Origin of the sequence: Demequina sp. NBRC 110056 (assembly GCF_002090155.1) — a bacterium.
Classification (GTDB): Bacteria; Actinomycetota; Actinomycetes; order Actinomycetales; family Demequinaceae; genus Demequina.
Map to the genome: position 1 here is coordinate 849369 of NZ_BBRM01000002.1, position 56380 is coordinate 905748.

55 protein-coding genes (2 of these 55 only partly in view) are annotated in these 56380 nt (G+C 71.8%); 6 read left to right on the top strand and 49 right to left on the bottom strand.

The features are described 5' to 3' along the window. The 12 genes in view from B7K25_RS03975 to rpsB are tightly spaced (at most 57 nt apart) and all read right to left on the bottom strand, a layout consistent with a single transcriptional unit that may run on beyond the window. Positions 1-586, bottom strand: the 5' portion of a protein-coding gene (locus B7K25_RS03975; RefSeq protein ID WP_084104371.1) for a sensor histidine kinase. 557 nt of this gene lie to the left of the window's left edge; the window shows 586 of its 1143 coding nt (coding positions 1-586); the start codon lies at positions 584-586; its stop codon lies off the left edge, out of view. Between the two features lie 50 nt (positions 587-636). Next, the gene (locus tag B7K25_RS03980) at positions 637-1560 is read right to left on the bottom strand and encodes a GNAT family N-acetyltransferase (protein ID WP_084104372.1); all 924 of its coding nucleotides are present in this window, start codon (positions 1558-1560) and stop codon (positions 637-639) included. Next, a complete protein-coding gene (ispG, locus tag B7K25_RS03985) occupies positions 1557-2711 on the bottom strand; it encodes a flavodoxin-dependent (E)-4-hydroxy-3-methylbut-2-enyl-diphosphate synthase (RefSeq protein WP_200807830.1) in 1155 nt (384 codons plus the stop codon). The genes B7K25_RS03980 and ispG overlap by 4 nt, the downstream gene beginning before the upstream one ends. Positions 2712-2745: 34 nt before the next feature. Beyond that, positions 2746-4056 (bottom strand): RIP metalloprotease, encoded by a 1311-nt coding sequence (locus B7K25_RS03990; RefSeq protein WP_084104374.1) that lies wholly within the window; start codon positions 4054-4056, stop codon positions 2746-2748. Positions 4057-4080: 24 nt separating this feature from the next. Beyond that, positions 4081-5232: a 1-deoxy-D-xylulose-5-phosphate reductoisomerase gene (gene dxr, locus B7K25_RS03995; protein ID WP_084104375.1), complete on the bottom strand. Its 1152-nt coding sequence runs from the start codon at positions 5230-5232 to the stop codon at positions 4081-4083. Then, a complete protein-coding gene (locus B7K25_RS04000; RefSeq protein WP_084104376.1) occupies positions 5229-5783 on the bottom strand; it encodes a hypothetical protein in 555 nt (184 codons plus the stop codon). The genes dxr and B7K25_RS04000 overlap by 4 nt, the downstream gene beginning before the upstream one ends. Beyond that, entirely contained in the window at positions 5783-6892 is a 1110-nt protein-coding gene (rlmN, locus tag B7K25_RS04005; RefSeq protein WP_084104377.1) for a 23S rRNA (adenine(2503)-C(2))-methyltransferase RlmN, read from the bottom strand. The genes B7K25_RS04000 and rlmN overlap by 1 nt, the downstream gene beginning before the upstream one ends. After that, positions 6889-8184, bottom strand: a complete 1296-nt coding sequence (locus B7K25_RS04010; RefSeq protein WP_084104378.1) for a phosphatidate cytidylyltransferase — start codon at positions 8182-8184, stop codon at positions 6889-6891. Before B7K25_RS04010 ends, rlmN begins: the two co-directional genes overlap by 4 nt. 24 nt (positions 8185-8208) lie before the next feature. Next, positions 8209-8766, bottom strand: a complete 558-nt coding sequence (frr, locus tag B7K25_RS04015) for a ribosome recycling factor (RefSeq protein WP_084104379.1) — start codon at positions 8764-8766, stop codon at positions 8209-8211. Positions 8767-8800: 34 nt separating this feature from the next. After that, positions 8801-9550, bottom strand: a complete 750-nt coding sequence (pyrH, locus tag B7K25_RS04020) for a UMP kinase (protein WP_084104380.1) — start codon at positions 9548-9550, stop codon at positions 8801-8803. 57 nt (positions 9551-9607) lie between these two features. Further along, positions 9608-10447: a translation elongation factor Ts gene (tsf, locus tag B7K25_RS04025; protein WP_084104381.1), complete on the bottom strand. Its 840-nt coding sequence runs from the start codon at positions 10445-10447 to the stop codon at positions 9608-9610. Between the two features lie 11 nt (positions 10448-10458). Further along, the gene (gene rpsB, locus B7K25_RS04030) at positions 10459-11454 is read right to left on the bottom strand and encodes a 30S ribosomal protein S2 (protein ID WP_084104382.1); all 996 of its coding nucleotides are present in this window, start codon (positions 11452-11454) and stop codon (positions 10459-10461) included. Positions 11455-12288: 834 nt separating this feature from the next. On the opposite strand from rpsB, the gene B7K25_RS04035 reads away from it, so the two are divergent. Beyond that, a complete protein-coding gene (locus B7K25_RS04035) occupies positions 12289-12729 on the top strand; it encodes a M23 family metallopeptidase (RefSeq protein WP_084104383.1) in 441 nt (146 codons plus the stop codon). Here the strand turns inward: B7K25_RS04035 and B7K25_RS04040 are convergent. The 14 genes from B7K25_RS04040 to rimM all read right to left on the bottom strand — a co-directional run bounded on the left by B7K25_RS04040 (position 12683) and on the right by rimM (position 26115). Beyond that, on the bottom strand, positions 12683-13513 hold the full coding sequence (locus tag B7K25_RS04040; protein ID WP_084104384.1) for a sigma-70 family RNA polymerase sigma factor: 831 nt from the start codon (positions 13511-13513) through the stop codon (positions 12683-12685). The two genes, B7K25_RS04035 and B7K25_RS04040, sit on opposite strands and share 47 nt — an antisense overlap. A gap of 9 nt (positions 13514-13522) precedes the next feature. Continuing rightward, the gene (locus B7K25_RS04045; RefSeq protein ID WP_084104385.1) at positions 13523-14464 is read right to left on the bottom strand and encodes a tyrosine recombinase XerC; all 942 of its coding nucleotides are present in this window, start codon (positions 14462-14464) and stop codon (positions 13523-13525) included. A gap of 180 nt (positions 14465-14644) precedes the next feature. Further along, a complete protein-coding gene (gene dprA, locus B7K25_RS04050; protein ID WP_234988064.1) occupies positions 14645-15856 on the bottom strand; it encodes a DNA-processing protein DprA in 1212 nt (403 codons plus the stop codon). Continuing rightward, positions 15853-17370 (bottom strand): YifB family Mg chelatase-like AAA ATPase, encoded by a 1518-nt coding sequence (locus B7K25_RS04055; protein ID WP_084104387.1) that lies wholly within the window; start codon positions 17368-17370, stop codon positions 15853-15855. The genes dprA and B7K25_RS04055 overlap by 4 nt, the downstream gene beginning before the upstream one ends. Further along, positions 17367-17723: a YraN family protein gene (locus tag B7K25_RS04060; protein ID WP_084104388.1), complete on the bottom strand. Its 357-nt coding sequence runs from the start codon at positions 17721-17723 to the stop codon at positions 17367-17369. Before B7K25_RS04060 ends, B7K25_RS04055 begins: the two co-directional genes overlap by 4 nt. 415 nt (positions 17724-18138) lie before the next feature. After that, on the bottom strand, positions 18139-19842 hold the full coding sequence (locus B7K25_RS04065) for an MDR family MFS transporter (protein WP_084104389.1): 1704 nt from the start codon (positions 19840-19842) through the stop codon (positions 18139-18141). Positions 19843-19877: 35 nt separating this feature from the next. Continuing rightward, on the bottom strand, positions 19878-20531 hold the full coding sequence (locus tag B7K25_RS04070) for a TetR family transcriptional regulator (protein ID WP_159450102.1): 654 nt from the start codon (positions 20529-20531) through the stop codon (positions 19878-19880). A gap of 47 nt (positions 20532-20578) precedes the next feature. Then, positions 20579-22216: an MDR family MFS transporter gene (locus B7K25_RS04075; protein WP_084104391.1), complete on the bottom strand. Its 1638-nt coding sequence runs from the start codon at positions 22214-22216 to the stop codon at positions 20579-20581. Positions 22217-22271: 55 nt separating this feature from the next. Further along, on the bottom strand, positions 22272-22598 hold the full coding sequence (locus tag B7K25_RS04080) for a DUF2469 domain-containing protein (protein ID WP_084040405.1): 327 nt from the start codon (positions 22596-22598) through the stop codon (positions 22272-22274). 109 nt (positions 22599-22707) lie between these two features. Beyond that, entirely contained in the window at positions 22708-23403 is a 696-nt protein-coding gene (locus B7K25_RS04085; protein WP_084104392.1) for a ribonuclease HII, read from the bottom strand. A gap of 3 nt (positions 23404-23406) precedes the next feature. After that, complete coding sequence (gene lepB, locus B7K25_RS13665; RefSeq protein WP_159450103.1) at positions 23407-24033, bottom strand: signal peptidase I; 627 nt, start codon at positions 24031-24033, stop codon at positions 23407-23409. A 91-nt stretch (positions 24034-24124) separates the two neighbouring features. Further along, positions 24125-24472 carry a 50S ribosomal protein L19 gene (gene rplS, locus B7K25_RS13670; RefSeq protein ID WP_159450104.1) on the bottom strand — a complete coding sequence of 116 codons (348 nt, stop codon included), beginning with the start codon at positions 24470-24472 and terminating at the stop codon, positions 24125-24127. Between the two features lie 408 nt (positions 24473-24880). After that, entirely contained in the window at positions 24881-25570 is a 690-nt protein-coding gene (trmD, locus tag B7K25_RS04095) for a tRNA (guanosine(37)-N1)-methyltransferase TrmD (RefSeq protein WP_084104394.1), read from the bottom strand. Continuing rightward, a complete protein-coding gene (gene rimM / locus B7K25_RS04100) occupies positions 25567-26115 on the bottom strand; it encodes a ribosome maturation factor RimM (RefSeq protein WP_234988065.1) in 549 nt (182 codons plus the stop codon). The genes trmD and rimM overlap by 4 nt, the downstream gene beginning before the upstream one ends. Before the next feature lie 84 nt (positions 26116-26199). On the opposite strand from rimM, the gene B7K25_RS04105 reads away from it, so the two are divergent. Further along, positions 26200-26622: a hypothetical protein gene (locus tag B7K25_RS04105; RefSeq protein ID WP_084104396.1), complete on the top strand. Its 423-nt coding sequence runs from the start codon at positions 26200-26202 to the stop codon at positions 26620-26622. Between the two features lie 136 nt (positions 26623-26758). On the opposite strand, the gene B7K25_RS04110 is transcribed toward B7K25_RS04105, so the two are convergent. From B7K25_RS04110 to B7K25_RS04175, 14 genes are all read right to left on the bottom strand, one after another. Further along, positions 26759-26989: a KH domain-containing protein gene (locus B7K25_RS04110; RefSeq protein ID WP_084104397.1), complete on the bottom strand. Its 231-nt coding sequence runs from the start codon at positions 26987-26989 to the stop codon at positions 26759-26761. Between the two features lie 3 nt (positions 26990-26992). After that, a complete protein-coding gene (rpsP, locus tag B7K25_RS04115) occupies positions 26993-27493 on the bottom strand; it encodes a 30S ribosomal protein S16 (protein WP_084104398.1) in 501 nt (166 codons plus the stop codon). Positions 27494-27648: 155 nt separating this feature from the next. Further along, on the bottom strand, positions 27649-28260 hold the full coding sequence (locus B7K25_RS04120; protein ID WP_159450105.1) for a hypothetical protein: 612 nt from the start codon (positions 28258-28260) through the stop codon (positions 27649-27651). A gap of 142 nt (positions 28261-28402) precedes the next feature. Beyond that, positions 28403-29200, bottom strand: coding sequence for an FAD:protein FMN transferase (locus B7K25_RS04125; RefSeq protein ID WP_084104400.1), 798 nt, complete (start codon positions 29198-29200; stop codon positions 28403-28405). A gap of 8 nt (positions 29201-29208) precedes the next feature. Further along, complete coding sequence (locus tag B7K25_RS04130; protein WP_144018825.1) at positions 29209-29787, bottom strand: FMN-binding protein; 579 nt, start codon at positions 29785-29787, stop codon at positions 29209-29211. Between the two features lie 4 nt (positions 29788-29791). Beyond that, complete coding sequence (locus tag B7K25_RS04135; protein WP_084104402.1) at positions 29792-31150, bottom strand: ferric reductase-like transmembrane domain-containing protein; 1359 nt, start codon at positions 31148-31150, stop codon at positions 29792-29794. Positions 31151-31330: 180 nt separating this feature from the next. Continuing rightward, positions 31331-32440, bottom strand: a complete 1110-nt coding sequence (locus tag B7K25_RS04140; protein ID WP_084104403.1) for an amidohydrolase family protein — start codon at positions 32438-32440, stop codon at positions 31331-31333. A 160-nt stretch (positions 32441-32600) separates the two neighbouring features. Continuing rightward, entirely contained in the window at positions 32601-34202 is a 1602-nt protein-coding gene (gene ffh / locus B7K25_RS04145; RefSeq protein WP_084104404.1) for a signal recognition particle protein, read from the bottom strand. A gap of 189 nt (positions 34203-34391) precedes the next feature. Beyond that, positions 34392-36110, bottom strand: a complete 1719-nt coding sequence (locus tag B7K25_RS04150) for an HD domain-containing protein (RefSeq protein WP_234988066.1) — start codon at positions 36108-36110, stop codon at positions 34392-34394. A 79-nt stretch (positions 36111-36189) separates the two neighbouring features. Beyond that, positions 36190-36528: a P-II family nitrogen regulator gene (locus B7K25_RS04155; RefSeq protein WP_084040418.1), complete on the bottom strand. Its 339-nt coding sequence runs from the start codon at positions 36526-36528 to the stop codon at positions 36190-36192. Between the two features lie 2 nt (positions 36529-36530). After that, a complete protein-coding gene (locus B7K25_RS04160) occupies positions 36531-37778 on the bottom strand; it encodes an ammonium transporter (RefSeq protein ID WP_084104406.1) in 1248 nt (415 codons plus the stop codon). 206 nt (positions 37779-37984) lie between these two features. Further along, positions 37985-38347, bottom strand: a complete 363-nt coding sequence (locus B7K25_RS04165; RefSeq protein WP_084104407.1) for a hypothetical protein — start codon at positions 38345-38347, stop codon at positions 37985-37987. Beyond that, entirely contained in the window at positions 38344-39492 is a 1149-nt protein-coding gene (gene ftsY / locus B7K25_RS04170) for a signal recognition particle-docking protein FtsY (RefSeq protein ID WP_084104408.1), read from the bottom strand. The genes B7K25_RS04165 and ftsY overlap by 4 nt, the downstream gene beginning before the upstream one ends. A gap of 191 nt (positions 39493-39683) precedes the next feature. After that, on the bottom strand, positions 39684-40046 hold the full coding sequence (locus tag B7K25_RS04175) for a hypothetical protein (protein ID WP_084104409.1): 363 nt from the start codon (positions 40044-40046) through the stop codon (positions 39684-39686). 149 nt (positions 40047-40195) lie between these two features. Here B7K25_RS04175 and B7K25_RS04180 point away from each other — a divergent pair, with 149 nt between their 5' ends. After that, the gene (locus B7K25_RS04180; protein WP_144018826.1) at positions 40196-41425 is read left to right on the top strand and encodes a hypothetical protein; all 1230 of its coding nucleotides are present in this window, start codon (positions 40196-40198) and stop codon (positions 41423-41425) included. Positions 41426-41447: 22 nt separating this feature from the next. On the opposite strand, the gene smc is transcribed toward B7K25_RS04180, so the two are convergent. The 4 genes from smc to B7K25_RS04200 form a co-directional block, all read right to left on the bottom strand. Continuing rightward, a complete protein-coding gene (gene smc / locus B7K25_RS04185; RefSeq protein WP_200807831.1) occupies positions 41448-45008 on the bottom strand; it encodes a chromosome segregation protein SMC in 3561 nt (1186 codons plus the stop codon). A gap of 65 nt (positions 45009-45073) precedes the next feature. Continuing rightward, positions 45074-45688 (bottom strand): TIGR00645 family protein, encoded by a 615-nt coding sequence (locus B7K25_RS04190; protein WP_084104411.1) that lies wholly within the window; start codon positions 45686-45688, stop codon positions 45074-45076. Next, positions 45685-46107: a nucleoside-diphosphate kinase gene (ndk, locus tag B7K25_RS04195; RefSeq protein ID WP_084104412.1), complete on the bottom strand. Its 423-nt coding sequence runs from the start codon at positions 46105-46107 to the stop codon at positions 45685-45687. Before ndk ends, B7K25_RS04190 begins: the two co-directional genes overlap by 4 nt. Positions 46108-46183: 76 nt before the next feature. Beyond that, complete coding sequence (locus B7K25_RS04200) at positions 46184-46591, bottom strand: hypothetical protein (protein ID WP_084104413.1); 408 nt, start codon at positions 46589-46591, stop codon at positions 46184-46186. Positions 46592-46788: 197 nt separating this feature from the next. On the opposite strand from B7K25_RS04200, the gene B7K25_RS04205 reads away from it, so the two are divergent. Further along, on the top strand, positions 46789-47301 hold the full coding sequence (locus B7K25_RS04205) for an adenine phosphoribosyltransferase (RefSeq protein ID WP_084104414.1): 513 nt from the start codon (positions 46789-46791) through the stop codon (positions 47299-47301). 13 nt (positions 47302-47314) lie between these two features. On the opposite strand, the gene B7K25_RS04210 is transcribed toward B7K25_RS04205, so the two are convergent. The 3 genes from B7K25_RS04210 to B7K25_RS04220 are packed head-to-tail and all read right to left on the bottom strand — an operon-like array spanning position 47315 to position 49703. After that, the gene (locus B7K25_RS04210; RefSeq protein WP_084104415.1) at positions 47315-47797 is read right to left on the bottom strand and encodes a hypothetical protein; all 483 of its coding nucleotides are present in this window, start codon (positions 47795-47797) and stop codon (positions 47315-47317) included. After that, on the bottom strand, positions 47794-48300 hold the full coding sequence (locus B7K25_RS04215; RefSeq protein ID WP_084104416.1) for a DUF4233 domain-containing protein: 507 nt from the start codon (positions 48298-48300) through the stop codon (positions 47794-47796). Before B7K25_RS04215 ends, B7K25_RS04210 begins: the two co-directional genes overlap by 4 nt. Continuing rightward, the gene (locus tag B7K25_RS04220; RefSeq protein WP_084104417.1) at positions 48297-49703 is read right to left on the bottom strand and encodes a folylpolyglutamate synthase/dihydrofolate synthase family protein; all 1407 of its coding nucleotides are present in this window, start codon (positions 49701-49703) and stop codon (positions 48297-48299) included. Before B7K25_RS04220 ends, B7K25_RS04215 begins: the two co-directional genes overlap by 4 nt. Before the next feature lie 105 nt (positions 49704-49808). On the opposite strand from B7K25_RS04220, the gene B7K25_RS04225 reads away from it, so the two are divergent. Beyond that, the gene (locus B7K25_RS04225) at positions 49809-50489 is read left to right on the top strand and encodes a cyclase family protein (RefSeq protein WP_084104418.1); all 681 of its coding nucleotides are present in this window, start codon (positions 49809-49811) and stop codon (positions 50487-50489) included. Positions 50490-50629: 140 nt separating this feature from the next. Here B7K25_RS04225 and B7K25_RS04230 read toward each other — a convergent pair whose 3' ends face one another. Together B7K25_RS04230 and ileS are read right to left on the bottom strand one after the other, a co-directional pair. Then, positions 50630-52069 carry a folylpolyglutamate synthase/dihydrofolate synthase family protein gene (locus tag B7K25_RS04230; RefSeq protein WP_144018827.1) on the bottom strand — a complete coding sequence of 480 codons (1440 nt, stop codon included), beginning with the start codon at positions 52067-52069 and terminating at the stop codon, positions 50630-50632. Between the two features lie 190 nt (positions 52070-52259). Next, complete coding sequence (gene ileS / locus B7K25_RS04235) at positions 52260-55499, bottom strand: isoleucine--tRNA ligase (protein WP_084104420.1); 3240 nt, start codon at positions 55497-55499, stop codon at positions 52260-52262. 250 nt (positions 55500-55749) lie between these two features. Between ileS and B7K25_RS04240 the strand changes: the two genes are divergently transcribed. Next, positions 55750-56380, top strand: partial view of a DUF885 family protein gene (locus B7K25_RS04240; protein WP_084104421.1) — the 5' end (the start) only. Its footprint extends 1010 nt past the window's final position; 631 of the gene's 1641 nt are visible here — the first part of the coding sequence; the start codon lies at positions 55750-55752; its stop codon lies beyond the right edge, outside the window.

Genomic DNA, 56380 nt, shown 5'->3' on the forward strand with positions numbered 1-56380 from the left:
TGAGCGAGTGCGCGACGACGTCATGGAGCTCGCGGGCGATCCGAGCGCGCTCGTCCGCCACGGCCTCGGCCTCACGCGCGTCCTGCTCTCTCGCAAGCCTGTCTGCCAGCGCGATCGCCTCGGCGGATCGCTCAGCCCGCACCGCGGTCGCCACACCAACCATCCACGGGCCCGCGAGGAACACGACCGAGGCGGCGAGGTCCGAGAACTCGAACGCCTCGCGCGACACGGCCGCGCCCACGAACGGAACCACCAGCAGCGCAAGCCCGGCATACCGGCGCGGCGACGGAGACTCGAACCCCACGGTGTACGAGGCGACCACGAGTGCCAGCACGGTGGAGAAGCGGCCTTCGGGGTTCGACAACAGGTCCGAGCCGACGAGGATCGCCGCCACCAGGATGGGCGCGCGCCGGCGCCAGGCCAAGGCCGCGACACCGACGAGCGCGATGCCGAGGCGCCACGGGCCACGATCGTCCCCCGCGGACAGCGCCTCAGCGACGGTGAGCGCGGCGAAGAGGACGGCGATCGCGATGTCGATCGTCGGGGGCCGCCAAGACCCGCCCGCAGGCTGCGCGCGTGCGCTCACGAGGGAAACCTAGTCCACCCGGCCGCTCGCGCGATAGTGCGAGATCGCTCCTAGAACATCACGGTGGCGAAGGTGCCGACCGTGCGGAATCCGACGGCCTCGTAGGCGCGCAAGGCGGGAGCGTTGAAGTCGTTGACGTAAAGCGAGACCCTGGGCGCGTGATCGCGGCGCACCGCCTCGACGACGGCCGCGAGCCCAGCACGCGCGAGCCCACGGCCGCGCAACGCTGGGTGCACCCAGACCCCCTGCAGCTGGGCGACGCCGCCACCGAGAGCGCCGACTTCGGCCTTGAACACGATCTGCCGCCTGCCTTCGGCGACGCCGTACTGGATGTACGCCCGCCCGGCACGCACCAGGTACCGCAGGCGCTCCTCGTACGCGGTGCGTCCGTGACGCATCGGGTCGTATCCCACCTCGCCGATGAACATGTGCACGCACGCGGGAAGCAGCGCGTCGTAGTCGTCCTCACGGGCGGCGCGGACCGCCTCGAGGTGCAGCTCGGGCGCGCTCAGCGGCGCCACCCGGCGCACCGCTCCGTCGATGACCATCGACGCCTGCCTCGCGCGCACCTCGCGCACGGGACCCCACCACGGCTCCACCCGACCCCACAGGTCGAGGGTCAGGTCCGCCTCCCCGACGATCGCGGCCGGGCGCGAGAGCCTCCCGACCATCGCCGCGGCGATGTCCGCGCGGGTGTCCTCGTCGGCGTCGGCGTCTCCGGTCGACGGGACCACGGCACACAGGTTCGCGCTCGCCCAGATGAGGCCAGCGGTCTCACGCCCCCAGCCCGAGCGGCGCCGCACGACCCACATGCCCGCGGGCACCACGCCGGAGGCGAGGGCCGCGTCCAGGTGCATCGCGGGAACGACCGTGGCGACGGGGTCCTGGGCGCACAGGTCGCGCAGGCCCTCGAGGTCACGACGCTGCGCCGGCGCCAGCGAATGCTGAGCGCGCCGGAGCAGCGAGTCGGTCATGACGTGGCGACCACCTCTGGCGCCGCGCCCTCGACGGGCTCCATGGTCTCGGCGATGCGCATGGCCTCCTCGATGAGGGTCTCCACGATCTGCGACTCGGGGACGGTCTTGATGACCTCGCCCTTGACGAAGATCTGGCCCTTGCCGTTGCCGGAGGCGACGCCGAGATCGGCCTCGCGGGCCTCCCCGGGTCCGTTGACGACGCAGCCCATGACGGCGACGCGCAGCGGCACCTCCATGCCCTCGAGACCGGCGGTCACCTTCTCCGCGAGCTCGTAGACGTCGACCTGGGCGCGGCCGCACGACGGGCACGACACGATCTCGAGCTTGCGCTCCTTCAGGTTGAGCGATTGCAGGATCTGGATGCCGACCTTGACCTCCTCGACGGGAGGGGCGGACAGGGACACGCGGATGGTGTCGCCGATGCCCTGGCTGAGCAGTGCGCCGAAGGCCGTCGCGGACTTGATGGTGCCCTGGAAGGCGGGGCCGGCCTCGGTGACGCCGAGGTGGAGCGGCCAGTCGCCGCGCTCGGACAGCTGCTTGTAGGCCTCCACCATGACGACGGGGTCATTGTGCTTGACGGAGATCTTGAAGTCGTGGAAGTCGTGCTCCTCGAACAGGCTCGCCTCCCAGACGGCGGACTCGACGAGCGCCTCCGGCGTGGCCTTGCCGTACTTCTGCAGCAGGCGGGGGTCGAGCGAGCCCGCGTTGACGCCGATACGCAGGGACGTCCCGTGGTCCTTCGCGGCCTGGGCGATCTCCTTGACCTGGTCGTCGAACTTCTTGATGTTGCCCGGGTTGACGCGCACCGCGGCGCAGCCGGCCTCGATCGCGGCGAACACGTACTTGGGCTGGAAGTGGATGTCCGCGATGACGGGGATCTGCGACTTCTTCGCGATGATCGGCAGCGCGTCGGCGTCGTCCTGCGTGGGGCACGCGACGCGCACGATGTCGCAGCCGGCCGCGGTGAGCTCGGCGATCTGCTGCAGCGTGCCGTTGATGTCCGTCGTCTTCGTCGTCGTCATCGACTGCACGGAGACCGGCGCGTCACCTCCGACGTACACGTCCCCGACCTTGATCTTGCGGGTCTTCCGACGGGGCGCCAGCACGGGCGCCGGCATCGCGGGCATTCCAAGTCCGATGGCAGTCACAGTCTCATTATCTCCTCACGCGTCAGGCATCCGGTCACACGAAGTCCACGGGCGCCACGATGTCCGCGTAGATGAGAACGACGCCCATCACCAGCAGAATTCCGAAGACCCCGTACGCGAGCGGCATCATGCGCGCGACGTCGACCGGCGCGGGGGCGGGGCGCGACCGCAAGCGGGCCCACCCGTTCTTGATGCCCTGCCACAGGGCCGAGGCGACGTGACCTCCGTCGAGCGGCACGAGCGGGATCATGTTGAACACGAAGAGCGCGAGGTTGAGGCCGCCCAGCAGCATCAGCATGTCGCCGATCCGCTCGGAGACGCCGTAGCCCTCGACCTCGGCAGACGAGATCTCGCCGGCGACGCGGCCCACTCCCACGACGCCCATGATCGAGTCGGAGCGCCGCTCCTCCATGCCCAGCGCCGCCTGCGTCACGTCCCACAGGTGGGCCGGCAGGTGGACGACGACCTCGGTGGTCGCGACCAGGTAGTCCCACGTCTGGACCGCGCCTGCGTACAGCGGCTGCGGCTCGGCGACCACCTCGGAGTACACGCCCAGGTAGCCCACGGTCTCGAGGACCGGCTCCCCCGCCGCATCGAGCACCGGCTCGCCCTCGTCGTCGTAGACCACGCGCTCGCGCGCGTCGGGCGTCACGGTGAGGGTCATCGGCTCGCCGTCGCGCACGATCTCGAGCGCCATGGACTCGCCCGGCGCCGCGGCGATGATCGCGGTCGCCTGTTCCCAGTCCTCCGCCGCCACGCCGTCGACGGCGACGAGCGTGTCGCCAGCCTCGAGCCCGGCCTCCGCGGCAGGTGACGCGGGGTCGGCATCGGTGCACTCGACCTGTCCCGCGGCGGGCACGCACGGCACCACGGCGCCGACGGTGAGCGACTGCGTGGGTGCGCCGACGGTGGACAGCACGGCCGTGAAGATGATGACGGCCAGCACGAGGTTCACGAGCGGGCCGCCCATCATGACGATGACCTTCTTCCACCACGCGAGGTGGTAGAACGCCCGGTGGTCCTCGCCGTCGGGGATCTCCTCGACGGCGGCGTCACGCGCATCGGCGATGAGGCGGCCTGCCCACCCGCCCACACGGACGGGCTTGACGCGCTCCTCCGGCGGGATCATGCCCACCAGTCGCACGTAGCCGCCCAGCGGGATCGCCTTCACCCCGTACTCGGTCTCACCCTTGACGCGCGACCACACGCGCGGACCGAAGCCCACGAAGTACTCGCTGACCCTGACCCCGAACCGCTTGGCCGGGATCATGTGGCCGAGCTCGTGCAGCGCGATCGAGACCAGCAGTCCCACCACGAGCACGAGGATCCCCAGCAACGTCGCCATCTGCCTACCCTACGTACCCGTTCCTCAGCCGATGCGGGCGCGGGCGCGCTCGCGCGCCCACCGCTCCGCCTCGTCGACGGCCTCGAGCGACAGCTGCGCCGGGGCCTCGTACTCCTCCACAACGCGCCTGACCGTGTCGACGATCCCGAGGAACGGCAACGATCCGGTCACGAACGCGGCCACGCACTCCTCGTTGGCGGCGTTGAACACGGCCGGGTGGAGCGCCGATGCGGCGACGGCCTCCCGCGCCACGCGGACCGCGGGGAACGCGTCCTCGTCGAGCGGCTCGAACGTCCACGTCGCCGCCTGGGTCCAGTCGCACGCGGGCGCGGCATCCGCCACCCGCTCGGGCCACGACAGCCCCAAGGCGATCGGCAGACGCATGTCGGGAGGCGAGGCCTGGGCCAAGGTGCTGCCGTCCACGAACTCGACCATCGAATGGATCACCGACTGCGCGTGCACGACGACGTCGATGCGGTCCATCGGGATGTCGAACAGCAGGTGTGCCTCGATCACCTCGAGCGCCTTGTTCACCATCGACGCGGAGTTGATGGTCACGACGGGGCCCATGTCCCAGGTCGGGTGGTTGAGCGCGTCGGCGGCGGTCACGTCGGCGAGGTCGGCGCGGGAGCGGCCGCGGAACGCGCCACCGGACGCGGTGACGACGAGGCGCCGCACCTCGTCCGCCGAGCCGCCGCGCAGCGCCTGCGCGAGCGCAGAGTGCTCGGAGTCGACCGGCACGATCTGCCCGGGGCGTTGGACGGCCGCCTTGACGAGCGCGCCGCCCGCGACCAGCGACTCCTTGTTCGCGAGCGCGAGCGTCGAGCCCGCCTCGAGCGCCGCGAGGGTGGGCCGCAGGCCCACCGAGCCCGTGATGCCGTTGAGGACGACGTCGGCGCCGGTCGAGGCAGCGGCGACGACCGCATCGGCCCCACCCACGACCTCGACGCCCGGCAGGTCGCGCGCGACCTCAGCGACCGCATCGGCCCTCGCGACGGCGACGAGCCGCGCACCCGTGGCGCGCGCCTGCTCCACTACGAGCGCGGGGTCGGACCCGCCTGCGGCGAGCGCCGTGACCGTGAAGCGGCCCGGGTTGCGGGCGATGACGTCGAGCGCCTGGGTGCCGATCGAGCCGGTCGAGCCCAGCAGCGCGACGGTGCGGGACTCGCCCGTCACGCCGCCCCGAGCAGGATGTCCACCACGCGCGAGAGGTAGGCGTCGACCACCCGCTCCTCGTACGCGCCCCACGAGGCGCGACGCTTGAAGCTCGCGGCGCGCACCTCGTCCGCCGTCAGGGGCTTGCCCTGGTCGAAGAACGCGGTGAGGCGGTCGAGAAGCTGGTCGACCTCGGCGGCGGAGTAGCCCGAACGCATCGCGCCCGGCTTGGCGAAGCGCTCCCCCGCGGGACGGCGCAGGCGCGGGTACAGGGCCTGCGCGCGCTCGGCGAGGTGCTGCATCCACGCATCGTTGCCGTGCTCGGCCACGTAGCGGTCACGGATGCGCGACGAGAAGGCGACCTCGAGGCGGTCGAGCGCCGAGTCCACCGCGGTGGTCGTGTAGCCCCCGCGCTTGAGCCCGAAGCTCGCGCGGCGCACGTCGAAGGCCTCGAGCGCCTCGGCGCCGCCGGGCTGCTCGTAGAGGTGACGCGCCTTGCCGAAGTACGCGTCGACGTCGTCGACGCTGTAGCCCAGCTTCGTCGCACCCGAACGCGGGAACAGGTCCGCCATCACGCCTCCTTGATCGCGAGCTGTCCGCACGCGCCATCGATGTCACTGCCACGAGTATCCCGGATCGTCGTCGGAATTCCGTGAGCGCGCAGGGTGTGGACGAACTCCTCTTCGACCTTGGGGTCGGAGGCCGTCCAGATCGAGCCCGGCGTGGGGTTCAGCGGGATGGGATTGACGTGGACCCAGCCGTCGCCGCGCTCGCGCAGCTTGCGGCCCAGCAGGTCGGCACGGTGGGCGTGGTCGTTCATGTCGCGGATGAGGGCGTACTCGATCGACACCCGCCGCCCGGTCGCGTCGAAGTAGCGGCGCGCGGCGTCGAGCGCCTCGTCCACGGTCCAGCGCGTGTTGATGGGGACCAGCTCGTTGCGCAGCTCGTCGTCGGGCGCGTGCAGGCTGAGCGCGAGGGTCACGGGGATGCCCTCCTTGCACAGCTTGTCGATCGCGGGCACGAGGCCGACGGTCGACACGGTGACGTGGCGAGCAGACAGCCCGAAGCCCTGCGGCTCGGGCGCGACGAGCGCGCGCACGGTCTGCATGACGGCCTTGTAGTTGGCGAGCGGCTCCCCCATGCCCATGAAAACGACGTTGGACAGGCGCACCTGCTCGCCCAGGTCGCCGTCGCGCGCGGCGCGCGCGGCCAGGCGCACCTGCTCGATGATCTCCGCGGCGGAGAGGTTGCGGGTGAGGCCCATCTGGCCGGTCGCGCAGAACGGGCAGGCCATGCCGCAGCCCGCCTGGCTGGTGACGCACAGCGTCGCCCGCTCCGGGTACTTCATGAGCACCGACTCGACCTTGACGCCGTCGTGCAGGTTCCACAGGGTCTTGCGGGTGGCGCCGCCGTCGGCCACGAGCGAGGTCACCGGGGTCATCAACGGCGGGAACATCTGCGTCGCGAGGTCCTCGCGGGCATCCGCGGGAAGGTCGGTCATGTCCGCAGGATCGACGGTCAGGTGCGAGTAGTAGTGGTTCGCGAGCTGCTTGGCCCGGAAGGCCGGGAGACCCAGCTCGCGCATCGTCTCCACCCGCTCGTCATGGGTGAGGTCGGCGAAGTGGCGTGGCGGCTTGCCTCGCCGCGGCGCTGCCATCTGCAGCAGTGGACGGTCGGTCATGACACCCCCAGGAGTAGGCCGAACACCACGTAGGCCACGGGTGCGGCGAGCAGCAGCGAGTCGACACGGTCCATGATGCCCCCGTGTCCCGGCAGGAAGGAGCTCATGTCCTTGACCTGGATGTCGCGCTTGATGGCGGACTCGGCGAGGTCGCCGAGCACGGCGGCGAGCGCGCAGGCGACGCCCACGAGCGCTCCCACCCACCACTGGCCGTCGAAGAAGAAGTAGGCGGCGACCGAGGCGGCGGCGGTGCCGAGCAGCAGGCCTCCCGCGAAGCCCTCCCAGGTCTTCTTGGGGCTCACGCGCGGCGCCATCGGGTGCTTGCCGAGCAGCATCCCGGCGAACAGCCCGCCGGTGTCGGAGCCGACCACCGCGAGGATGACCACGAGGACGCGCTGCCAGCCGTCGCCGGCGAGCTCCAGCAGCACCAGGAAGGAGCCGAGGAACGGGATCCACAGGATCGTGAGCATCGAGGCCAGCGAGTCCGCGAGCGTGTTCTCGATGCGTTCGTCGACCACCCGCCACGCGACGGTGCCGGCGAGCCCGACCATAAGCGCGACGACGAGCCCCTCGGGTCCGCCGAACCACGTGGCGATGATCAGGCCGCCCGTGACGATCGTGACGGGGATCAGCGGCACACGGCGCTCGTGCTTCGCGAGCACGCTGCGCCACTCGTAGGCCGCGGCGATGCACGCGGCCCCCGCGAGCAGCGCGAACGCGAGCGGGTTCCACCACGCCGCGACGACGACGAGGCCGAGCAGTGCGAGGCCGACCACGGTCGCGACGGTCATGTTGCGGCCCGAGCGGGACACCGGCGCGATCTGGGGCACGGGCTGCTCGACGGAGCGAATGGTCGCCGGGTCCACGCGGACGTCGTCGACGGCCTCCTCCTCGTCGGAGGCGTCTCCGACGACGGCGAGACGGGTCGCGTCTCGCTGGGCGGCCTCGGCGCCGCCGTCGCCGTGGATCGCCGACCAGGTGGGCGCGGCGGGCTCGGAGGGCGTCGACGGCGCCGATGCGCTCGCCGGGCCCGTGCCCGGGTGGGCCGATGCGCTCGCTGGGTCGGCGACCGCGGGCGCCTGTGCGGACGTCGCCGCGTCCTGCGGGTGCAGCGACGGCATCCCCGGCGCGTAGTACGGCGCGGGATCCGCGAGCGTCCCGGCCTCGACCGGCGACGCCGGCTCGGGCGCCGACACCGGGAGCCACGCCGCGTCCGGCACCGAGCTCGCCGAGCGGAGAGCGTCCGGCTCCTGCTCGGGCTGTGCGCCGGCGCGGCGTCGGAAGATGCTCATGAGGGTCGCGAAGGCGGCCCGAGGTCAGACCTCGAGCAGCTCGCCTTCCTTCGCCGACAGCAGGGCGTCCACGGCGTCCACGTGCTTCTTGGTGAGGGAGTCGAGCTCCTTCTCCGCACGGTTGCCCTCGTCCTCGCCGACCTCGCCGTCCTTGACCGCGGAGTCGATCTGATCCTTCGCCTTGCGGCGCATGTTGCGGATCGTGACGCGGGCCTCCTCGGCCTTGGTCTTCGCGAGCTTGACGTAGTCGCGGCGGCGCTCCTCCGTCAGCTGCGGCATGACGATGCGCAGGACGTTGCCATCGTCCGACGGGTTCACGCCCAGGTCGGAGGAACGGATCGCGGACTCGATCTCCTTCTTCGCCGAGGCGTCGTAGGGGGACACGAGCACCATGCGGGCCTCGGGCACCGTGATCGCGGCGAGCTGCTGCAGCGGGGTGGGCGCGCCGTAGTAGTCGACCGAGATGTTGGCGAACATCGCGGCGGACGCCTGACCGCTGCGGATGCCAGCGAAGTTGTCCTTCGCGACGCCCACGGCAGTGTCCATGTGCTCCTCTGCCTCGAGGAGGATCTCGTCAATCACGTGTGCTCCTTATGCGTTCTCGTGACCAGCGCCGTCAGGCGGTGACCAGCGTGCCGATTCTCTCACCCACCAGGGCCCTCGTCACGTTGCCATGCTCCTCGAGGCCGAACACGCGCATGGGCATGGCGTTGTCCTTGGCCAGCGAGAACGCGGCGGCGTCCATGACGTTGAGGCCCTGTCGCAGGGCATCCGCGTAGGTGACGTGGTCGAGCAGCTCGGCGGAGGGGTCCTTGCGGGGGTCCGCGGTGTAGACGCCGTCGACGCCGTTCTTGCCCATGAGCACCTGCGTGCATCCCACCTCGAGGGCGCGCTGCAGGCTCACGGTGTCCGTCGAGAAGTACGGCATGCCGGCGCCGGCGGCGAAGATCACCACGCGACCCTTCTCGAGGTGGCGTACCGCGCGCAGCGGGATGTAGGGCTCCGCGACCTGTCCCATCGTGATGGCGGTCTGCACGCGCGTCGCGACGCCCGCCTGCTCGAGGAAGTCCTGGAGGGCGAGGGCGTTCATGACGGTGCCCAGCATGCCCATGTAGTCGGCGCGGGCCCGCTCCATGCCGCGCTGCGACAGCTCGGCGCCGCGGAAGAAGTTGCCGCCACCCACGACGATGCACACCTGCACGCCCTTGGCGACGGCGTCGGCGATCTCTCGCGCGATGCGGCTGATGACGTCGGCGTCGAGGCCGACGGATCCGCCGCCGAACATCTCACCCGACAGCTTCAGCAGAACGCGCCGCTCCCCCGAGGCGGTCTCGGTGTCCGGATTCACGGTGGTGGACTCGGACATCGGGTTCCTCCTGGGGTAGCGGCGCGTGCTGTGGCTGGTGGTCTCCTGGCTCGAAGCCTACGCTCCCACGCGGAAGCGGGCGAAGGCCGTGACGGAGCCGCCGGCGTTCTCGATGACCTTGCCGACCGTGGTCTTCGGGTCCTTCGCGAATGCCTGGTCCACCAGGGTGTTCTCCTTGAAGAAGCCGTTCAGGCGGCCCTCCACGATCTTGGGCAGGGCGCCCTCAGGCTTGCCCTCACCCTTCGCGGTCTCCTCGGCCACGCGACGCTCGTTGGCGACGACGTCCTCGGGGACGTCCTCGCGCACGAGGTACGAGGGCGAGTAGGCGGCGATGTGCATGGCGATGTCGCGCGCGACCTCGCGGGCCTTCTCGTCCGAGCCGACCAGGACGCCCACCTGCGCGGGGAGGTCCTTGTTGGTGCGGTGGAGGTACTCGGTGACGACAGGGGCCTCGACGCGGGCGACGCGACGCAGAACGATCTTCTCGCCCAGGATGCCGGCCTCGGCGTCGATGACGTCCTGCAGGGTCTTGCCGTCGACGTCGGTCGCGAGCGCGGCCTCAGCCGAGTCGGCGCCCGCGGCGACGACCGCAGCGAGGACCTTGTCCGCGAGGGCCACGAACTTGTCGTTCTTGGCCACGAAGTCGGTCTCGGAGTTGAGCTCGATCAGGGTGCCCACCTGGCCGCCGTCGGCGTCCGCGATGGAGGCGGCGACCAGGCCCTCGGAGGCCGAGCGGCCCTCGCGCTTGGTCACGCCCTTCAGGCCCTTGACGCGAAGGATGTCGACGGCCTTGTCCAGGTCGCCCTCCGCCTCGTCGAGCGCCTTCTTGACGTCGAGCATGCCGGCGCCGGTGCGCTCACGCAGCGCCTGGATGTCGGCAACGGTGTAGTTCGCCATGTGCGGTTCCCTTACTTCTCGTCGGCTGCGGCGGCCTCGTCGGCCTTGTCCGCGGCCTTCGTGGTCTTCTTGGCGGCAGGCTTCTTGGCCGGCGCCTTCTTCGCAGCGGGCTTCTTCTCGGCCTTCTCAGCCTCGGCAGGAGCCTCGGTGGCCTCCTCAGCCTTGTCCTCGGCGGGGGCCTCGGTGGCAGCGGGGGCCTCGTCGGCCTTCGCCTCGTCAGCCTTCGCCTCATCCTTGGCGCCGTCCAGGAGCTCCTGCTCCCACTCGGCCAGGGGCTCCTCGGTGCCCTCAGCGTCCGCCTCGTCACCCTTGGGGGTGTGGCGGATGCGCACACCCTCGGCGACCGCATCGGCGATCACGCGGGTGAGCAGGCCGACGGCGCGGATGGCGTCGTCGTTGCCGGGGATGCCGTACGCGACCTCGTCGGGGTCGCAGTTCGAGTCGAGGATGCCGACGACGGGGATGCCCAGCTTGCGGGCCTCGTCCACGGCGAGGTGCTCCTTGTTGGTGTCCACGATCCACACGACGGAGGGGGTCTTCGCCATGTCGCGGATGCCGCCGAGGGTCTTGTCCAGCTTGTCCTTCTCGCGGCGAAGGCCCAGCAGCTCCTTCTTGGTGCGGCCCGAGCCGGCGACGTCGTCGAAGTCGATCTCCTCGAGCTCCTTGAGGCGCGCGACGCGCTTGCTCACCGTCTGGAAGTTGGTGAGCATGCCGCCCAGCCAGCGCTCGTTGACGTAGGGCATGCCCACGCGAGCGGCCTGCTCGGCGATCTGCTCCTGCGCCTGGCGCTTGGTGCCGACGAAGAGTACGGTGCCGCCGTGGGCGACGGTGTCGCGCACGAACTCGTAGGCGGCGTCGATCTTCGACAGCGACTGCTGAAGGTCGATGATGTAGATACCGTTGCGCTCGGTGAAGATGAAGCGCTTCATCTTGGGGTTCCAGCGGCTGGTCTGGTGTCCGAAGTGGACGCCCGAGTCGAGCAGCTGGCGCATGGTCACGACGGCCATGGCTGTCCTGTTCCGCACGCGCACGCGCGTGCATGATTCTTGGGCGGGTTGGTCCCGCGATTTGAGTTGTCGATGCGGCCCACCACGGGTCGCATCCCTGGCACCAACGCGGGTCGGCACCGAGCCTGAGCTCGGACCACGCCTTCCCGGCGCGCTCCCTGCCGCATCAGCGGTGGGCGGCGCGAATGGCACGCGATGTCATCCGGGCACACCGGATGCACCGACGATGATACCCGACGGGCGGGGTCCGCGGCGACCTCGGCGGCGTCCCCAGCCCATGCGCAAGGGCGCGGTCTCCACCGCGAGGTTCCGGCCCGCTCGCCTCGCGGCGGCCACGAGGGTCGGATGTCGTCCATGATCGCAGAGCTCCTCCACGCGTCCGGCCCACGTACGGCACGGCACCAGCGTTGCGACGGACTCGCGCCTCCACCTGCAGCGCCGATGCGCTCGCTGGGTCAGCGCGCCCGCTCGGGTGGGTGGGCGGTGCGCCGGGCTGGGTGGGCGTCTTGGCGTGGTGGTCGGTCGCCGCGCCGCGCTGAGTGGGCGTCGAGCCGCGGCGGATGCCGCACCGTCGCCACGGCCCTGGCCGCACTCGCGGTCGCGGTGGCGGCGGGGCTGTCCCCTGCCGCTGGGCTACCCGCCACGGATGGCGGCGGGCACCCACCCGGCCGGACGACGCTCGCGGCCCACGCGCCGTGGTCGCCCGGCGGGGCGTCGCTCACAGGTGACGCGCCGTTTGCGCGCGGTACGGAGTCGCTCGGGGTGGACGCACCGTCGCCGCCCGCCGCGGGGTCCGTTCCGGATCCTCCGCGATACCTCGCGCCCGTGGCGCCGATGCGCGTGGCGGCCCTCGCCCGCATCCCCGAGCCCGACTGGCGTCCCGGCCACCGTGGCATCGACCTGCACGCTGTGGTCGGCGCCCCGGTCACGGCGCCTGCAGGTGGCACCGTCACGTTCTTCGGGGTCGTCGTGGACCGGCCGGTGGTGACCGTGACGCATGACGACGGCAGGCTCTCGAGCCTCGAGCCGGTCGAAGGGACCATCGCGACGGGCACGGCGGTGCGTGCGGGTGACGCCATCGGCGTTGTCGCTGCCGGCGCCGGGCACTGCGCGCCTGTGGTGTGCGTGCACTGGGGCGTGCGCGAGGACGGTCGCTACGTCGATCCGCTCGACCTGCTCACGGGGTTCGGGCCCGTGCGCCTGTTGCCGCGCGAGCGCGCGGCGTCGTTCAGACGAAGGCGCCGGTGCGCACCAAGGACTCGCGGAGCTTCTTGACCGCGCCCGAGTGGATCTGGGAGACCCGCGACTCCGTGACGCCGAGGATCTCGCCGATCTGCGCGAGCGTGAGGCTCTCGAAGTAGTAGAGCCGGAGCACCTCCTGCTCGCGGTCGCGCACGCCCTGGATGGCGGTCGCGAGCAGCGCCGTGGTCTCCTGCGCCTCGACCGACACCGAGGCCTCGGGGGCGGCGTTCTCGAGCGCGCCGTCGATCGCGCGGGTCTCCCCCGCTGCCACCATGCCGTCGAGCGCTGCCACGTGGGACAGCGCCACCTGGGCGCGCACCGTCCGCACGTCGGCGGTGTCCCAGCCGAGGTGCTCGGCGATGTCCTCGTCCGCGACCTGGCGCAGCAGCGTCTGCTCGAGGCTGCGGTGCGCGTGCTCGAGCGTGCGCGCCTTCGATCGCACCGAACGCGGCACCCAGTCCGCGGCGCGGAGCTCGTCGATGATGGCGCCCCGGATGCGCTGCCCTGCGTAGGTCTCGAACTTGAAGCCTCGCGCGGGCTCGAACTTCTCGACGGCGTCGATGAGGCCGAACATCCCATACGACACCAGGTCCGCGAGCTCCACCATGTCGGGCAGGCGGCCGATCATGCGCGTCGCGACCTGCGTCACCAGGGGCGCGTAGTGCGTGATGAGCCCGTCGCGCGCGCCTTGGCGCACTTCGCCACCATCGGCGAGGTCCTGCCACCACGCCTCGAGCTGCGCGGCGTCGGTGCGCGCCGGCGCGTAGCTGAAGGGCTCCTCGGTGTCCTGCGACAGCACGGGGTTGAGGCTCGGCATGACTTCTCCCTAGGCGCGCGGGTGCGCGAGTTGGTAGGTAGCCCGCAGTCGCTCTGCGGACACGTGGGTGTAGCGCTGGGTGGTGTTGAGGCTTGCGTGTCCCAGCACTTCCTGGACGGATCGGAGGTCGGAGCCCCCGGTGAGCAGATGGGTGGCCGCGGTGTGGCGCAGCGCGTGCGGCGCGACCTCGGGCAGGTCGGCGAGCCGGCACAGCTCGTGGATGGTCTCGCGGACCTGGCGCTGACCGACGCGCGCGCCCCGAGATCCCAGGAACATCGCCTGTCCGGTGCGCGCGTCCACCAGCAGCGGCCGCACTTCGAGCCATGCCCGCATCGCGTCTGCGGCAGGCACACCGAACGGCACGCGCCGTTCCTTGTCGCCCTTGCCGATGACGCGCACGAGGCGCTCGTCGAGGTCGAGGTCGGCGAGGTCGATGCCGACGAGCTCTCCCACGCGCATCCCGGTCGCGTAGAGCAGCTCGGCCATCGCCCAGTCGCGGACGTGAAGCGGGTTGCCGTCGTCGCAGCGCGTCTGCGCGGCGGTGAGCAGCGTCACCACCTCGGCGGGGCTCATCACCGAGGGGAGCGTCGAGGACGGTCGTGCAGACGCCAACCGGAGCGCCGGGTTCGCACCCAGGTGCCCGGCGTCGTGCGCCCACGCGTAGAAGGTTCGGACAGCGGCGCCGCGGCGCGCCATCGTGGTGCGCGACAGTCCGTCCGTCGCCATCGCGGCGAGCCACGAGCGCAGGTCGGCGAGCGTGACGTCGGCGAGGACCGCGTCGACCTCGGATGCGTCCTCGAGCCCGGCGCCGCCCGAGGCGTGCGTGGCGAGGTGCACGAGGTCGCCGCGGTAGGCGCGCACGGTGTTCTCGGACAGCCCGCGCTCGTGGCGCAGGTAGCCCTCGAACCTCGCGACCAGGCCACCCCAGTTCGCGTCACCCCTCGTTGACATGTTGACAGCGTGGCACCGTCACATACGTCAAATCAACCCCTCCTGTCACATTTGTCACACCAATCTCATCAATCACCCCTCTTTTGTCCTAGTTTGACCCACTTTGAGCGCCCCGCGGGCGATCTTGAATGCCGCCCGGTGCAGGTGACTCGAGTCACCCTCGCCCTCCCCCGGCGTCCTTCACGACCGCGACCGTCGCACACGACGCCACCCGTCCCCGTCTCGCTCGACGTGGCCCGCGGCCTCCATGCGGCCCATCGCGGCGCGCACCTCGGCCAACGTGAGACCGGCGGTCTCGGCGACGCCTGTCGCCCCTCGGGTGCGCTTGCCCAGCGCGTCGAAGGCGGCGCGGTCGGCCGGTCCGGCGAACTCCAGCGTCCACCCCTCTGCGCCCGGAGCCTCCTCGGGGCGTTCGGTGTGCTGCGGATCGGTGAGCGGAGCGACGAGCTCGAGGACGTCCGCTGCCGACGTGACCAGCACCGCCTCGGCGGCTCGTACGATGCGGTGACAGCCGGCTGATCCAGCGCTCGTCACCGGCCCCGGGACCGCGGCGACGGGACGCACCATCGCCTGCGCATGCGCCGCGGTGCTGAGGGCACCGGACCGGTGCGCCGCCTCCACCACGACCGTGACTCCGGCGCACGCGATGAGGCGGTTGCGGCTGAGGAACCTCGACCGGTGGGGCGCCCACCCCGGGGGCGACTCGCTCACGAGCAGTCCGGAGCGCATCACCCGGTCCAGCAGGTCCGCGTTGCCGGCGGGGTACGGCCTGTCGACGCCGCCCGCCATCACGGCGACGGTCGTGCCGCCAGCTGCGAGCGCCCCGCGGTGGGCGGCAGCGTCGATGCCGTACGCCCCTCCGGACACGACGGCCCTGCCGGCCATGGCGACGTCTCCCGCAATCGTCGCCGCGACGTGGTCGCCGTAGGCCGTCGAGGCACGGGCGCCCACGATCGCCACCGACGCGGTCCCGAGCGCCCTCAGGTCGCCGTCGCCACGCGCCCACAGCGCGAACGGCGCCGCGCGGTCCAGGTCCTCGACCGCAACGGGCCACTCGGCGTCCCCGCGCACCACCAAGCGCGCGCCGCACCGGCGACTGCGCTCGCGCACCTCGTCGACGTCAAGGCTCGCGCTCCTCCGTGCCCAGCGCTCGCTCGCCCGCACCGCATGGTCGATGTCGCGCGGCGTGCCGAGCCCCGCGAGCACCATGCTGGCCCCAACGGGATCCTCGGCGACGTCCGCGACCCACGCCAGAGCGCGCACCGGACCGAGCGACTGGACGAGCCACCCCGCGACGTCGTCGGCGGCCTCTGCGATCACGCTCCACGCCACCCACGCGTCGCCCTCATCCGAGCTCGCGCGGGCGACACGATCCCGCAGCTCGCCCGTCACGCTGACGCTCCGCGCGAGCGCAGCGTCAGGGCTTGGGCGACGTCGTCCGCCGTGGGCTCGGGGCGGTCGTCGAGGTCGGCCAACGTCCACGCGACCCTGAGCGTGCGATCGGCGCCGCGCGCGGTGAGCACTCCGCGCTCGATCGCCTGCCAGACGAGCCTCGCCGCCTCGCCGTCCGTGTGACTGCGCAGCCAGCTGCCCGACACCTGGGCGTTGAGGCGCCACGGCGTGCACTCAAGCCTGCGCGCTGCGCTCGCGCGAGCACGCGCCACGCGCGCGGCGACCACGGCCGAGGCCTCCGCAGGCTCGGCCGAACCGACGCGCAGCGGCATGACGGTGACCTGCAGGTCGACGCGGTCCAGGAGCGGCCCTGACAGCCGCCCGAAGTACCGCCGCCGCTGGACAGCGTTGCACCCGCACCTGTCCCCCGTGCCGTAGTACTGGCCACACGGACACGGGTTCGCGGCCAGCACCAGCTGGAACCGCGCGGGATAGCGCGTCGCTCCGTGGGCGCGATGCAGGACGACCTCGCCGTGCTCGAGCGGTTGCCGGAGCGTCTGCAGCACGCGCGCAGGAAACTCTGGCGCCTCGTCGAGGAAGAGCACCCCCGCGTGGGCGCGCGAGATCGCGCCCGGCCGCGCAAGACCCGAGCCACCGCCGACGATCGCGGCGGCCGACGCGCTGTGGTGGGGCGCCTCGAACGGCGGGGTGCGCAGCAGGCCCTCGCTCGGGTCGAGGGTGCCGGCGAGCGAGTGGATCCCGGTCGCGGTGACAGCGTCCTCGTCCGTCAGGGGCGGCAGGATCGTCGGGAGGCGGCGAGCGAGCATCGTCTTGCCGGCGCCGGGTGGACCCGACATCAGCAGGTGGTGCCCACCGGCGGCGGCCACCTCGAGGGCCCAACGAGCCTCCTCCTGCCCCTGCACCTCGGACAGGTCGACATCCTCGACGAGCGCGAGCGGCCGCGCGGGAAGTGGCACGGGCGCGGTCGCCGACGCGATCGCGTCGGGCGCGCCGTAGGACCGCGCGAGCTCCGCCAGTGTCGTGACCGCGACGACCTCGATGCCCGGCACGAGGTTCGCCTCCTCGGCGTTGGCTGCGGCGACGACCACCCGGTCAACGCCCCGCGCGGCCGCGGCCGCGACCGCAGGCAGCGCACCGGCGACGGGACGCACTCGACCGTCGAGCCCGAGCTCTCCGAGATGCGCCGCGGCTCCCGCGAGCGCGGGATCGACCTGATCGGCCGCCGCCAGGATCGCGATGGCGATGGCCAAGTCCGTGCCGGTGCCACTCTTCGGCAGGGACGCGGGCGACAGGTTGACCGTCACGCGCCGCTGCGGCCAGTCGAGCGCCGAGCTCGCGATCGCCGCGCGCACCCGGTCGCGAGCCTCCGACAGCGACGCGTCCGGCAAGCCCACGAGGGTGAACGCGGGCAGGCTCGAGCCGATATGCGCCTCGACGTCGACGAGATGTCCCGACAGCCCCGCCAAGACCACCGCCGTGGTGCGCCCGATCATCCGACGCCCCGCACGTGGTCGAGCTGGGCGGGCCCCGCAGCGGGCAGCAGCACGGCGACGGCGTCGATGCGCACGTGCGCGAAGCGCTCGACGCGCGTGTCGAGCCACGCGATGAGCAGGCGGCGGAGCCGCGCCACCTTGGTGGGCGTCAGCGCCTCGAGGCCGCTGCCGCACACATCCGAGCGCCGCGTCTTCACCTCGACCGCGACGGCGCAGTCGCCGTCGCGCGCGACGATGTCGAGCTCGCCCCGAGCACAACGCCAGTTGCGGTCGAGCACCTCCCAGCCCTGGTCCTCCAGGGCCCGAGCCACCACGGTCTCGCCGTGCCTGCCTACCGCCTGCCGTACGTCCATGAGCACCTCCGGGTGCCACGCTCGCGCGGTGGGTCGCCTCCCGCGACCGGCCGGCCACGGAGATGTGGACGCGCCACCAGGTCGGCCGCCTTGGGGACGACCGTCGCAATTCGACCGGGCGCGAACGAGACCCAGCCCGCGCATCGGCCCTGTATGGCCCCGCGCGCAACGGCGGCTCAGCGGGACCGTGGGAGGGACGCACGGACGCACGGGCGCAAGGGGCCGACGGGGCAAGGAGGCGACGGGCACGGAGCACGGAGTGCTGGGACACGGCGGCACGGCGGCACGGCCGCGGGAGCCCACGACCGCATCGGCCCTCCGCAGTCCCGTCGACAGACGCCGACGCCCACCGGCGGCGGACCACACGCGTGGAACGCGCGGACCTACCCCCGGTGGGCGTCGGCGATGGAAGGGATCAGCTGCGCGAGGGAGCGGCGGCCTCCGCGAGCTCCGCGTCGCGATCCTCCTGCGCCTCGTCACCCTGCGCCACCTCACCGTGCGGCTCGAGGTAGTCGCTGGTCATGCCGTCGACCTCGATCGACTCGGCGACCGCGTCCTTGTCGACGGTGGTGCGCAGCGGCGTCTCCTTGATGAACAGCAGCAGGAGCACACCGAGCACGGACAGGGGCACCATGAGCAGGAACACCGGCGTCAGCGCATCGTTGTAGGACTGCACGACGACGTCGTGGATCTGCTCCGGCAGGCCGACGACGGCGGCCGGCGTCAGCGAGTGGGTGCCGCCCGAGGCCGCGAGGGCGTCCGCCGGCAGCCGCTCGGTCAGCAGCTCGAGCAGGCGCGACGTGAACAGCGAGCCTACGACGGCCGTGCCGATCGAGGCGCCCACCTGGCGGAAGTAGTTGTTCGACGCCGTCGCGGTGCCCACCATCCGCAGCGGGAAGGCGTTCTGCACGATGAGCACGAGGATCTGCATCGAGAACCCGAGCCCGAGGCCCAGCACCGCGAGGTACGAGCAGGTCACCCACACCGGGGTGTCGAACTGCAGGGTCGACAGCAGGTACAGCGCCACGGAGGCGATCGCCGCGCCCGCGACGGGGTACCACTTGTAGCGGCCGGTGCGCGAGACGACGAAGCCGGTCACGGTCGAGGTGATGAGCATGACGAGCATCATCGGCGCGGTGAGCAGGCCGGCTTCGGTCGCGTCGACGTTCGCGACCATCTGCAGGTACGTGGGCATGTAGGCCATGACGCCGAACATCCCCACGCCCGTGAGCATGCCCGCCGCGGTGGCGAGGTTGAAGGTGCGCGAGCGGAACAGGCCCAGCGGCATGACGGGCTCGGCCGCGCGGCGCTCGACCATCACGAACGCGACGCCGGCGACGACCGCCGCCACGATGAGGCCGATGATCTGCGGCGACGCCCAGTCGTAGGTGTGGCCACCGAACGACGTCACGAGCACGATCGCGGTCGTCGCGATCGTCAGCAGCACCATGCCCGCGGCGTCGATCTTGGGCCGCGACTCGCGACGCGCCGACGGGTGTAGGAACAGCGCGGCCACGACGATCGCGAGCAGTCCGAGCGGGATGTTGATCCACAGGCCCCACCGCCAACCGGGACCCTCGGTGAACCAGCCGCCCAGCAGCGGGCCGGCGACGGAGGACACGGCGAACGCCGCGCCCATGACTCCCATGTACTTGCCGCGCTCACGCGCGGGCACGATGTCCGCGATGATCGCCTGCGCGAGGATGATCAGCCCGCCGCCGCCGAGGCCCTGGATGGCGCGCGCGGCGATGAGCATCGGCATCGACTGGGCGAGCCCGCCCAGGACGGAGCCGGCCATGAAGATCACGATCGCGGAGATGAACAGGCCCTTGCGGCCGATGAGGTCGCCCAGCTTGCCGTAGACCGGCATCATCACGGTCGACGCGAGGATGTACGCGGTCGTCACCCACAGCATGAGGTCGACGCCGTCGAGCTCGCCCACGATGGTCGGCAGCGCGGTCGCGAAGATCATCTGGCTGAGCGAGGCCAGCAGCATCGCCGTCATGAGGCCGATGAAGACGGGGATGACGCTGCGGCGCTCAGGAGCGCCCTCGCCCTGGGGGGTGGAGAGAGCCGATGCGGTGGCGTCCGCGGTGGCGGACACGCTGGGTTCAGACATGGTGGTGCCTTTCGAGGGGACGGGACCGGCGTCGGTCAGACGGCCGGCGTGGCGGCGTGCGGGGCCTGGGTGAGGCGGCGCACGCGCGGGAAGTACTCGTGGATCAGGGAGGCGACGTCGGGCTCGCGCTCGGCGCGCGCCCACGTCTTGGCGAGGACCTGCAACATGCCCATCGCGAGGCTCACGGTGAGCTCAGCGTCCGTCGCCAGGTCCGCCGCGTCCCGGTGGGGCTCGCGCATCGCGAGGCGGCGCTGCGCGAGGTCCGCGTACTCGGCACGCGAGTCGATCCTGCGGCCCCAGTCGACGGCCGCGAGCTCGGGGTTGGCGTCGAGCAGGCGGCGGCGCTTGCGGAACAGGTCGCGGTCCGGCTCGGACGCGATCCAGGCCTGCGCGATGAGCGCCGCGCACGCCTCGACGTCCGACACGCCCTCCATCGCGAGGAAGGCGTCGATCTGCGCGGCCGCGGGCCGAGGCTTGGGGTCGCCCAGCAGCGCGAGCTCACGCGACGGGAAGTAGTTGTAGAACGTGCGCGGCGAGATCCCGGCCGCGTCGCAGATCATCTCGACCGTGACGGCCTCGACGCCGTGCTCGAGGCTCAGCTCGATGGCGGCCTTCTGCGTGGCGTTGCGGGCGAGCCGGCGCTTGCGGTCGCGCAGGCCCTCCTCGTGTCGCAGCTGATCTTGTTGCACAGTATGCAACTTTGCAGAGTCTGCAACGAAAAGTCAAGCCGCGTCGATCACGCGCGCTCCCCCACCTCGTCGCCCTCGGGGCCGTACTCGAGCTCGACGCGCTCGTGCTCTCCCGTGTGGGCGGTGAAGTCGGAGTCGGAGCGCCCGTCGACGTCGAGCGCGTCGCCCACCGTGTCGCGGTCCAGAGAGGTGCGCAGCGGCACCTCCCGCACGAACATGAGCAGCACCATCGCCACTAGCGCGAGCGGCGCGATCCACCCGAGCACCGGCGCGAGGGCGTCGTTGTAGGAGCTCACGACGATGTCGTGCAGCGGGCCCGGGAGCTGTGACACGGCCTCGGGCGTGATGGAGTTGAAGTCGCCCGCCTCGGCCGGCACGTCCGCGGGCAGCCGCTCGCGCAGCAGCCGCACGAGGTTCGACGTGAAAAGCGAGCCCACCACGGCGGCACCCAGCGAGGCGCCGATCTGCCGGAAGTAGTTGTTGGCCGCCGTCGCGGTGCCCACCACCGACAGCGGGAACGTGTTCTGGACCACGAGCACCAGGTTCTGCATCGTCATGCCGAGCCCGAGCCCCAGGATCGCGAGGTAGAGGCAGGTGAGCCACAGCGGCTCGTCCCACACCATCGTCGACATCAGCGCGAGCCCCAACGCGACCGACGCGGTGCCGGCGAGCAGCAGGCGCTTGTACTTGCCCGTGCGGGTCACGGCGCGCCCAGCGATCACCGACGTCACGAGCATCGTGCCCATCATCGGCACGAGCAGCAGGCCGGCGACGGTGGCGCTCACGCCGGTGACCATTTGCAAGTAGGTCGGCATGTACGTGAGCGTGCCGAACATCGCGATGCCCACGAGCAGGCCGGCGATGGTCGTCAGCACGAAGTTGCGGCGCTTGAACAGCTCGAGCGGCAGCACCGGCTCGGCGGCTCGCGCCTCGACCCACACGAGGCCTGCAGCGCACGCGACGGTGACGAAGCACAGCCCAAGGATCATGGGCGAGATCCAGTCGTACTCGTGGCCGCCCCACGTCGTAGTCAGCACGAGCGTGGTCGTCGCGACCGCGAGCAGCGTCATGCCCGCGACGTCGGGGCGCACCTTCTCCCGGTCGATCTTCGGCGGGTGCAGGAAGAACAGCACCGCGCCGATCGACAGCAGCCCCACCGGGATGTTGATCCACAGGCACCACTGCCACCCGATCGACTCCGTGAACCAGCCGCCGAGCAGCGGCCCGGCGACGGACGCGAACGCGAACACGGAGCCGAGGATGCCCATGTACCGGCCGCGCTCACGCGCCGAGATGACGTCCGCGATGATCGCCTGCGACAGGACCATGAGCCCGCCGCCGCCGATGCCCTGGATGGCGCGCCCCAGGATGAGCTCGGGCATGGTGGACGCGAGCGCCCCCACCACGGAGCCCGCCATGAAGACCGCGATCGCGCCGATGAGCAGGCCCTTGCGGCCGACGAGGTCACCGAACTTGCCGTAGATCGGCATCATGATCGTCGCGGCCAGGATGTAGGCGGTCGTCACCCACAGCATGAGGTTGACGCCGCCCAGCTCGCCCACGATCGTCGGCAGCGCCGTCGCGAACATCGTCTGGTCGAGGGCGGACAGCAGCATCGCGGCCATGAGGCCGACGAACATCGGCACGATGCCGCTGCGGGGATGGGCGTCCGGGGCTGCGCTCATAGCGCCACGCTAGCGGCGCACCGGCCTCCGTGCAGGGGGAATGCGGCGGGAAGGGTCAGCGCGCGCGCAGCTGGCGGATGTCCGGCATCGCGTCGTCGTCCTGCGACAGCTCCTCGATGTTGACGTCCTTGAACGTCACGACCCGCACGTGCTTCACGAGCCGCGCCGAGCGGTAGACGTCCCACACCCACGCGTCGGCCATGGTGACCTCGAAGTAGACGTCCCCGCCCGAGGCCTTGACCTGCAGGTCCACCTTGTTGCACAGGTAGAAGCGCCGCTCGGTCTCGACCACGTACTGGAACAGGCCCACCACGTCGCGGTACTCGCGGTACAGCGCCAGCTCCGCGTCGGTCTCGTAGTTCTCCAGGTCCTCACTGCTCACGGTCCCATTCTGGCGGCGCGGCGCGGGCACCGCGAATCCGGCGCGCCGGGCGCGAGGCCCCGGCTCGCTCCATGGGGAGGCGCGGCACACGGCCGCACCGCAGAACCCGTCAGGTGCGCTCGGGCAGCGACCACGACCGCCGATGCTCGTCGGTGGGCCCCAGGAGCCGGATCGCGTCGAGGTGCGCCGCGGCTCCGTAGCCCTTGTTGCCCGCCCAGCCGAACTCGGGATGGCGCTCGTGCGCCTCGGCCATGAGCCCGTCGCGCTCGACCTTCGCGAGCACGGACCCCGCGGCGATCGACGCGCACAGGGTGTCGCCCTTGATGACCATGGTGACGGGCGGCGTGGGCACCGCGGGCTCCTGCAGCGCCGATGCGCTCGCCGGGTCCGGCGCGTCCAGGTCGCCGAAGAGGGTCGCCGGGGGCGGGGTCAGCCAGTCGTGCTTGCCGTCCAGCAGGACTGCGTCGACGCGCACGCCCTCGGCAGCGATCGCCGCGAGGGCCCGCGTGCCGGCGAGACGCAATGCGCCGACGATGCCCAGCGCGTCGATCTCCGCGGGCGAGGCGTGCGCGACCGCGCGGGCGGCGCCGAAGCCGGCCAGCGCATCGGCCATCCGCAGTCGCCGCGCGGGGGTGAGCTCCTTCGAGTCCGCGAGGCCCTCGGGCCAGGCGTCGCACCGCGCCACGGCGCAGACGCCCACGGTGACGGGGCCGGCGAGCGCACCGCGCCCCACCTCGTCGATGCCCGCGACGACGGTCGCTCCGGCGTCCCACAGGGCCGCCTCGTGGGCGAGGGACACGGCCACGGGTCAGTCCTCGACCACGTCCGGGTCGTCGTACGGGTTGCCGATGCCGTGGAAGTGATCCAGCGGCCACACGGTGGCGAACGCCGTGCCGACGATGCTGGAGATGGGCACCCAGCCGCCGCCGGGGTTGCCCATGTGCGCGCGCGAGTCCGCGCTGTTGGGGCGGTTGTCGCCCATGACCCACACGTACCCGTCGGGGCCGGTGGTCTCGAACTCCATGAGCGAGGGATCGATGCCCTCGGGCAGGTAGGTCTCGTCGAGCGGCTCGCCGTCGATGGTGAGGCGCCCGTCAGCGTCGCAGCACACGACGGTCTCGCCCGGCAGTCCCACGACGCGCTTGACGAGGTGCTCGCCCGCGTCCTCGGGCAGCAGGCCGGTGAAGGTGAGGATCGTCTTGCCCGCGGTCTCGAGCGGGGTGTCGTCGCTGGTGTCGACGGGGCCGAGCCAGCCGCCCGGGTCCTTGAAGACGATGATGTCGCCGCGGCGCAGGTCGAGCGGGCCGGGGCGCCACTTGGTGACGAGGATGCGGTCGTTGAGCTGGAGGGTGGGCTCCATCGAGCCCGAGGGGATCCAGAACGACTGGAAGAAGAAGGTCTTGAGCAGGAGCGACAGGGCCAGGGCGCTGATCACGATGATCAGCAGCTCCTTGGTGTACCCCCAGAGACGAGCACCGGCGGACGGCTTGGAGCCGCCCGCCGGTGCCGGTGAGATGTCGCTGATCTCAGCTCTCGCGCTTCTCGCGGATGCGCGCGGCCTTGCCGCGGCGCTCGCGGAGGTAGTACAGCTTCGCGCGACGGACGTCGCCGCGGCTGACGAGCTCGATGTGGTCGATCGTGGGGGCGTGCACCGGGTAGGTGCGCTCGACGCCCACGCCGAACGAGATCTTGCGGACGGTGAAGGTCTCGCCGATGCCCTGGCCCTGACGGCCGAGCACGACGCCCTGGAACACCTGGATACGCGAGCGGTTGCCCTCGATGACCTTGACGTGCACCTTGACGGTGTCGCCGGCCCGGAAGTCCGGGACGTCATCGCGGAGCTGGCCCGCGGTGATGTGGTCAAGCTTCTGCATGGCTCTTTCTCCTCGCGCACGCCACAGGTCCTGCACGATATCTGCCTCACGGCATCTGATGGTGACTGTGCGTCGCGGACTGAGCTCGGCCCCCTGTGGCAGGCATGAGCGCCGCGCGCACCGAGGGACTATTCTGCCACAGCCTTCGCAGCGACAGCGAGCGCTCTGCGGTGAGGCGTTGGTCACGTCCACCCGTGCGGAGGGCCGATGCGCGCGCTGGTCGCGCACGCCTCGCGCCTCGGTCTGGGGCGATGGAGCGGGGTTCACGCTGGGGGGCCGCGTGCGCTCAGCGCTCACGATACGCCCGGAGGTCAGTGCGGACGGTGCACCGGTGCGCTCCGGACTGACGGTGCGCGAGAGCGCCGGTGGGGACGGTGCGCGCGCCGACAGTCCGCTGGCGCGAGCGGGTCAGTCCTCGGGCGGCAGCAGGTCCGGCCGACGGGCGCGCGTGCGCTCGAGCTGCTGCTCGTGCCGCCACTCGGCGACGCGCCCGTGGTGTCCGCTCAGCAGCACATCGGGCACCTCGAGGCCGCGCCACGAGGCCGGCCTCGTGTAGCTCGGGTACTCGAGCAGCCCGTCGGAGTGCGACTCCTCGACGATCGACTGCGCGTTGCCCATGAACCCCGGGATCAGCCGCGTCACGGCCTCGATCATGGCGACGGTCGCGACCTCTCCCCCGTTAAGCACGTAGTCACCCAGCGACACCTCCGTGACCCGGAAGCCCGTCGACGCGTAGTGCTCGGCGACGCGCACGTCGATGCCCTCGTAGCGCCCGCACGCGAACACCAGCTGAGGCTCGGCAGCGAGCTCGGCGGCCATCGCCTGTGTGAACGGCACGCCCGCGGGGCTCGGGATGACGAGGTGCGCGCCGGGCTGCATGACCTCGTCGAGCGCCAGGCCCCAGACGTCGGGCTTCATCACCATGCCGGCGCCGCCGCCGAAGGGAGCGTCGTCGACGGTGCCGTGCACGTCGCTGGTCCAGTCCCGCAGGTTGTGCACCCCGACCTGGACGAGCTCGCGCGCACGGGCCTTGCCCAGCAGCGACACGTCCAGCACGCCGAAGAACTCGGGGAAGATCGTGACGACGTCGATCCTCATGAACGCGTCTCCCCCGTCGCCTCGGGCTCCTCCCCCGACAGCAGGCCGTACGGCGGCGTCACGGTCACCGTGCGCGCCTCGATGTCGACCTCGGGGACGAACTCCTCGACGAAGGGGATCATCGCGCGATGGCCGTTCGGCTCCTTCACGACGAGGATGTCCTGCGCGGGCATGGACAGCAGGTCGACGACCTCGCCGACCGCCTCGCCCGACGGCCGCACCGCGGCGAGGCCGACGAGCTCGTGGACGAACCAGGCGTCGTCCTCGTCCGACTCCTCGCCGTCGATGACGAGCTCGACGCCGCGAGCGGCGTCCGCGGCCTCTCGGCCGACGATCTCGTCGAACCGGAGGTACCAGCGGCCAGCCTGGGTGCGCACCGCAGCGATGGTGAGCGGCCCGGCCGATGCGGGCTCGGTCTCGTACTCCTCGCCGGGGACGAGCCGGTCCTCGGGGATGTCGGTGCGGACCTCGACCGTCACCTCGCCCTTCAGTCCGTGGGCACGGCCGATGCGCGCGACGGTCAGCTTCATGGCATCGGAACTCATGACACCAGGGTACGGGCACCGGGCGCGGACGCCGTCAGCGGAGTAGCGTGGGGTGACGGTCTACCAGCGACGATGGAGGAGAGCATGGCAACGGAGAAGCAGGGCATCGGCAACATGCCGGCAGGCGTGGCGTTCGTGGGCGTGCTCACGATCCTCAACGCGGCGGCGACGATGGCGCTCGGAGGGCTGTTCCTCTGGGCCTCGGGGGACGCGGAGGTGCTTGGCGAGGTCGATGTGACGGCCGACGACGCGCAGCTGTTCGGCTGGACGGCGCTCATCCTGGGAGCGATCACGCTGCTGGTGGGCATCGGCCTGTTCCGCGGTTCGCGCTTCTCGCGCTTCCTCGTGATGACGCTCATGGTGTTCCGCATCGGCCTCGACGTTTTCGCGCTCATCGCGGTCGAGGGCTACCCGTGGATCCAGGCGGCCATCTCGATCGGATGGTCGTTCCTCATCATCATCATGCTCACGACGTCGCGCGCGAGCGCGTTCTTCCACCAGCGCTGAGGCGCACGCGTCGAGGGCCCGGCCCGCGCATCGGCGCGCAAGCCCCGGAGGCCGGTCGGCGCCCGCCCGACGTCCGCGACACGCGAAAGCGCCCCGTGCCGAACCGGCACGGGGCGCTTCGCTGTGAGCGTGGCGGCTACGCCACGTCGACGATGTTGACCCGGACGTCGTCCCGCGAGATCGCGTCGACCACGGTGCGGATCGCCGTCGCGGTGCGGCCTCGGCGGCCGATCACGCGCGGCAGGTCATCGGGGTGGACCACCACGTTGAGGGTGGTGCCACGACGGCCGGAGCGCTCGGTCACGGTGACGTCATCCGGGTTGCGGACGATGCTCTTGACCAGGAACTCCAGCGCGTCGACGACCATGGGTTACTTCTCCTCCGACGACTCGCCCTCGGCGGCCTCCTCGGCGGGAGCCTCCTCGGCGGACTCGTCGGCGGCCTCAGCAGCCTCGGCCTCAGCCTTGGCGGCCTCCTCGGCCTCCTTCTTGGCCTTCTCGGCCTCGGCGGCCTTCTCGGCCTTGAGCTTCTCGGCGGCGTCGGCGGTGGCCTTGATCTGGTCGTCGGCCGACAGCTTGCCCGCGGGGAGCTCGACGGTGCTCTTGGTACCCTTCTCGCCCTTGAAGGTGCCCCAGTCGCCCGTGAGCGTCAGCAGCTTCTGGACCTGCTCCGAGGGCTGGGCGCCCACGGACAGCCAGTACTGCGCGCGCTCCGAGTCGATCTCGATCACGGAGGGGTTGGACAGGGGGTGGTACTTGCCGATCTCCTCGATGGCACGACCATCACGCTTCGCGCGGCCGTCGATGACGATGACGCGGTAGAACGGCGCCTTCTTCTTGCCGAAGCGCTTGAGACGAATCTTCACAGCCATGGCTGTACTCCTTGTTCATTCGGTGTGAGCCGGCTCGCGTCGCCCGGGGAAATCGGACGGCGGTCGCTAGCAAGACGAATAGCTGCTGCGGGTAGAGGGCCGCGTCAGCCAGCGACCCATTCTGCCAGACGCGGGGCCCGTCGGGCAAAGCGCGCTCAACCGGCGGCGACCTCCTGCGCCGCGGGCTGCACGATCTCGACCACGCGGCCGTCCTCGATGCACACCCAGACGGCGACGTGACCGCCCGCGACCTCTGGGTCGAGGGCGTGGCGCGCCTGGTCCGGAGACACCGGCTCCCACGCGTCCTCCTCGAGCATCACGTGGGTCGCGCTGGTGAAGCGCAGGACGCGCTCGTCGACCACGTCGTTCACGACCACGTACGTGGCGTCGTCGCCGGCGGCGGCGAAGGCCTCGAACTGATCCGTGCCTGGCCCGAACGCGCACGCGACGTCGAGGGTGATGGTCGTGACCGCGTAGTCGACCACGAAGCCGTACCAGGCGCCGTCAGCGAGCTCTGCGTCGTCCTCGACCGTGCAGCCGGCCCCCAGCGAGCCGTCGGCGCTAGGTGCGTCCATCGCGACGAGGTGCTGCAGCACCACCGCGTGATCGGCGGGCGAGGGTGATGCCGCCGCCTCAAGCGTGAGGGCCATGTCCGCGCTGGCCGACGCCTCCGCGGGCGCGCTCGAGTCCGCCGACGTCGCGCATCCCGCGAGCGCCAACAGTCCGACGAGCGCCAGTGCTCGCCGGGGAGTCCTCATCGGTGCCATCGATGTCCCCTCGGCTGGGCCATTTCGCGTCACAGTAGCGCACGCCTCACAGAGCGGCCCAGCCGGCTGTGAGAATGTCCGCTTTGTCCCGGAGCCCGCCCGCTCGCCGGCCCGCTCGCCGGCCTGTTCGCCGCGGCGCGGGTCAGCCGCGGTCGGCCCAGGCGGCGGTGGCGCTCGCGCGCACCTTGCCGTCGACGACCCGCAGCGCGAGGGCCGCGAGCCCGAGCTCGTTGGCGCGGCGCAGGGTGCGCTGGCCGCCCGCGAGGATAGCGGTCGCCCACGCGTCGCACGCGATGAGGTCCGCGCCGGCCACGCTCACCTGGGCATAGTGCTCGGCCGATGCGCGCGTCCGGGGGTCCCAGACGTGTCCGGGCCGGTGGGCGTCGCCACTGGTGGCCAGCGACACGGGGCCGCGGTCGCGGCCCGACGACGTTCCCCCGAGCTCGATGCGGCGCACCGGTCGCGCGTCGGCGCCGGCGGGCTCGCGGGGGTCGGCGACGCCGACGCGCCAGCGACCCTCGGCGGGCCCGCGTCCCGAGACGGTCACGTCTCCGCCGCATCCCCACAGCCACCCGGAGGCGCCGAGCAGCCCGAGCCGCCAGCGGGCACGCTCCATCGCCCAGGTCTTGACGATCCCGGTCGGGTCGATGCGCCCGTCCGGGTCGCGCGCGTCGAAGGCGCCGCCGGTCTCCTCGCGGAAGCGCTCGCACAGGTCGAGCACCTCGGCCACGGCCGGGGGCGCGTCGGCGATGCTCGCCTCTGCCCTGCCGAGGCGCGAGATCCACGAATCCTCGCGCCAGGTCGAGAACACCTCGTCGACCCACCGCAGGTCGGCGCCCACGTGCTCCATGACCACGCCGACGGCCTCCGCGTCGGCGCCCTCGCACTCGAGCGTGAAGTCCATCGCCATGGCGGCGACGGAGTGGCGCACCGCACCCATCGCGTCGCCTAGAGGCCGGCGTCGGCGAAGGCCGCCTGCGCGGACTCGGTGATGGCGGGTGAGGTGAAGCTCGCGCCGGACACGTACTCGACGTCGCCCGACTGCGCCTCGACGATGCGCTCCTCGAGGATCGGCAGCGCCATCTCGTTGACGCGGCGGGACTCGGATGCCGAGGTGCCCGCGACCGGGAACTCGACGGCGACCACCGCTCCGCCTTCGATCACCAGTCGCACCTGGTAGTCGCCGCGGATGTTGGAGACCACGGGGCCGTCCACCGTCGTCGCGGTGTCCGAGGCGACCTCCTCGCCTCCGCCGGTCGCGGGCGCGTCCTCGCAGTCGTCGCCCGACGGGTCGTCGTCGCGCTCGCGGTCCTCGATGGGGTCCTCGGTGTTGCCGCGTCCCGAGTTCGAGTCCGGGTCGATGTCGCGGGTGCAGTCGTCGTCGGAGCCGGTCGCGCCGCCGGTCTGGTCGGCGCTCTCGCCGGGTTCGGCCAGCACCTCCTCGAGGGGGTCGGGGGCGGCGATCACGCCGGCGGCGAGCACCACCGCCGAGGCCCCTCCGACCATCAGTGCACGGGACGTCCTCATGCCGTCACCACCCGAACTCCTCACGATGAACGCTGTCGCGCGGCACCCCGGCGGCGAGCGCATCGGCCTCGACCGACAGCGCCCACGCCCGCGGGCCGCAGATGTACACGTCGGCGCCTCGGGGGTCGTCGACGAAGTCCTTGATGAGCGCCGGCTGCTCGCGGGTCCCCCAGGTGTCGCCGCGGTGGCCCAGCAGCACGTGGAGGTCCGCGCCGCGCTCGGCGGCGAGGGCCTCGAGCTCGTCGAGCAGGGGCGCCTCCTCGCGGGAGCGGGCGCGCACGACGACCGTGATGGTGTCGCCCTCCTGCGCCGCCTCGAGCATGGACCGCACCGGGGTCACGCCGATCCCTGCGCAGACGAGGACCAGGTGGCTCGCGGTGCGTGAGCCGTGGGTGAAGACCCCGAGCGGCCCTTCGACGAGCACACGCGTGCCCGGGGTGAGAGACCGGACTGCTGACGAGCCGGTGCCCGAGGGCTTGACGGTGATGCGGAGCCGGTCCCCGGGGGCCGCCGACAGCGAGTACGGGTGGCTCTGCGTGCGCAGCTGCGGCGACAGGAAGCGCCACAGGAAGAACTGACCCGCCTGCGCGCGCAGGCGCGCGAGGTCGCGGCCCTCGAGCGTGACGGAGGTCGAGCCGTCGGCAAGCGTGTCGACCGCCGCGACGCGCAGGTCGTGGCGCGCCAGCAGCACCAGCGGGCGGATGAGGCGGTAGGCCACGAAGGAGCCGATCGACACGGTCCACAGCACCGCCCAGAACCACCACGACAGGCCGCCGGTGCGGAACGTCGAGCCCTCGAGGAACTGATGCGGGACCGCGAAGGCCACGCCGAAGTACACGAGCATGTGCACGGCGTGCCAGCGCTCGTAGGGCCAGCGCAGCCGGACCGCGGTGAGCGAGGTGATGAGGACGACGACGAAGGTCGCGACGGCGATCTGCGCGAACAGCATGAACCAGCCGTACTGCGGCCACGCCAGGAACTGGCTGACGGGGTCGCGCCCGTCGAAGATCCCCGACGCCGTGGTGAGCAGCGTCGCGTGGATCAGCATGAGGATGATCGCGACCTTGCCGAGCCGGGTGTGCTTCGCGATCGCGCGATCGTGCCCGATGGCCCGCTCGACCCAGGGCGCGCGGGAGGCGAGCAGCACCTGCGTCATCATCAGCACGGCGGCGACGATGCCGAGGGCACGCCCGAGCGTGTAGAGCCAGTCGGCACCGCTAGTCGCCTGGAGACCGCCGGCGGCGATCATGAGCGCGATGCCGCTGACCGCGGCGAGCCACATGGCGGCCTCGAGGCCGTCGGCCCACCAGCTTCTGCGGGCCGCGGCGCGGGCGCGCGCTGCTGGCGTCGTGGTGAGGGACACGGCACTCCTGGTGCGCTCGGGGACACGGTCTCGTCGCGACGGAGCCTCAGCCGAGCCCGTCGCGGGTCGTGCGTCAGTATCCCCCGCGGTCGCAACGCCTGTCACGGCCCGGAAACGCTCCCCCAGGAAACTCTCAGGTTCTCCGCAGGCTTGTGGTCCAGCGCGTGGTCGACCGTGACGTCAGGCGACCCGAGCGCCGCGCAGCACCACGTGGGCGGGGTCGGCGAGCGCGGCGATGCGCTCGCGCGGGTCCTCCGCGTACACGACGAGGTCCGCGCTCGCCCCCTCCGTGAGGGTGTCCGCCCCCAGGAAGGCGCGGGCGCGCCAGCTCGCCGCGGCGACCACGTCGGCAGCGGGGATGCCGGCGCGCACCATCTCTGCCGCCTCCTGCGGCAGGAGCCCGTGGCCGAGAGTCCCGCCAGCGTCGGTGCCCACGAGCAGCGGCACTCCCGCCTCGTGGAAGGCGCGGACCTGCTCGTAGCGGCGGCCGTGCATCGCCCGCATGCGCTCGGCGTAGCGCGGGAACTTCGCCTCGCCCGCGTCGGCGTAGCCGGTGAAGTTGTCCACCTGCAGCAGCGTGGGCACCACGGGGATGCCCCGCGCGGCCGCGACCCGCATGTGCTCCTCGGTCATGCCCGTGCCGTGCTCGATGCAGTCGATGCCCGCGTCCAGCAGCGGCTGGATCGCCTCCTCGGCGAAGGTGTGCGCCGTCGCCCGGGCGCCGATGCGGTGGACGGCCTCGAGCGCGTCGCGCAGCTCTTCGGGGGTCCACAGGGGTGCGAGGTCGCCGTGGTCGCGGTCGATCCAGTCCGCAATGAGTTTGATCCAGCCGTCGCCCTTGCGCGCCTCGTCGGCGGCCACCGCGGTGAGCTCCGAGGGCTCGATCTCGCGCGCGTAGTGACGGAGGTAGCGCTTGGGTCGGGCGATGAAGCGCGCCGCGCGGATGAGGCGCGGCAGGTCCTCGCGCTCGTGTACGAAGGCCGTGTCGAGCGGCGAGCCCGCGTCGCGGATGAGCAGCGTGCCGGCGTCGCGGTCGAGCGTCGCCTGCTTCACCGCCAGGTCGCGATCGGTCGCGCCTCCCGAGTCGAGCCCCACGTGGCAGTGGACGTCGACGAGGCCGGGGACCACCGTGCCGGTGATCTCTGTGACCGCGCCACCGTGCCGCGGGCGCTCGAACGTGATGCGTCCGCCCAGGACCCAGGCCTCGGGCTCGACGCGCGCATCGTCGACCAGCACCGGCCCGGTGAGGTGGAGGACGTCGCCCGCGGCGCTCACGGTGCGGTCCTGCACGGTGTCGTACCGGACAGTGTCGGCTGCCCCGGCGCGAGAGGGTGAGAACTCAGCACCGCCATGGGGGCGCCCGGACGGGAACCCAGCGCGCGCATCGGCGCTCCGAGATCTGGCACCGTGCAGGCTGGTGCCGCCGCCACCAGACCCACCGCCACGGGGCCTACCGCCCCAGGTACTTGCCGAGGTCGGACTGCAGCTTGGCCGGGTCGAAGTCCTCGGGCTGCTGCTGGCCCAGGCCGAACGCGCTGCCCGCGGGCGCCTGCGGCCCGTTCGCGGCGCGGTCGCGGGCCGCGGCCTCCTGCTGCGCGCGCTTCGCGGGGTTGCCGGACTTGCCCTTGACCTTGCGCTGCGGCGCCTGCTTGCCCTTGGACTTCTTGCCGCCGGGCATCCCGCCCCACGCTCCGGGGGCGCCGCCCTGACCCGGCATCTGCGGCATGCCGCCGCCCTTGGACATCGCGCGCATCATCTTCTGCGCGTCCTCGAACCGTTTGACCAGGGAGTTCACGTCGGAGACCTGGGTGCCCGAACCGGTCGCGATGCGCGAGCGGCGCGACCCGTTGAGGATCTTGGGGTTGTCGCGCTCCGCCGGGGTCATCGACTGGACGATGGCCTCGATGCGGGTGAGCTCGCGCTCGTCGAAGTTCTCGATCTGGTCGCGCATCTGACCCATGCCAGGCAGCATGCCCAGCATCTTCTTCATCGAGCCCATGTTCTTGAGCTGCTGCATCTGGACGAGGAAGTCCGCGAGCGTGAAGTCCTCGCCCTTGGTGACCTTCTCCGCCATGCGGGCGGCCTCGGCCTGGTCGAAGCTCTTCTCGGCCTGCTCGATCAGGGTGAGGATGTCGCCCATGTCGAGGATGCGGCTCGCCATGCGGTCCGGGTGGAAGACCTCGAACTCGTCGAGCTTCTCGCCCGTGGAGGCGAACAGGATGGGACGGCCGGTGACCTCGCGCACGGACAGCGCCGCACCACCGCGCGTGTCGCCGTCGAGCTTGGTGAGCACCACGCCGGTGAAGTCGACGCCCCGCTGGAACGCCTGCGCGGTCGCGACCGCGTCCTGACCGATCATCGCGTCGATGACGAACAGGACCTCGTCGGGCTCGACGGCCTTGCGAATGTCCGCGGCCTGGCGCATCAGCTCCTGGTCGACGCCCAGGCGGCCCGCGGTGTCGACGATGACGACGGAGTGCTGGCGCTGCTCGGCCTCCTTGAGGCCCTTCTTGGCGACCTTGACGGGGTTGCCGCGCACGCGCTCGCCCTCGCGGGTGATGCCGGGCTCGGGCGCGAACACCGGCACGCCCGCGCGCTCGCCGACGACCTGGAGCTGGTTGACCGCGTTGGGTCGCTGGAGGTCCGCCGCGACGAGAAGCGGCGTCTGCCCCTGCTGCTTGAGGTGGTGCGCGAGCTTTCCGGCGAGGGTGGTCTTTCCGGCTCCCTGGAGGCCCGCGAGCATGATGACCGTGGGGCCCGTCTTCGCGAACTTCAGCGGGCGCGCCTCGCCGCCGAGGATGCTGACGAGCTCCTCGTTGACGATCTTCACGACCTGCTGGCCGGGGTTCAGGGCGCCCGACACCTCGGCGCCGAGCGCGCGCTCGCGGATGTTGCCCGTGAAGGTGCGGACCACCGGCACCGCGACGTCGGCGTCGAGCAGGGCGCGGCGGATCTCGCGGATGGTGCCGTCGATGTCCGCCTCGCTGAGACGGCCCTTGCCCCGCAGGTTGCGGAAGGTCTCTGTCAGGCGATCGGAGAGGTTGGCGAACACAGGTGTCCCTTCGGGTGAAGCGTGGCCTCTAGCCTACCGGCGGTCCGCAGGGCCATCCTGCGCGCCTGCGGCGGCACCGGCCGGAGCGCCGATGCGCGCGCTGGGTCAGCGCGCCTGCTCGGCCTGGCGTGGTCGGTACCCCTCCGAGCACAGGGCGTCGCCGTAGACGAGCGCGAGCCTTCGTTCGGGTCAGCTGGCAGGCGGAGGCGGGAGCTCGCGCAGCGCGTTGGCCATGAGCGTGTCGATGAGGCTCGTGCGCCACGTGGTCCACGCCTTGGGGCCGGCCGCGCGGGCATCGGCCTCGGTGAGCGCCCTGAGCGTCTCGAGGAGGTCGCGACGCCCGCCGACGGCGTCGAGCAGTCGCGCCACCGTCGCGGGGTCGGACGGGTCCTCCTTGGTCGCCAGCGCCGCGAGCGTGAGGTGCTCGCGCACGAGCAGCGTCATGTCTCGGATGGTCGCGTCGGGCAGGCCCAGGCGAGCGCCGATCGCGGGGATCAGCGCGGCGCCGTCCACGGAGTGGTCGGTCGCCCCGGCCCGCTTGCCGATGTCGTGCAGCCAGGCGGTCATGAGCAGCAGGTCCCCGTCGGGCACGTGGCGACGATGCTTGCCCGCGAGCACGACGGCCTCGAGCATGTGGCGGTCGACGGTGAAACGGTGCACGGGGCTGCGCTGCGGGCGGTTGCGCACTCCCTCCCACTCGGGCACCCAGCGCACGGCCATGCCGTGGAGGTCGATCGCCTCCCACACGTAGACCAGGTGTTGGCTCGAGCGCAGCAGCTCGCGCAGGTGCAGGAGCGCCTGCACGGGCCACGGCTCGGGAAGCTCGGGCGCGCGCTGCATCGCGAGCAGCAGCTCGGGCGTGAAGGTCAGGCCCGTGGACGCCGCGGTGGCGGCGGCTCGCAGCGGCAGCAGCGCGTCGTTGTCCGGATCGGCGTCGCTCGACAGCGCGATCTCGCCGTCGACGTCGATGAGCCCCGGGGCGACGTCGATGTGCCGCGGAGCCGAGCGCAGCCTGCGGGCCTTCCATGCTCGCGAGCCGATGCCGGAGCGCTCGAGCGAGCGCCGCGCCCCACGCTCGGTGGTCGCCAGCGCGTACGCGACGGTGCGGCCGGCCTCCGCGAGGGAGGCGAGCAGGTCGTCGGGGTCGTCGAAGCCCACGAGCTCGGCGACCTCGTCGGCGACGTGGCGGCCGAGCACGTTCGTGGCCCGGCCGGCGGCGAGGTGCAGCGCGTCGCGCACGTCCTTGAGGTGATCGCCGGCCTCGTCGACCGCGCCATGCGGGCGGTCCGTGAGCCAGGTCGCGGACAGCGCCGACAGGCTCATGTGGTCCCGCAGCCCTCCCCTGGCCTCCTTGAGGTTGGGCTCGATGAGGTAGGCGAGCTCGCCGTGACGCTCGGCGCGGGCGCGCGAGGCGGCGAGGAGCTCGGGCAGGCGCTTGCGGGCGGCGCCGCGCCAGTCGTGATAGATCGCGGCGCGTGCCTGCTGCGCGAGCTGGGCGTCGCCGGCGACGGGATGCAGGTCGAGCAGGCCCGCCGCCGCGGCGAGGTCCTTCGACGCGACCTGGCGGCACTCGGAGATCGAGCGCATCGAGTAGTCGAGCTCGAGGCCGGCGTCCCAGATGGGGTACCAGAGGCGCTGCGCGAGGTCGGCGACTTGCTGCGTCGAGTGGGTGCGACCGTCGTGGATCAGCACGAGGTCGAGGTCCGAGTGCGGGCCGGCGTCGCCGCGGCCGATCGAGCCGACTGCGCCGAGCGCCACGCCCTCGGTGAGCGGGTGGGATGCGTCCCAGTGCTCGCGCAGGCGGGTGAGGATCAGCTCGGAGATCGCCTTGCGGCGCTGGTTCCCCGGCACTGACTCGGACGTGAGACGGGCTGCCAGGGCGGCCCGCTCACGCTTGAGGTCCCGCACCCCCTGGGGGTGCGGGACCTCTGCGCGGGGGCCGTCAGGGGCAGTGCCCTTCGGGCCCTCCATTGATGTGCGGCGTCCCTTACAGGGCGTCGGCGCCGTGCTCGCCGGTGCGAACACGTGCGACGTCGTCCACGGGGACCGTCCAGACCTTGCCGTCGCCGATCTTGCCGGTCTGCGCGGCCGAGACGATGGCCTCGGTCACGGTGGCGGCGTCCGCGTCGTCGACGAGGATCTCGAGACGGGTCTTGGGCACCAGGTCCACGGTGTACTCGGCACCGCGGTAGACCTCGGTGTGACCCTTCTGGCGGCCGTAGCCGGCGGCCTCGGAGACCGTGACGCCCTTGACGCCTGCGGCCTCGAGAGCTGCACGGACCTCGTCCACGCGGTGGGGCTGGATGATTGCAGTGACCAGCTTCATGATCAGATCGCCTCCTCGTAGGCCGTCTCACCGTGGGCGGCGAGGTCGATTCCGCTGACCTCGTCCTCCTCGGAGATGCGCAGACCGATGGTGTACTTGATGGCCAGTCCGATGATCAGCGTAACAATCGCGGAGTACGCCATGACGATGACCGCGGCGATGATCTGCGAGACCAGCAGGCCTGCGCCGCCGCCGTAGAACAGACCGGCGTCACCGAACGCGTTGGTGTCGGTGGCGAACAGACCCACCGCGACGGTGCCCCAGAGGCCAGCGACGAGGTGGACGCCGACGACGTCGAGCGAGTCGTCGTAGCCGAACTTGTACTTGAGGCCGACCGCCAGAGCGGAGACCACACCGGCGACCAGGCCGAGCGCGACCGCGCCGAGCGGCGAGACCGACAGACCGGCGGGCGTGATGGCGACCAGACCGGCGACGACACCGGAGGCCGCACCGAGCGAGGTGGCCTTGCCGTCGCGGATCTTCTCGACGAGCAGCCAGCTGAGCATCGCGGCCGCGGGGGCGACGAGCGTGTTGAGCCAGATCTGGGCGGCGAAGTTGTCCGCCTCCCACCACGAGCCGGCGTTGAAGCCGAACCAACCAAACCACAGGAGCGCGGCACCGATCATCACCAGGGTGAGGTTGTGCGGGCGCATCGGCTCCTTGCCGAAGCCCTTGCGCTTGCCGATCAGCAGCGCGAGCACGAGCGCGGCGATACCGGCGTTGATGTGGACCACTGTTCCACCGGCGATGTCCTGCGGTGCCGTCATGTCGGCGAACAGGTAGTCGCTCGAGAGCAGGCCGCCGCCCCAGACCCAGTGCGAGACGGGCGAGTAGACGAGCACGGCCCACAGGCCGGCGAAGACCAGCCATGCGCTGAACTTCATGCGGTCCGCGACCGCACCCGAGATCAGCGCGACGGTGATGATCGCGAAGGTCGCGCCGAACGCGGCCAGGATCAGCGTCGCCGCGTCGTCAGGGTTCTCATCGACGCCAGCCTGGAACACCGACTGCATGCCGAAGTCCGACAGCGGGCTACCGAACCAGCCGCCCACGGTGTCACCCGCGGAGACCGAGAATCCGATGAGGACCCAGAGCACTCCAACGACGCCGATGGCGCTGAAGGACATCATCATCATGTTGAGGACCGACTTGCGACGCGACATGCCACCGTAGAAGAACGCCAGACCAGGCGTCATCAGCAACACGAGCGAGGCAGAAGTCAGGAGCCATGCAACGTTAGGGCTATCCATTCTGCTTCTCCTTGATTGGTTCCCTCGCCCCCTCGGCGAGTCATCAGTCACCCTCCCGCAGGAATGTTGCCCCTGAAATGCCCGCGTGTTTCGGGACGGTTACAAGGAGTGCGTCCGAGTAAAAGGTGTGTTGCGAGGTCCGTGAACGTCCGGTTCACGGGCTCCCGTCGCGGTCGCGCGACGACACGAAGCCCGGGCGCATCGAGCTACGCGTCGACGCTCTCGATCGCGTCGATCAACCAGCCGTCGGCGCCGTCGCGCACGAGGCGGTGCTCGACCTTCTCCACGAGGTGGTCCGTCCCGTCGGCCGAGGTCTCGGTGGTCTCGACGACCGCACGGTCGCCGACGACCTCGACGCCCGTCACCACGGTCGTCAGGCCCGCGGAGGACTCGAGGTAGTCGGCGGCGGCCTCGGCGAAGGCCTCACGGTCGCGCAGCCCCAGGTCGTGCCAGAGCGCGGGTGTGGTGAGCTCGAGGAACGCGAGGAAGCTGCCCTCGCGCCAGGCCTGCTCGTACGCCTCGACCACCTGCGCCGGGGTCATGCCCTCGGGGAGGTCGTCGAGGTTCACGCCGCGGTCTCGCCCAGCAGGCCGTCGACGAACTGCTCCGCGTCGAACGGCGCCAGGTCGTCGGCTCCCTCGCCGAGGCCGATGAGCTTGACCGGCACGCCGAGCTCCCGTTGCACCGCGACGACGATGCCGCCCTTGGCGGTGCCGTCCATCTTGGTGAGCACGATGCCCGTGACGTTCGCGACCTCGGCGAACACCCGCGCCTGCGTCAGTCCGTTCTGGCCGGTGGTCGCGTCGAGGACGAGCAGCACCTCCACGGGCGGCGCGACCTTGGACACGACGCGCACGATCTTGCCGAGCTCGTCCATGAGCCCTGCCTTGTTCTGCAGGCGGCCGGCGGTGTCGATGAGCAGCACGTCGGCGGCGTCGGCGCGCGCCTTGTCGGCCGCCTCGAAGGCCACGGACGCGGGGTCGGCTCCCTCGCGGTCGGAGCGCACGACCGGCACCCCGGCGCGCGCGCCCCAGGTCTCGAGCTGGTCGGCTGCTGCGGCGCGGAACGTGTCGGCCGCGCCGAGCACGACCGACCGGTCCTCGGCGACGAGGACACGGGCGATCTTGCCGACCGTGGTGGTCTTGCCCACGCCGTTGACTCCCACGACGATGATCGGCTCGTGGGCGCCCTGGCCCGCGGGACCGAGCGCGAGCGAGCGGTCCATGCTCGGGTCGACGACCTCGACGAGCACCTCCCGCAGCACCGCTCGCGGATCCGCGTCGGGCGTGGCCTTCAGGCGCGCCTTGAGCGCATCGAGGATGTCGTCGGTCGCGGAGGCGCCCACGTCGGCGAGCAGCAGCGTCTCCTCGAGCTCGTCCCAGTCGTCGTCGCTCAGGCTGCCCTTCGACAGCAGGGCGAGGAGGCTCGCGCCCAGGCCGCCGCCGAGGCGGCTGCGCAGGCGGGCGAGGCGCGACTCGGGGGCCTCGGGAGCGGCGGACTTCGGGGCCGGCGCCGTCGGTGCTGTCGCCGTCGGCGCGGTCGTGCTGGGCGCCGATGCGCTCGTCGGCTTCTCGCCCTCGGCCGGGGTGGTCGGCGGGGCCGACGGGCCGCGGCGACGGGAGGCGAGCGCGGCGCCGGCACCGCCGACGACGGCGAGCGCGGCGACGATGACGACGACGAGGTCGGCTGAGCCGGGAATCCAGGAGACGTCCATGTCACCAGTGTGTCAGGCGCCGGAGCGTCCGTGAGCGCCGATGCTGCCTCCCACTGCGCGCACGCGCGCCGTGGAGGGGCGTGGAGGTCACCCTCCGGCCTCGGAACGGTACCGGCAGGGGTTGCGCGCTCCGGGTCAGCGGCCGAAAGAACCCAGCTCGCCGGTGACCGGCGCGGGTTGCGTTCCGCGGGTCAGCGGCCGGCGAGGCCCAGCTCGCCGGTGACCGGCGCGGCCTCCTCGCGGCTGTCGCGCAGCGCGGCGGCGCGGGCGTTCACGGCGTCGATCGCGTGCACCGTCGCATCGGCGGCCCACACGCCGGCGCGGGTGCCGGGCGCGGGGCGGTCGGGGACGGACGCGACATCCGACACCAGGCTCCAGTCGGGCTCCGGCCGCGGAGCGGGCGCGAGGATCTCGTCGGCGCTGCCGCGCGGGCGCACGCCGAACGCGAGACGCGCGAGGTGACGGCCGCGTCCCTCAGCGAAGCCCGCGACGACCATGACGGCCACGGCGAGGACGATGATGAGCACCAGGATGCCGGCGACAGACGAGAACACTGCACTCCTCCAGGAAGACAGGACAATACGGACGGATTGTTGCTCTCCGTCGAACTCAGAATCAACTCAGAATGGGGCCCGCGCGACGGGTCCGGGACCGGCCCGGGAGTCGTGACGGGAGCGCCGCGTCGAGCGGCTACCCTCCCACCATGGACAACGCTCAGCGGACCCCCAGACGTTGGGTGTGGCCGGCGGCGATCGCGCTCGCGGTGGTCGGCGCGACGGCCGTGATCTGGCTCCTCGCGCGACCCGCGGGTGAGGTGGCGCCGAGCCCATCGGCGTCGCCCGTGGCGGACGATGCCTGCGGCGGCATCGACGCCTATCCTATCGAACTCGACACGCAGGTGGTCGAGCCCGAGCCCCGCACATGCTTCGTGATCGAAGAGGCGCTGCAGGTCACCGTCGGCGCCGCCGCGCTCGAGGAGGGCGCGAACCTCACCGTCACGCTGCTCGACGCGGACCTGACCGAGCTCACGGCCGCGACCAGCGAGCCCGGCTGGGACCCCGAGGTGGGGATCACGCTCGACCCGGGCGTGTACGTCATCGAGGTCTCGAGCACCGAGGACCCGCTGCCGCCGTTCCTGATCTACACGGCGACCTTCCCCGCCGGCAGCGACGGCGAGCCCACCGAGGAGGCAGCCGCCGACCTACCCTCTGTCGAGGCGTGCGGCGACACGGTGCCGTGGGTCGCGGACGACGCGCCCCTGACCGTGGAGGGCGCCGATGCGGCCACCTACGCCTGCGTCGACGTCACCGCGGCATCGTTCGTCAAGCTGGGGCTGGCCTCCGAGGACCCGTCCGACGAGGAGTCGCCCGACCTGCAGCTCGCGCTGTACGACGCCGACGGCACGCTCGTGCGCTCGGCCGACGACGAGCTCGGGTTCGACCCGGAGATGTCGCTCGACCTCGACCCCGGCACCTACCTGCTCGAGGCCACGGCATGGTTCGACGTGCCGCCGGGCGCGTTCGAGATCTACGTCGACGACGACGCGGACCTGTTCCGCAGCGCCGACGTGACCTCGCTGCACGCCGACGTCACGGAGCAGACCTGCGCCGACGCCGCGCCCCTGGTGGTCGGCGATGCGATCACCGTGGAGGGTGAGGTCACATATCTGTGCCTCACCACCGGCGAGACCGACCGCGTGGCGATCGAGGCGGCCACGCTCACGGACCAGGACCTGGTGCTCGAGGTCATCGGCTTCGACGCGGGCGCGCCGTACCGGATCGCGTGGGCCGACGAGAACCCCGAGATCGACGTGCTCGCGAACTTCGACCCGCGCATCGACCAGACGCTCCCGGCCGGGACCTGGCTGGTCGCCGTGACGACCTACTTCGCGGGCACGGCTGCCGACTACGACATCCGCGTCGAAGCGCCGTAGCCGTCACGCCGCCGCCGTCGGCTCAGGCGGCGCCCTCGTCCTTGAGCCGCTGGCTGATGACCGTCGTCACGCCGTCGCCGCGCATCGTCACGCCGTAGAGCGCATCCGCGATCTCCATGGTGCGCTTCTGGTGCGTGATGACGATGAGCTGGCTGTCCTCCTGGAGCTCCGTGAAGATCTCCAGCAGGCGGCCGAGGTTCGCGTCGTCGAGCGCCGCCTCGACCTCGTCCATGACGTAGAAGGGGCTGGGGCGCGCCTTGAAGATCGCCACCAGCAGCGCCACCGCCGTGAGGGAGCGCTCGCCGCCGGACAGCAGCGACAGGCGCTTGACCTTCTTTCCGGCGGGCCGCGCCTCGACCTCGATGCCGGTCTCGAGCATGTTCTTGGGGTCGGTGAGCACGAGCTTGCCCTCGCCGCCGGGGAACAGCCGGGGGAAGATGCGGTCGAACTGGCGCTTGGTGTCGTCGAAGGCCTCGACGAAGATCTTCTCGACGCGTTCGTCGATCTCGCGGACGATCTCGAGGAGGTCCTCGCGCGACCTCTTGATGTCGCTCAGCTGCGTCTGGAGGAACGTGTGGCGCTCCTCGAGCGCGGCGAACTCCTCGAGCGCGAGCGGGTTGACCTGGCCCAGCTGGCGCATCTCGCGCTCGGCGACCCGCAGGCGCTTCTCCTGCCGCTCACGGACGTACGGCTCGGTGGGCTGCTCCCCCGACTCGGGGTCCGGCTCTTCTGCGGTCAGCGGCACGGGCAGGTGGGGACCGTACTCCTCGACCAGCTGGGAGGGGTCCATCGACAGCTCGTCGACCGAGCGCTGCTCCAGCTGCTCGAGGCGCACCTGCTGCTGCGCGCGGGCGACCTCGTCGCGGTGCGCGTCGTCGGTGAGCCGGCGCTGCTCGTCGGCGTGCTGCTCCACGAGCTGGCGCACCTGGGACAGCTCGGAGGTGCGCTCCGAGCGCGCCTCCTCCGCCGCCGCCCTGGCGTCGTCCGCCTTGGCGACGGACACGTCGATGGCGGCGAGCGCATCGGCCGTCCCGGCGATCACCTCGCGGGCCGCCTGAGCCTGACGTTCGCGGCGCTTCGCGGCCTCCTCGGCGCGGGCGCGGGCGTCGCGCTCGGCCACCACGGCCCGCTCGAGCGACTCGGCGCGCGCGGCGAGCGCGCGGGCGCGCTCCTCGGCGGTGCGCAGGGCGAGCCGGGCCTCGGTCTCGCGGGCGCGCGACGCGCGGGCCTCGGCCTCGTCGTCGTCGCGCTGGGACTGGGCGTCCTTGGTGTCGGACTCGGTCTGCTCGGGCTCCGCCTGCGCGGCGGCGAGGCGCTCGGCGAGGCTCTTGAGCTCGTCGGACTGCTCGGCCATGCGCTCCTGCGCCGCGACGATCTGGCTCTGCAGGCGCTCGCCGTCGGCCTTCGCCGCCCGCGCGGACGCACCCAGGTGGCCCAGCTGCTCGGCGACCGCTGACATGCGCGCGTCGGACTCGTTGAGGCGCTCGAGCGTCATCTCGAAGCGGGTGCGGGCCTGCGATGCCCGCTCCTCGGCGGCGCGGATCTCGAACGTCGTGGTCTCGACCGTCGCCGTCGCGGCGTCGCGCTTGGCCTTGGCCTCGTCGTGCGCGGCCTGCATGTGCAACACGCTGGGGGCGTCGCCCGCGCCGCCGGAGGCGTTCTGCGAGCTCAGCAGGTCGCCGCGGCGGGTGACCGCCACCACCTCGCGGTGCGCCCCGACCAAGGAGCGCGCGGCGGCGAGGTCGTCCACGACCACGACGCCCGACAGGGAGGCGCGGACGGTGTCCACGATGCCCGCGGGCCCGGAGACGAGCTCCGACGCCCACGCCGCGCCGGACGGCAGCGCGATCGCCGGGTTCGTGACCGTGGCGGAGCTGTCGGCCACGACGAACCGCGCGCGGCCCGCGTCCTCGTCGCGCAGCCACCGGATCGCGTCGACGGCGTCCTCGACCGAGTCGACGGCGAGCGCGTCGGCGAGCGCGCCGAGCGCCGCGGCGATCGCGTCCTCGGCCTCTGCCCCCACCTCGATGAGCGCCGCGACCGTGCCACGGACGGACTTCGATCCGGCGGCGAGCAGCGCCCCGGCACCGTCCTTGCGGGCGAGGGACATGTCGAGCGCCTCGACCTTCGCGGCCCAGGTGTCGCGCTCGCGCATCGCGGCGTTGAGGGCGTCCTTGAGGGTCTCGAGCGCGGTCTTGGCCTCGTCCCACTCCTCGGTCGCGGCCTCGTGCGCGTCGTCGAGGTCCTCCTCGCCCTCCTCGACGGACGCGACCTGCGTCTCGAGGTGCTGGAACTCGGTGGTCGCCTCGTGGGCGCGTCGCTCGGCGTCGGCGAGGCCCTCGCGCAGGCGGCCGATCTCCGCCTCCGCGGCCTCGACGCGGCTGCGGCGTGCGGCCACGTCGCCGGCCAGGCGAGCGACGCCCTCGCGGCGGTCAGCCACGGAGCGCAGCAGGTTGGCGAGGTGACGCTCGGAGGCGAGCGCGGTCTCCTCGGCCTCGGCGCGGGCGGCCTCGGCGCCCTCGAGCGCCGTCGCGGCCTGGGCGACCTCGGCGTCGAGCTCCGCCTTCGCGTCGCGCGCCCGCTCGAGCTGCTCGTCCAGGTCGACGAGGTCGGTCGGAGGCGCCTCGTGCGCGACGCCGCCGAGCATGCGCAGGCGCTCCTCGGCGAGACCCGACAGGTTGCGCAGGCGCTCGCGGATGGCGCTCAGTCGGTAGTACGTGTCGTTCGCCTTGGTGAGGGCGGGCGTCGCCTCGGCCGATGCGCGCTCGAGGTCGGCGAGTCGTGCACGGGCGTCTCCGAGCGCCTTCTCTACCTCGGCCTTGCGCTGGTTGAGGGCGGTCTCGTCGGCCTGCTCCTGCTCGAGCGTCGCCTGCAGCTGGGCGAGGTCGTCGGCCAGCAGCCTCGCGCGCGCGTCGCGCAGGTCGATCTGGATGCGCTGCGCGGCACGAGCGACCTCGGCCTGCTTGCCGAGCGGTCCCAGCTGACGGCGGATCTCCGCCGTGAGGTCCTGCACGCGGGTGAGGTTGCCCTGCATCGCGTCGAGCTTGCGCAGCGCCTTGTCCTTGCGGCGGCGGTGCTTGAGGATGCCCGCGGCCTCCTCGATGAAGTGGCGGCGGTCCTCGGGGGTGGCGCGCAGCACCGCGTCGAGCTGGCCCTGGCCGACGATGACGTGCATCTCGCGACCCAGCCCGGAGTCCGACAGCAGCTCCTGGATGTCGAGCAGGCGGCAGCTCGAACCGTTGATCGCGTACTCCGAGCCGCCCGACCTGAACAGGGTGCGGGTGATCGTCACCTCGGTGTAGTCGATCGGCAGCGCGCCGTCGGTGTTGTCGATCGTGAGCGACACCTCGGCGCGGCCGAGCGGCGCGCGGCCGGACGTGCCGGCGAAGATGACGTCGTCCATCTTGCCGCCGCGCAGCGTCTTGGCACCCTGCTCGCCCATGACCCACGCGAGCGCGTCGACCACGTTGGACTTGCCGGAGCCGTTGGGCCCCACCACGCACGTGACGCCCGGCTCGAAGTCGAGGGTCGTGGCGGACGCGAACGACTTGAAGCCGCGCAGCGTCAGCGTCTTGAGGTGCACGCGCTCAGCCTAGGGGACCAGGCACGAAAGGTGACGAGGCCACCCCGCCTGCACGCGCATCGGCGCTACTTGGCGTCGGAGGCGGACACGGCCGCCTCCTCCGTCAGGGCTTCCGGGTTCAAGCCCTTCGCCTTGAGCTTGGTGTCCATGAGCAGCGCCTGGCGCTTGGCGCCCCAGTAGTCCATGACCGCGAACAACACGCCCGAGATGACGAAGGTGAAGTGCAGGCCGATGCGCCAACCGACAGCCTCGTAGTCCATGGGCTTGCCGCCCTCGGGGTCGGCGTCGACGAAGTCCTTCAGCAGCAGGATCACCGAGATGGCGACGAGCGAGCCGATCAGCTTCATCTTGAGGCCCGAGAAGTCGACGGTGCCCATCCACGACGGGCGGTCCTCGGAGCCCTCGGCGACCTTGATCTTCGAGACGAAGTTCTCGTAGCCCGCGAAGATCACGATGAGGATGAGGTTGCCCAGCAGGGCGATGTCGATGAGCGTGAGGATCTCGACGGTGACGTCCTCGGCGGTCTTCGACAGCGTGAAGGTATCGATCATGTACCAGAGCTGCGAGAAAAACTTGATGCCGACCATCACGAGGCCGACGAGCAGCCCGACGTAGAGAGGCGCGAGCAGCCACCGGCTGGCGAACAGGCTCCTCTCGAGCCCATCCTCGAACCTGCTCACGCGAGGCCCGGGAACCAGATCGAGATCTCGCGGGCGGCCGACTCCTCCGAGTCCGAGCCGTGCACGAGGTTCTGGAGGACCTTGGTGGGCCACTGGCGGCCCAAGTCGCCGCGGATGGTGCCGGGCGCGGCCGTCGTGGGGTCCGTGGCACCCGCGAGCGAGCGGAAGCCCTCGATGACGCGCTCGCCCTCGGCGACCACGGCGAGCGTGGGGCCGGACAGCATGAACTCGACGAGCGGCTCGTAGAAGGGCTTGCCGACGTGCTCGGCGTAGTGCTGCTCGAGCAGCTCGGGGGTCGCCTGGCGCAGCTCGACGGCCACGAGCGTGTAGCCCTTGGCCTCGATGCGGCGCAGGATCTCTCCCGACAGTCCGCGCTGGACGCCGTCGGGCTTGACGAGGATGAGGGTGCGTTCCGTCATGGCGCACAGCCTAAGGGGTGGCCGGCCGGGTCGCGCACGCGTACGGGCGCGGTCGTGCGCAGCACCGCTGCCCGGCTCACGCCACGAGGTCTGCGAGCGCCTCGCGGTAGGACTCGAGCACCGCGCCGAAGGGGGTGCGCAGCTCGTCGAGGGTCTCGAGCGCGTCGTGGATCGTCAGGTGCGGGTCGTCCAGCCGGGTCATGGCCGCCTCGGCGTGCGTCCGTGCCTGCCGGTAGCGCGGGCAGGTGGCGGCGACGGTGGATGTCGCCCCCAGCCGGTCGAGTCGCTCGAACGCGTGCCGGTAGGCGCCGATCGCGCCCGGTAGCCGCGTCGAGAACTGGACGCGCGTCGTGCGCGCCTCGGGCGTGCCGCGATCGTGACGGGCGCCCGACACTCGCTTGATGCTGACGTCGACGGAGCGCTCGACCAGCTCGAGCTCGACCAGAGCGAGCCGCGCGGCGCGTCGGGTTCGCCAGCCACTCATGACGCCGCGACTCCGGGGGTCCTGCGGGCCGCCGGTCCGAGGCGTCCGCGCGACGGCGCCATCCCGAGTCTTCGCGCACACGCGCATGCACCGATCATGTCCCCACCCCCGAGGTTCGATGTGGCGCCAGGCTAGCGAGAACCCCCTGTTACGTCCAGGGTTTCCCGCGAGGACGCCGCGGGTGGGAGCATGGTGGCGTGATCACGCTCGACGACTTCGCCACGTACCCCGACTTCCCGGTGCCGGGCATTCTCTTCTACGACATCAGCCCCATCCTCGCGGACCCGTCGAAGTTCGCGACGGCGTGCGCCGCGCTCATGCCGGCGGAGCCCGTCGACATCGTCGTCGGCGTCGACGCGCGCGGCTTCATCTTCGCGCCGGTGGTCGCCCAGCGACTCGACGTCGGCATGTCGATGGTGCGCAAGAAGGGCAAGATGCCCGGCGAGCTGCTCGAGTCCTCCACGGAGATCGAGTACGGCGCGTCGGACCTCGTCCTCTCCCCTGCCGGCATCGAGCGCAAGCGCGTCCTCGTCATCGACGACGTGCTCGCCACGGGTGGCACAGCGAGCGCCGTGGCCGAGATGCTGGGCCGCGCGGGCGCCGCAGACGTGCAGTTCGGGTTCCTGCTCGAGCTCGAGGGCCTGGGCGGGCGCGAGGCGCTCGCGGGACACGGCGTGCACTCCGTGGTGCGGGTGCCCCCGATCGACTGACGCCCGCTGTTCCCTACTCCGGCTGCGGAGCACCCACGGCCCGCTTGTACCCGGGCGCGAAGCGCGCGCACAGCAGCACCAGCGGGATGAGGACGAAGGCTGCGGCGATCACCTGGAAGCCCACGTACCCCATGTTGGGCGCCTCGGGCATGGTGTCCAGCCCGCGGAGGTACCCCGCATGGGTGGCGACCGCGGTGATGAGCGCGCCACCCCCGATCACGAGGATCGTCAGCAGGAACCAGATCGGCAGGTGCCGCGTGTCGGGGTGCTCGCGCACGTACCGCGCCCACATCTTGAACCCGTAGAAGACGCACAGGTTGACGATCGCGAGGCCGACGAAGAGCGTCAGGTAGATCCGGAACGGCGGCCGGGCCCCGGCTCCCTCGGCGAAGGTGACGAGGCTCGTGCGCTCGAGCGCGTAGAACAGCATCGTGAGGCCGACGATGCCCGTGATGATGAGCGCGCCTGCGCGCCGGACCAAGGACTTGGTCGTCACGGGGCGTCCTCTCCGTTCCCGGCACCCTGTGCAGCGGCCTCGTCGCGCTCCTTGCGCTCGCGGTCGATGCGCCCGCCCAGGCGCAGCGCCATGATCCAGATGATGAGGAACACCGCGCCGATCACGGCGATCATCGGGTCGATGATGCCGCCGACGAGCAGCGGCACCTGCAGGATCCATCCGAGCCAGCGCCCCCACCGCTTCTTCTGCTGGCCCGACGCGTAGCCGAGCGCCAGCATGAGCAGCAGTCCAAGAACGAGCATCCACACGGGGTCCGCGTCGACGAGGCCGGTGCGGGCGAAGCTCCACGCGACGAGCGTCGCGAACAGCGCGACGAAGGCCTCGAGCAGCAGCACCGCCTGAGTGAACACCAGGGTCGCGGGCCGCTGCGGCTTGGTGGGCGCCGCATCCGCGTCGGGGGTCGTGTCGCCCGGGAGGGCCGATGCGCTCGCCGGGCGCGGCGCCGCCGTCTCGGGCGGCGTGGGCTGGGTGGGTTCGGTCATCGGGCCTGGCCCGCCCCCTTGCGCTTGTCGGCGTTCATGAGGATGCGCGCCTCGGACACGACCGTGACGGAGCCGACGACGAGGACGCCCGCGCCCATGTCGTGGTCCCGCTCGGCGGCCTGGACCGCGCGGTCGATGGCGTCGGGCAGGTCGCTCGCGACGCTCACGCGGTCCTCGCCGAAGACGTCGCGGGCGATCTCGGCGAGCTCGTCTGCGGGGACGGCGCGCGGCGAGGTCGACGAGGTGATCACCACGTGGTCCAGCACGGGCTCGAGTCCCGCGAGGATGCCCTCGGCGTCCTTGTCGGCGAGCACGCCGACCACGCCGACGAGCGCCTGGAAGGCGAAGGACTCCTCGAGCGCGCCGACGAGCGCGTCGATGCCGGCCGGGTTGTGGGCGACGTCCACGAGGACCATGGGCGAGGTGCGGACCACCTCGAGCCGGCCGGGTGAGGTGACCGCACCGAAGCCCTGCTCGACGGTCTCCCCGGACAGCGCCGACGGCTCGCCACCATCGGCCATGAGCGCCTCGACGGCCGCGAGCGCGAGAAGCGCGTTGCGCGCTTGGTAGTCGCCGTACAGCGGGACGAAGATCTCCGCGTAGGTCGCCGCGGGCGTGCGCAGCGTCACGAGCTGGCCGCCCACGCCGGGCTGGCGGTCGACCACCTCGAGGGCGTCGCCCTCCCACAGCGCCGTCGCTCCGCGCGAGGCGACGGCCTCGAGCAGCACGGGCGTGACCGCATCGGTCTGCTCGGCGATGACCGCGGTCGCGCCGTCCTTGATGATGCCGGCCTTCTCGCGAGCGATGCCCGCGAGGTCGTCGCCGAGCCACTGCTGGTGGTCGAGCGAGACCGACGTGATGACGGAGACGTCGCCGTCGGCCACGTTGGTGGCGTCCCACACGCCGCCCATGCCGACCTCGATGACCGCGACGTCGACAGGGGCGTCGGCGAACGCGGCGTAGGCGAGCACCACGAGCACCTCGAAGAAGCTCAGGCGCGGTCCGCCGTTCTCGGCCGAGCGGGCGTCGACGAGGTGGACGATCGGCGCGACGTCCTGCCAGAGGCGGATGAACGCGTCCTGGGCGATGGGCTCGCCGTCGATCTGGATCCGCTCGCGCACGGTGCTGAGGTGCGGGGACGTGAACAGTCCGGTGCGCAGTCCGTGCTCGCGGACGAGGGACTCGACCATGCGCGCGGTGGACGTCTTGCCGTTGGTTCCCGTGAGGTGGACCACCTTGAAGGCGTCCTGGGGGCGGCCCAGGAGCTCGGTGACCTCCCGCACGCGGTCGAGCGTGGGCTCGAAGTCGTGCTCGGGGTTGCGGCTGAGGATGTGGCTGTAGATCTCGCGCTCGGCCTCGTCGGGGGTGAGGCCGCCGAGCGTGAGGTCGCTGGCGTCAGGCATGCGACAAGTCTCCCACGCGTGCGCGGGCGCACGCCTCACCCGCGAGGACGAGCGCGGGACCAGGGGCGACTCGGGGTCGCGCCGCCGTGTCGCTATCGTCGCGCCATGACCACGCGCATCGTCGACCTCTCCCACCCCATCGCCGACGGCACGGTGACCACCCCGGGGCAGCCTGCGGCGCGCATCGGCTGGTGGCGCACCCACGAGGACACCGAGGAGCTCTACGCCGAGGGGACGAGCTTCGCCTTCAGCCATCTCGACATCATCGGCGGCACGGGGACGTACCTCGACGCCCCGCTGCATCGGTACGCCGACGGCGCTGATGCGCTCGGCATCGACCTCGCCCGCCTCACCGCGGTGCCCGGGGTGGTCGTCGACGTCCCAGACGCGCTCGACTCCCGTGCGAGCGACGCCCGCGCCGTCGACGCCGATGCGTTCGCCGGGCTGGAGCTCGCGGGCCGGGCGGTGCTCGTGCGCACGGGGTGGTCGGAGCGGTTCGGCCGGCCCGACTACGTGGGCGGACACCCGCACCTCACGAGCGGGGCCGCGGAGCTGCTGGCGGCGTCGGGGTGCGCGCTCGTGGGCATCGACTCGCCCAACATCGACTCGACCGAGGGCGACGACCGGCCCGTTCACTCCACCCTGCTGGCGGCCGGCGTGCCCATCATCGAGCACCTCACGAACCTCGCGGCGCTGCCCGCCGCGGGGTTCGCCCTCACCGCGCTCCCGCTGCCGTTCGTCGGTCTGGCGACGTCGCCCGTGCGCGTCGTGGCTCAGGTCGAGTAGCGGAGTCGACGAGCGCCGTCGACTCCTCGGCGGCCGAGCCGGACGCGTGTGGGGTCCGCGCAGCCAGCTCGTGAGAACCGAGCCGAACGGTGGCGAGCACCGATCCGCACGTCGGCGAGCCGCCACCGGCTCGACGCGCGCTAGGCAGGCACCGCCTCGGTCGACGACTCGCCCGCATCCGCGAGCCCGCGGGGCGCCTCGTGCGCCACCTCGGCCTCGTGGACGCGCTGCACGAGGCGACGCGCCTCGGCGACGAGCGTGATCGAGCCAGCCACGAGCACGCCGCACTCGCCATCGCGCGCGATCGCCATGGAGGTCGCGAGGTCGAGGGCCTCGGCGACGGAGTCCGCGACCGTCACTCGCTCGGGTCCCCAGACGTCGACGGCCGCGGCCGCGAGCTCGGCGACCGGCGTCGCGCGAGGCGACGAGGTCTGCGTCACGATCACGTGGTCGACCACGGGCTCGAGGCCCGCGAGGATGCCGTCGCCGTCCTTGTCTGCGAGCACCGCGACGACGCCGACCACCGACTCGAAGCCGAACGTCTCCCCCATCGCTCCCGCGAGCGCGGTGACGCCGTGCGGGTTGTGAGCGGCGTCGACGACGATGGTCGGCTCGGCGGCGATCACCTCGAGACGCCCGGGTGAAGTCGAGCCGGCGAAGCCGCGGGCGACGGCGGCGTCGTCGAGCTCGAGCCCGCGCAGCTCGAGCGCGGCCTCGGTCGCGGCGAGAGCGACGAGCGCGTTCTGCGCCTGGAAGTCGCCGTGCAGCGGCACCAGCACGCCTTCGTGCGTCCCGCTCAGCGTGCGCAGCGTCACGACCTGGCCGGCGGGGCTCGCCTCTCGGGCGAGGAGGTCGTGGTGCAACCCCTCCCAGCGCAGCGAGGCGTCCCGCAGCGCGGCGTGCGCGCGGATGATGTCCTCGGCGACCACCGGCTGGGTCGCGGACACGACCACGGCGCCGGACTTGATGATCCCCGACTTCTCGGTCGCGACGCCGGTGATGCCACCGACGAAGTAGTTCGAGTGGTCCTCGGCCATGGGAGTCAGGACCGCGACCTCGCCGTGGACCACGTTGGTGGCGTCGCGGGAGCCGCCGATGCCGACCTCGATCACCGCGACGTCGACCTCGGCGTCCGCGTAGGCGACCATCCCCAGCACCGTCAGCACCTCGAAGAAGCTCATGTGCGGCCCGCCCGCGGCGAGCGAGCGCGCGTCCACCGCGTTGATGACGGGGGCGACGCGCTCCCAGAGGCGCTGGAGGGACTCCTGCGGCAGGGGCTGGCCGTCGATCTGGATGCGCTCACGGAACGTCGTCAGGTGTGGCGAGGTGAACAGGCCCGTGCGGAGTCCGTGGGAGCGCAGCAGCGACTCGATCATGCGGCTGGTCGACGTCTTGCCGTTGGTTCCGGTGACGTGGACCGCGCGGAGCTGCGTCTGGGGATCGCCCAGGATCGCGAGGGCCTCCGCGACGCGACGCATCTTGGCGTCGTGGTCGCCGTGGGTGGGGCGGGAGAAGATCAGCGCGTCGATCTGACGCTCGGCGTCGGCCGGGCTGAGCCCGACCATGGAAGGGAGATTCACCAGGATATTGTGCGGCCTCTCACGCGCTCCTGAGGACCAAACAGAGGGTGAATTTTCTGGCGCGGGGCTGCACCTCGGATCGTCGCCCGGCTGGCCGTCGCACCACCAGCGTCATGCCTGGTAGATGACCCTATCGAGAGGCGATCGCGGCACGGCATCCCGCGAGGGGGACGCCGCGCCGCGCGCGTCGCTACAGCTTCGCGACCGCGACGTCGAGCTCGGTGCCCGCGATGACCTCGATCTGAGCGTCGCCGGTGGCCGGATCGACGGCCAGGGTCTCGCGCGAGATGAGCTCGCGCCATGCCTCCACGGCTCCCACGCGGTCCACGGGAACGCGCAGCGTGAGGCGGATCCGGTCGGACACGTTGAGGCCCTCGGCCTTGCGGGTGTCCTGGACGGAGCGGACGACGTCGCGCGCGTAGCCCTCGGCCTCGAGGGCCTCGGTGAGCGCGGTGTCGAGCAGCACGAAGCCACCCGCGCCGTCGGGGCCGCGCAGCACTGCCGCGGCCTCCTGCGCATCCTCGTCGCCGCCGCCGATCACGGTCGCGAGCTCGTACTCGCCCTCGACCAGCGCGATGCCGCCGGACACCAGCCCGCCGGACTCCGAGACCGACCAGTCGCCCGTCTTCGAGCCCTTGATCGCGGCCTGGACGTCCTTGCCGATGCGCGGGCCGGCCGCGCGGGCGTTGACGGTGAGGCGCTGCTCGACGGGGTGCGCCGCGGCGAACGCGTCGATGCCGGTGAGCGCGACGTCCTTGACGTTGAGCTCGGTCCCGATGAGCGCGGCGTAGTCGGACAGCGATGCGGGATCGGCCACGGCCACCTCGAGGCGGGCGAGCGGCTGGCGCACGCGGATCTGCTCCTTCTTGCGCAGCGCGTGCGCGGTCGAGACCACCTCGCGCACCTGATCCATGACGTCGCCGAGCGACGCGTCACGCCAGGCGTCGGGCACCTCCGGGTAGTCGGTGAGGTGGACCGAGCGGCCGCCGGTGAGCCCGCGCCAGATCTCCTCCGAGACGAGCGGCAGCAGCGGCGCCGCGACGCGCGTCACAGTCTCGAGCACCGTGTAGAGCGTGTCGAAGGCGGCGGCGTCCTCCTCCCAGAACCGGTCGCGCTGGGTGCGCACGTACCAGTTCGTCAGGAGGTCCATGAAGCCCTGCAGGGTGTCCGAGGCTCCCGGGACGTCGTAGACGTCGAGCTGGGCCGTGACCTCGTCGACCAGCTCCGCCGTCTTGGCGAGGACGTACCGGTCCATGACGGGAAGGCCGGGAACCGCATCGGCCCTCACGGGCGAGGCGACGTAGCCCTCGCCCCCGGCGCACGCGCCTGCGTAGAGGGTGAAGAAGTAGTACGAGCTCCACAGCGGCAGCATCACCTCGCGCACGCCCTCGCGGATGCCCTCCTCGGTGACGACGAGGTTGCCGCCGCGCAGGATGGGGCTGCGCATGAGGAACCAGCGCATGGCGTCGGAGCCGTCGCGGTGGAACACCTCGTTGACGTCCGGGTAGTTGCGCAGCGACTTGGACATCTTGCGTCCGTCGGAGCCGAGCACGATGCCGTGCGACACGCACGTCGAGAACGCCGGCCGGTCGAACAGCGCGGTCGCGAGGACGTGCATGACGTAGAACCAGCCACGGGTCTGGCCGATGTACTCGACGATGAAGTCCGCCGGGTTGTGGCCGTCGAACCAGTCGCCGTTCTCGAACGGGTAGTGCACCTGCGCGAACGGCATCGAGCCCGAGTCGAACCACACGTCGAACACGTCGGGGATGCGGCGCATGGTCGACTGCCCCGTCGGGTCGTCCGGGTTGGGGCGGGTGAGGTCGTCGATGTACGGGCGGTGCAGGTCCGGCTGGCCCTCCTCGTTCAGCGGCAGGCGCCCGAAGTCGCGCTCGAGCTCCTCGAGCGAGCCGTACACGTCGACGCGCGGGTGCTCCTCGGAGTCCGACACCCATACCGGGATGGGCGTGCCGAAGTAGCGGTTGCGGGAGATCGACCAGTCGCGGGCGCCCTCGAGCCACTTGCCGAACTGCCCGTGCTTGATGTGCTCGGGCACCCAGGTGATGTCCTCGTTGAGCTCGACCATGCGGTCGCGGAACTCGCTGACGCGGATGAACCACGAGCCGATCGCGCGGTAGATCAGCGGGTTGCGGCAGCGCCAGCAGTGCGGGTAGCTGTGGTCGTAGGTCTCGTGCCGCAGGACGACGCCGTACGTCTTGAGGTCGCGGATGATGGGCGTGTTGGCGTCGAACACCTGCTGGCCCACGTAGTCAGGGACCTGACTCGTGAAGCGTCCCTTGGAGTCGACGGGGATCACGGTCTCGATGCCGGCCTCGGCGCACACCGCGGCGTCGTCCTCACCGAACGCCGGCGCGAGGTGCACGATGCCGGTGCCGTCCTCGGTCGACACGAAGTCGGCGGCGAGCACCTGGTGCGCGTTGGCGCCGTCCGTGAAGTAGCCGAAGGGAGGCTGGTAGTGCAGCCCGGCGAGCGCGGCGCCCGGGATGCGCGCGAGCACAGTCGGCTCGGCGCCCAGCTCGCGGGCGTAGGCGCCCAGGCGCGACGCGGCGAGCACCACGCGGCGCCCGGTCCACTCACCCTCGATGGGCGAGACGACCACGTACTCGATCTCGGGTCCGACGGCGACGGCGAGGTTGCTGGGCAGCGTCCACGGCGTGGTGGTCCAGATGACCGCCGATGCGCCCTCGAGCGCGGCCGCGTCGTCGCCCGACAGCGCGGACGCGGCGACCGACGCGGGGTCGAGCGGCAGCAGCACCGTCAGGGCCGGGTCCTGGCGCATCTGGTAGACGTCGTCGTCCATGCGCAGCTCGTGGTTGGACAGCGGGGTCTCGTCGCGCCAGCAGTACGGCAGCACGCGGTGGCCCTCATACGCGAGGCCCTTGTCGTACAGCGACTTGAAGGCCCAGATCACGGACTCCATGAAGGTCACGTCGAGGGTCTTGTAGTCGTTCTCGAAGTCCACCCAGCGGGCCTGGCGGGTGACGTACTCCTCCCACTCCTGGGTGTACTTCAGCACCGAGTCGCGGCAGGCCTTGTTGAACTGGGCGATGCCCATCTCCTCGATCTGCGACTTGTCGGTGATGCCGAGGATCCGCTCCGCCTCGAGCTCGGCGGGCAGGCCGTGGGTGTCCCAGCCGAACCGGCGCTCGACCCTCTTGCCGCGCATGGTCTCGAAGCGCGGCACCACGTCCTTGGCGTAGCCGGTGAGCAGGTGGCCGTAGTGCGGCAGGCCGTTCGCGAAGGGCGGGCCGTCGTAGAAGACGTACTCGTCCGCGTCCGCGCGGTTGTCGATCGACGCCTGGAATGTGCCGTCGGCCTTCCAGTACGCGAGCACGTCCTCCTCGATGGAGGGGAAGGCGGGCGATGCGGGCACCTCGGCGTCGGGCCGATGCTGGGGGTACGTGCTCATGATTCCTTCGGTGGTCCTGGCGTCAACTCTTGGCGAGGACGCCCCGGATCCCGGTGCGCGGTACCACCCCGCTTGCACCCTGCGGGTGCCGCTCTTGCTCGCTGTGACGGGCTGCCCGTGCGGTTCTACTGAGAGGGGCCGATGCGCCCTTCCGTTCTTCCGCAAGCTCACCGGTGATGGCCGGGTCGACGCTGCTGCCCACCAGTGTACGGGACGGGCATGCCCGTCCCGAGAGACCTAGGCTCGGGACATGAGCGACCTCACCGACCTTGCCGACGAGTTCTACGCCTTCTCCCTCGCCGCCCATCCCACGGACCTCATGTGGGCGGGCAAGCTCGAGCACCTCGCCGAGTGGGACGACTACTCGGTGGTGGGCACGGCGTCACGCGTCACGCGGGCCCGCGAGTTCGCCGCCCGGGCCGCCGCGCTCGAGGTCGGCGACGACCCGCAGCGGGTCGCGCTGCGCGACACGATCGTCGCCACGGCCGAGTCGATGGCGCGCGGCGCCACCTGGGTGACGGAGCTCGAGGCGCTCAACCCCAAGATGGGCGTGTTCGAGCTCGCGCTGTCCTTCGTCGACAACTTCCCCCTCGCCACGGCCCAGCACGGCGAGGACTACCTCGCGAAGCTCCGCGGGATGCCGCGCGCGCTCGACCAGATGGCCCAGGTCGCGAGCGACTCGGCCGACGAGGGCGTGGTCGCGCTCGAGAGCCACCTCACCGCGAGCGCCGATACGGTCGCGGCCTACCTGGGCTCGCCGGAGGGACCGGAGGACCGTCTCGCTGCCCAGGCCCCGCCCACCGAGCTCGACGAGGACGCGAGATCAGCGTGGGTCGCCGAGCGTGCACGCGTCATCAGCGAGGTGGTGCGCCCTGGCCTCG

What these genes read in the sequence shown, in the direction of transcription:
- B7K25_RS04105 (WP_084104396.1), top strand. Translation starts at nt 26,200, where the DNA reads ATGGCAACGGAGAAGCAGGGCATCGGCAACATGCCGGCAGGCGTGGCG.
- B7K25_RS04125 (WP_084104400.1), bottom strand. Translation starts at nt 29,200, where the DNA reads ATGGGTGCGGTGCGCCACTCCGTCGCCGCCATGGCGATGGACTTCACG.
- B7K25_RS04040 (WP_084104384.1), bottom strand. Translation starts at nt 13,513, where the DNA reads ATGCCGAGCCTCAACCCCGTGCTGTCGCAGGACACCGAGGAGCCCTTC.
- rimM (WP_234988065.1), bottom strand. Translation starts at nt 26,115, where the DNA reads ATGAGTTCCGATGCCATGAAGCTGACCGTCGCGCGCATCGGCCGTGCC.
- B7K25_RS04065 (WP_084104389.1), bottom strand. Translation starts at nt 19,842, where the DNA reads ATGTCTGAACCCAGCGTGTCCGCCACCGCGGACGCCACCGCATCGGCT.
- B7K25_RS04180 (WP_144018826.1), top strand. Translation starts at nt 40,196, where the DNA reads ATGGACAACGCTCAGCGGACCCCCAGACGTTGGGTGTGGCCGGCGGCG.
- B7K25_RS04035 (WP_084104383.1), top strand. Translation starts at nt 12,289, where the DNA reads ATGCGCGTGGCGGCCCTCGCCCGCATCCCCGAGCCCGACTGGCGTCCC.
- B7K25_RS04010 (WP_084104378.1), bottom strand. Translation starts at nt 8,184, where the DNA reads ATGAGCATCTTCCGACGCCGCGCCGGCGCACAGCCCGAGCAGGAGCCG.
- B7K25_RS03990 (WP_084104374.1), bottom strand. Translation starts at nt 4,056, where the DNA reads ATGGCGACGTTGCTGGGGATCCTCGTGCTCGTGGTGGGACTGCTGGTC.
- B7K25_RS04130 (WP_144018825.1), bottom strand. Translation starts at nt 29,787, where the DNA reads ATGAGGACGTCCCGTGCACTGATGGTCGGAGGGGCCTCGGCGGTGGTG.
- B7K25_RS04200 (WP_084104413.1), bottom strand. Translation starts at nt 46,591, where the DNA reads ATGAGTGGCTGGCGAACCCGACGCGCCGCGCGGCTCGCTCTGGTCGAG.
- B7K25_RS04120 (WP_159450105.1), bottom strand. Translation starts at nt 28,260, where the DNA reads ATGGCACCGATGAGGACTCCCCGGCGAGCACTGGCGCTCGTCGGACTG.
- B7K25_RS04160 (WP_084104406.1), bottom strand. Translation starts at nt 37,778, where the DNA reads ATGGATAGCCCTAACGTTGCATGGCTCCTGACTTCTGCCTCGCTCGTG.
- ftsY (WP_084104408.1), bottom strand. Translation starts at nt 39,492, where the DNA reads ATGGACGTCTCCTGGATTCCCGGCTCAGCCGACCTCGTCGTCGTCATC.
- rpsB (WP_084104382.1), bottom strand. Translation starts at nt 11,454, where the DNA reads ATGGCCGTCGTGACCATGCGCCAGCTGCTCGACTCGGGCGTCCACTTC.
- B7K25_RS04000 (WP_084104376.1), bottom strand. Translation starts at nt 5,783, where the DNA reads ATGGCGGACCTGTTCCCGCGTTCGGGTGCGACGAAGCTGGGCTACAGC.
- ileS (WP_084104420.1), bottom strand. Translation starts at nt 55,499, where the DNA reads ATGAGCACGTACCCCCAGCATCGGCCCGACGCCGAGGTGCCCGCATCG.
- pyrH (WP_084104380.1), bottom strand. Translation starts at nt 9,550, where the DNA reads ATGTCCGAGTCCACCACCGTGAATCCGGACACCGAGACCGCCTCGGGG.
- B7K25_RS04110 (WP_084104397.1), bottom strand. Translation starts at nt 26,989, where the DNA reads ATGGTCGTCGACGCGCTGGAGTTCCTGGTCAAGAGCATCGTCCGCAAC.
- B7K25_RS04045 (WP_084104385.1), bottom strand. Translation starts at nt 14,464, where the DNA reads ATGTCAACGAGGGGTGACGCGAACTGGGGTGGCCTGGTCGCGAGGTTC.
- B7K25_RS04155 (WP_084040418.1), bottom strand. Translation starts at nt 36,528, where the DNA reads ATGAAGCTGGTCACTGCAATCATCCAGCCCCACCGCGTGGACGAGGTC.
- B7K25_RS04075 (WP_084104391.1), bottom strand. Translation starts at nt 22,216, where the DNA reads ATGAGCGCAGCCCCGGACGCCCATCCCCGCAGCGGCATCGTGCCGATG.
- B7K25_RS04055 (WP_084104387.1), bottom strand. Translation starts at nt 17,370, where the DNA reads ATGATCGGGCGCACCACGGCGGTGGTCTTGGCGGGGCTGTCGGGACAT.
- B7K25_RS03980 (WP_084104372.1), bottom strand. Translation starts at nt 1,560, where the DNA reads ATGACCGACTCGCTGCTCCGGCGCGCTCAGCATTCGCTGGCGCCGGCG.
- ndk (WP_084104412.1), bottom strand. Translation starts at nt 46,107, where the DNA reads ATGACGGAACGCACCCTCATCCTCGTCAAGCCCGACGGCGTCCAGCGC.
- B7K25_RS04225 (WP_084104418.1), top strand. Translation starts at nt 49,809, where the DNA reads ATGACCACGCGCATCGTCGACCTCTCCCACCCCATCGCCGACGGCACG.
- rplS (WP_159450104.1), bottom strand. Translation starts at nt 24,472, where the DNA reads ATGCAGAAGCTTGACCACATCACCGCGGGCCAGCTCCGCGATGACGTC.
- B7K25_RS04220 (WP_084104417.1), bottom strand. Translation starts at nt 49,703, where the DNA reads ATGCCTGACGCCAGCGACCTCACGCTCGGCGGCCTCACCCCCGACGAG.
- trmD (WP_084104394.1), bottom strand. Translation starts at nt 25,570, where the DNA reads ATGAGGATCGACGTCGTCACGATCTTCCCCGAGTTCTTCGGCGTGCTG.
- B7K25_RS04215 (WP_084104416.1), bottom strand. Translation starts at nt 48,300, where the DNA reads ATGACCGAACCCACCCAGCCCACGCCGCCCGAGACGGCGGCGCCGCGC.
- tsf (WP_084104381.1), bottom strand. Translation starts at nt 10,447, where the DNA reads ATGGCGAACTACACCGTTGCCGACATCCAGGCGCTGCGTGAGCGCACC.
- rpsP (WP_084104398.1), bottom strand. Translation starts at nt 27,493, where the DNA reads ATGGCTGTGAAGATTCGTCTCAAGCGCTTCGGCAAGAAGAAGGCGCCG.
- rlmN (WP_084104377.1), bottom strand. Translation starts at nt 6,892, where the DNA reads ATGACCGACCGTCCACTGCTGCAGATGGCAGCGCCGCGGCGAGGCAAG.
- B7K25_RS04060 (WP_084104388.1), bottom strand. Translation starts at nt 17,723, where the DNA reads ATGGACGTACGGCAGGCGGTAGGCAGGCACGGCGAGACCGTGGTGGCT.